General features: G+C 72.6%; 51 protein-coding genes and 1 riboswitch (1 of these 52 cut by a window edge). Of the genes, 23 read left to right on the top strand and 28 right to left on the bottom strand.

The window, feature by feature from the left end; all coding sequences use genetic code 11:
• Positions 1-188: 188 nt before the first annotated feature.
• On the top strand, positions 189-524 hold the full coding sequence (locus tag NE234_RS46020; RefSeq protein ID WP_406567042.1) for a hypothetical protein: 336 nt from the start codon (positions 189-191) through the stop codon (positions 522-524).
• Between the two features lie 188 nt (positions 525-712).
• Here NE234_RS46020 and NE234_RS21535 read toward each other — a convergent pair whose 3' ends face one another.
• Positions 713-1,096, bottom strand: a complete 384-nt coding sequence (locus NE234_RS21535; RefSeq protein ID WP_252782273.1) for a winged helix-turn-helix transcriptional regulator — start codon at positions 1,094-1,096, stop codon at positions 713-715.
• A gap of 87 nt (positions 1,097-1,183) precedes the next feature.
• On the opposite strand from NE234_RS21535, the gene NE234_RS21530 reads away from it, so the two are divergent.
• Positions 1,184-2,164 carry a zinc-dependent alcohol dehydrogenase family protein gene (locus NE234_RS21530; protein WP_252782272.1) on the top strand — a complete coding sequence of 327 codons (981 nt, stop codon included), beginning with the start codon at positions 1,184-1,186 and terminating at the stop codon, positions 2,162-2,164.
• A gap of 172 nt (positions 2,165-2,336) precedes the next feature.
• On the opposite strand, the gene NE234_RS21525 is transcribed toward NE234_RS21530, so the two are convergent.
• Complete coding sequence (locus tag NE234_RS21525; protein WP_252782271.1) at positions 2,337-3,260, bottom strand: hypothetical protein; 924 nt, start codon at positions 3,258-3,260, stop codon at positions 2,337-2,339.
• A 135-nt stretch (positions 3,261-3,395) separates the two neighbouring features.
• Here NE234_RS21525 and NE234_RS21520 point away from each other — a divergent pair, with 135 nt between their 5' ends.
• Entirely contained in the window at positions 3,396-4,211 is an 816-nt protein-coding gene (locus tag NE234_RS21520) for a helix-turn-helix domain-containing protein (RefSeq protein WP_252782270.1), read from the top strand.
• Here the strand turns inward: NE234_RS21520 and NE234_RS21515 are convergent.
• Positions 4,183-5,322 (bottom strand): XRE family transcriptional regulator, encoded by a 1,140-nt coding sequence (locus NE234_RS21515; protein ID WP_252782269.1) that lies wholly within the window; start codon positions 5,320-5,322, stop codon positions 4,183-4,185. The genes NE234_RS21520 and NE234_RS21515 overlap by 29 nt on opposite strands.
• The gene (locus tag NE234_RS21510; RefSeq protein ID WP_252782268.1) at positions 5,319-6,038 is read right to left on the bottom strand and encodes a hypothetical protein; all 720 of its coding nucleotides are present in this window, start codon (positions 6,036-6,038) and stop codon (positions 5,319-5,321) included. The genes NE234_RS21515 and NE234_RS21510 overlap by 4 nt, the downstream gene beginning before the upstream one ends.
• A gap of 142 nt (positions 6,039-6,180) precedes the next feature.
• Between NE234_RS21510 and NE234_RS21505 the strand changes: the two genes are divergently transcribed.
• Entirely contained in the window at positions 6,181-7,386 is a 1,206-nt protein-coding gene (locus NE234_RS21505; protein ID WP_252782267.1) for a cytochrome P450, read from the top strand.
• Positions 7,387-7,559: 173 nt separating this feature from the next.
• The gene (locus tag NE234_RS21500; RefSeq protein ID WP_252782266.1) at positions 7,560-8,699 is read left to right on the top strand and encodes a L,D-transpeptidase; all 1,140 of its coding nucleotides are present in this window, start codon (positions 7,560-7,562) and stop codon (positions 8,697-8,699) included.
• Positions 8,700-8,766: 67 nt separating this feature from the next.
• Here NE234_RS21500 and NE234_RS21495 read toward each other — a convergent pair whose 3' ends face one another.
• On the bottom strand, positions 8,767-9,042 hold the full coding sequence (locus tag NE234_RS21495; protein WP_252782265.1) for a hypothetical protein: 276 nt from the start codon (positions 9,040-9,042) through the stop codon (positions 8,767-8,769).
• Between the two features lie 101 nt (positions 9,043-9,143).
• Between NE234_RS21495 and NE234_RS21490 the strand changes: the two genes are divergently transcribed.
• The 4 genes from NE234_RS21490 (at position 9,144) to NE234_RS21475 (ending at position 12,830) form a co-directional block, all read left to right on the top strand.
• Positions 9,144-9,623, top strand: coding sequence for a GntR family transcriptional regulator (locus NE234_RS21490; protein ID WP_252782264.1), 480 nt, complete (start codon positions 9,144-9,146; stop codon positions 9,621-9,623).
• Positions 9,620-10,531, top strand: a complete 912-nt coding sequence (locus tag NE234_RS21485; RefSeq protein WP_252782263.1) for an ABC transporter ATP-binding protein — start codon at positions 9,620-9,622, stop codon at positions 10,529-10,531. The genes NE234_RS21490 and NE234_RS21485 overlap by 4 nt, the downstream gene beginning before the upstream one ends.
• Positions 10,528-11,544 carry a hypothetical protein gene (locus NE234_RS21480; RefSeq protein ID WP_252782262.1) on the top strand — a complete coding sequence of 339 codons (1,017 nt, stop codon included), beginning with the start codon at positions 10,528-10,530 and terminating at the stop codon, positions 11,542-11,544. Before NE234_RS21485 ends, NE234_RS21480 begins: the two co-directional genes overlap by 4 nt.
• An 80-nt stretch (positions 11,545-11,624) precedes the next feature.
• Complete coding sequence (locus NE234_RS21475) at positions 11,625-12,830, top strand: alpha/beta hydrolase family protein (RefSeq protein ID WP_252782261.1); 1,206 nt, start codon at positions 11,625-11,627, stop codon at positions 12,828-12,830.
• A gap of 19 nt (positions 12,831-12,849) precedes the next feature.
• On the opposite strand, the gene prcB is transcribed toward NE234_RS21475, so the two are convergent.
• Positions 12,850-13,683, bottom strand: a complete 834-nt coding sequence (gene prcB / locus NE234_RS21470) for a proteasome subunit beta (RefSeq protein ID WP_252782260.1) — start codon at positions 13,681-13,683, stop codon at positions 12,850-12,852.
• An 80-nt stretch (positions 13,684-13,763) separates the two neighbouring features.
• Between prcB and NE234_RS21465 the strand changes: the two genes are divergently transcribed.
• Both NE234_RS21465 and NE234_RS21460 read left to right on the top strand, forming a co-directional pair.
• Entirely contained in the window at positions 13,764-14,282 is a 519-nt protein-coding gene (locus tag NE234_RS21465) for a MaoC family dehydratase (protein ID WP_252782259.1), read from the top strand.
• Entirely contained in the window at positions 14,279-15,427 is a 1,149-nt protein-coding gene (locus NE234_RS21460) for a CaiB/BaiF CoA transferase family protein (RefSeq protein ID WP_252782258.1), read from the top strand. Before NE234_RS21465 ends, NE234_RS21460 begins: the two co-directional genes overlap by 4 nt.
• A gap of 31 nt (positions 15,428-15,458) precedes the next feature.
• On the opposite strand, the gene NE234_RS21455 is transcribed toward NE234_RS21460, so the two are convergent.
• Positions 15,459-16,112 carry a hypothetical protein gene (locus NE234_RS21455; RefSeq protein WP_252782257.1) on the bottom strand — a complete coding sequence of 218 codons (654 nt, stop codon included), beginning with the start codon at positions 16,110-16,112 and terminating at the stop codon, positions 15,459-15,461.
• A 134-nt stretch (positions 16,113-16,246) separates the two neighbouring features.
• On the opposite strand from NE234_RS21455, the gene NE234_RS21450 reads away from it, so the two are divergent.
• From NE234_RS21450 to NE234_RS21435, 4 genes are all read left to right on the top strand, one after another.
• A complete protein-coding gene (locus tag NE234_RS21450) occupies positions 16,247-18,115 on the top strand; it encodes a cellulase family glycosylhydrolase (protein ID WP_252782256.1) in 1,869 nt (622 codons plus the stop codon).
• Between the two features lie 246 nt (positions 18,116-18,361).
• Positions 18,362-19,762: a family 2B encapsulin nanocompartment shell protein gene (locus NE234_RS21445; RefSeq protein WP_252782255.1), complete on the top strand. Its 1,401-nt coding sequence runs from the start codon at positions 18,362-18,364 to the stop codon at positions 19,760-19,762.
• A 53-nt stretch (positions 19,763-19,815) separates the two neighbouring features.
• Entirely contained in the window at positions 19,816-21,006 is a 1,191-nt protein-coding gene (locus NE234_RS45085) for a family 2 encapsulin nanocompartment cargo protein terpene cyclase (protein ID WP_252782254.1), read from the top strand.
• 115 nt (positions 21,007-21,121) lie between these two features.
• Positions 21,122-21,991 (top strand): geranyl diphosphate 2-C-methyltransferase, encoded by an 870-nt coding sequence (locus NE234_RS21435; RefSeq protein WP_252782253.1) that lies wholly within the window; start codon positions 21,122-21,124, stop codon positions 21,989-21,991.
• A 13-nt stretch (positions 21,992-22,004) separates the two neighbouring features.
• Here the strand turns inward: NE234_RS21435 and NE234_RS21430 are convergent, their stop codons facing one another.
• Positions 22,005-22,883, bottom strand: a complete 879-nt coding sequence (locus tag NE234_RS21430; RefSeq protein ID WP_252782252.1) for an alpha/beta fold hydrolase — start codon at positions 22,881-22,883, stop codon at positions 22,005-22,007.
• A gap of 100 nt (positions 22,884-22,983) precedes the next feature.
• On the opposite strand from NE234_RS21430, the gene NE234_RS21425 reads away from it, so the two are divergent.
• On the top strand, positions 22,984-24,993 hold the full coding sequence (locus NE234_RS21425; RefSeq protein ID WP_406567041.1) for an AfsR/SARP family transcriptional regulator: 2,010 nt from the start codon (positions 22,984-22,986) through the stop codon (positions 24,991-24,993).
• A 29-nt stretch (positions 24,994-25,022) separates the two neighbouring features.
• Here NE234_RS21425 and NE234_RS21420 read toward each other — a convergent pair whose 3' ends face one another.
• Entirely contained in the window at positions 25,023-25,580 is a 558-nt protein-coding gene (locus NE234_RS21420) for a hypothetical protein (protein ID WP_252782251.1), read from the bottom strand.
• 176 nt (positions 25,581-25,756) lie between these two features.
• Positions 25,757-26,590: an AraC family transcriptional regulator gene (locus NE234_RS21415; RefSeq protein WP_252782250.1), complete on the bottom strand. Its 834-nt coding sequence runs from the start codon at positions 26,588-26,590 to the stop codon at positions 25,757-25,759.
• Between the two features lie 72 nt (positions 26,591-26,662).
• Here NE234_RS21415 and NE234_RS21410 point away from each other — a divergent pair, with 72 nt between their 5' ends.
• A complete protein-coding gene (locus tag NE234_RS21410) occupies positions 26,663-27,073 on the top strand; it encodes a DUF2000 family protein (protein WP_252782249.1) in 411 nt (136 codons plus the stop codon).
• A 7-nt stretch (positions 27,074-27,080) separates the two neighbouring features.
• Here NE234_RS21410 and NE234_RS21405 read toward each other — a convergent pair whose 3' ends face one another.
• From NE234_RS21405 to NE234_RS21395, 3 genes are all read right to left on the bottom strand, one after another.
• Positions 27,081-27,539: a bacteriocin immunity protein gene (locus NE234_RS21405; protein WP_252782248.1), complete on the bottom strand. Its 459-nt coding sequence runs from the start codon at positions 27,537-27,539 to the stop codon at positions 27,081-27,083.
• A gap of 50 nt (positions 27,540-27,589) precedes the next feature.
• Positions 27,590-28,588 (bottom strand): type I glyceraldehyde-3-phosphate dehydrogenase, encoded by a 999-nt coding sequence (gene gap, locus NE234_RS21400; protein WP_252782247.1) that lies wholly within the window; start codon positions 28,586-28,588, stop codon positions 27,590-27,592.
• A 194-nt stretch (positions 28,589-28,782) separates the two neighbouring features.
• The gene (locus tag NE234_RS21395) at positions 28,783-29,175 is read right to left on the bottom strand and encodes a RidA family protein (protein WP_252782246.1); all 393 of its coding nucleotides are present in this window, start codon (positions 29,173-29,175) and stop codon (positions 28,783-28,785) included.
• Between the two features lie 118 nt (positions 29,176-29,293).
• Between NE234_RS21395 and NE234_RS21390 the strand changes: the two genes are divergently transcribed.
• Positions 29,294-30,280, top strand: coding sequence for a helix-turn-helix transcriptional regulator (locus NE234_RS21390; RefSeq protein ID WP_252782245.1), 987 nt, complete (start codon positions 29,294-29,296; stop codon positions 30,278-30,280).
• Positions 30,281-30,311: 31 nt separating this feature from the next.
• Here NE234_RS21390 and NE234_RS21385 read toward each other — a convergent pair whose 3' ends face one another.
• The 11 genes from NE234_RS21385 to NE234_RS21335 form a co-directional block, all read right to left on the bottom strand.
• Complete coding sequence (locus NE234_RS21385; protein WP_252782244.1) at positions 30,312-31,259, bottom strand: GlxA family transcriptional regulator; 948 nt, start codon at positions 31,257-31,259, stop codon at positions 30,312-30,314.
• A gap of 81 nt (positions 31,260-31,340) precedes the next feature.
• Positions 31,341-31,985 carry an SIS domain-containing protein gene (locus NE234_RS21380; protein ID WP_252782243.1) on the bottom strand — a complete coding sequence of 215 codons (645 nt, stop codon included), beginning with the start codon at positions 31,983-31,985 and terminating at the stop codon, positions 31,341-31,343.
• Positions 31,982-32,788 (bottom strand): cupin domain-containing protein, encoded by an 807-nt coding sequence (locus NE234_RS21375; protein ID WP_252782242.1) that lies wholly within the window; start codon positions 32,786-32,788, stop codon positions 31,982-31,984. The genes NE234_RS21380 and NE234_RS21375 overlap by 4 nt, the downstream gene beginning before the upstream one ends.
• Positions 32,785-34,215: a trehalose-6-phosphate synthase gene (locus NE234_RS21370; RefSeq protein ID WP_252782241.1), complete on the bottom strand. Its 1,431-nt coding sequence runs from the start codon at positions 34,213-34,215 to the stop codon at positions 32,785-32,787. The genes NE234_RS21375 and NE234_RS21370 overlap by 4 nt, the downstream gene beginning before the upstream one ends.
• Positions 34,212-35,201: a transketolase family protein gene (locus NE234_RS21365; protein WP_252782240.1), complete on the bottom strand. Its 990-nt coding sequence runs from the start codon at positions 35,199-35,201 to the stop codon at positions 34,212-34,214. Before NE234_RS21365 ends, NE234_RS21370 begins: the two co-directional genes overlap by 4 nt.
• Entirely contained in the window at positions 35,198-36,046 is an 849-nt protein-coding gene (locus tag NE234_RS21360) for a transketolase (RefSeq protein WP_252782239.1), read from the bottom strand. The genes NE234_RS21365 and NE234_RS21360 overlap by 4 nt, the downstream gene beginning before the upstream one ends.
• Entirely contained in the window at positions 36,036-39,878 is a 3,843-nt protein-coding gene (locus NE234_RS21355; protein WP_252782238.1) for a type I polyketide synthase, read from the bottom strand. The genes NE234_RS21360 and NE234_RS21355 overlap by 11 nt, the downstream gene beginning before the upstream one ends.
• Positions 39,878-40,939 (bottom strand): ketoacyl-ACP synthase III family protein, encoded by a 1,062-nt coding sequence (locus tag NE234_RS21350; protein WP_252782237.1) that lies wholly within the window; start codon positions 40,937-40,939, stop codon positions 39,878-39,880. The genes NE234_RS21355 and NE234_RS21350 overlap by 1 nt, the downstream gene beginning before the upstream one ends.
• A gap of 33 nt (positions 40,940-40,972) precedes the next feature.
• Positions 40,973-42,010 (bottom strand): ketoacyl-ACP synthase III family protein, encoded by a 1,038-nt coding sequence (locus NE234_RS21345; RefSeq protein ID WP_252782236.1) that lies wholly within the window; start codon positions 42,008-42,010, stop codon positions 40,973-40,975.
• A 12-nt stretch (positions 42,011-42,022) separates the two neighbouring features.
• Positions 42,023-42,859: a phytanoyl-CoA dioxygenase family protein gene (locus tag NE234_RS21340; protein ID WP_252782235.1), complete on the bottom strand. Its 837-nt coding sequence runs from the start codon at positions 42,857-42,859 to the stop codon at positions 42,023-42,025.
• 53 nt (positions 42,860-42,912) lie between these two features.
• On the bottom strand, positions 42,913-44,442 hold the full coding sequence (locus NE234_RS21335; protein WP_305886711.1) for an FAD-dependent monooxygenase: 1,530 nt from the start codon (positions 44,440-44,442) through the stop codon (positions 42,913-42,915).
• Between the two features lie 256 nt (positions 44,443-44,698).
• On the opposite strand from NE234_RS21335, the gene NE234_RS21330 reads away from it, so the two are divergent.
• Together NE234_RS21330 and NE234_RS21325 are read left to right on the top strand one after the other, a co-directional pair.
• The gene (locus tag NE234_RS21330; protein ID WP_252782234.1) at positions 44,699-45,940 is read left to right on the top strand and encodes a cytochrome P450; all 1,242 of its coding nucleotides are present in this window, start codon (positions 44,699-44,701) and stop codon (positions 45,938-45,940) included.
• Positions 45,941-46,111: 171 nt separating this feature from the next.
• A complete protein-coding gene (locus tag NE234_RS21325) occupies positions 46,112-46,864 on the top strand; it encodes a DUF4118 domain-containing protein (RefSeq protein ID WP_252782233.1) in 753 nt (250 codons plus the stop codon).
• A 20-nt stretch (positions 46,865-46,884) separates the two neighbouring features.
• On the opposite strand, the gene NE234_RS21320 is transcribed toward NE234_RS21325, so the two are convergent.
• Positions 46,885-48,033 carry a serine hydrolase domain-containing protein gene (locus NE234_RS21320; RefSeq protein ID WP_252782232.1) on the bottom strand — a complete coding sequence of 383 codons (1,149 nt, stop codon included), beginning with the start codon at positions 48,031-48,033 and terminating at the stop codon, positions 46,885-46,887.
• 172 nt (positions 48,034-48,205) lie between these two features.
• Positions 48,206-48,499 carry a hypothetical protein gene (locus tag NE234_RS21315; RefSeq protein ID WP_252782231.1) on the bottom strand — a complete coding sequence of 98 codons (294 nt, stop codon included), beginning with the start codon at positions 48,497-48,499 and terminating at the stop codon, positions 48,206-48,208.
• Between the two features lie 415 nt (positions 48,500-48,914).
• Here NE234_RS21315 and NE234_RS21310 point away from each other — a divergent pair, with 415 nt between their 5' ends.
• A complete protein-coding gene (locus NE234_RS21310) occupies positions 48,915-49,295 on the top strand; it encodes a hypothetical protein (RefSeq protein ID WP_252782230.1) in 381 nt (126 codons plus the stop codon).
• Between the two features lie 64 nt (positions 49,296-49,359).
• On the opposite strand, the gene NE234_RS21305 is transcribed toward NE234_RS21310, so the two are convergent.
• Positions 49,360-50,049: a dienelactone hydrolase family protein gene (locus NE234_RS21305; RefSeq protein WP_252782229.1), complete on the bottom strand. Its 690-nt coding sequence runs from the start codon at positions 50,047-50,049 to the stop codon at positions 49,360-49,362.
• A gap of 508 nt (positions 50,050-50,557) precedes the next feature.
• Positions 50,558-50,698: riboswitch (cyclic di-AMP (ydaO/yuaA leader) on the top strand.
• Between the two features lie 7 nt (positions 50,699-50,705).
• Between NE234_RS21305 and NE234_RS21300 the strand changes: the two genes are divergently transcribed.
• Complete coding sequence (locus tag NE234_RS21300) at positions 50,706-51,458, top strand: CHAP domain-containing protein (protein WP_252782228.1); 753 nt, start codon at positions 50,706-50,708, stop codon at positions 51,456-51,458.
• A gap of 120 nt (positions 51,459-51,578) precedes the next feature.
• On the top strand, positions 51,579-54,065 hold the full coding sequence (locus tag NE234_RS21295; protein ID WP_252782227.1) for a penicillin acylase family protein: 2,487 nt from the start codon (positions 51,579-51,581) through the stop codon (positions 54,063-54,065).
• Here NE234_RS21295 and NE234_RS21290 read toward each other — a convergent pair.
• A protein-coding gene (locus NE234_RS21290) for a glycoside hydrolase family 15 protein (protein ID WP_252782226.1) crosses the window boundary here: on the bottom strand, positions 54,053-55,954 show its 3' portion. 342 nt of this gene lie beyond the right edge of the window; 1,902 of the gene's 2,244 nt are visible here — the last part of the coding sequence; its start codon lies off the right edge, out of view — the gene reads right to left on this strand; it ends in the stop codon at positions 54,053-54,055. The two genes, NE234_RS21295 and NE234_RS21290, sit on opposite strands and share 13 nt — an antisense overlap.

The raw sequence follows: 55,954 nt of genomic DNA, 5'->3' as shown, positions 1-55,954 counted from the left end.
TTACGTGCCTCGGCAATCAGCCTACGAACGGTTCCGCCCGACTAGGCAATTGGCGTCCTCACCGGCGACTACGGCCGGTCAGCGGCCGCCAGATCGTTCTGGTCGGCTGCACCGGCGCGAACACAAGGGCGGGGACTCTGTGAGACCCTGCCCTGCTCCGGCTGGTCGGTACCACCCGCCGGCAGGTCATGCGGATGCTCCGCTGGGAGACCCTCGTGATCGTGGCGACGGCCGTCGTCCTCGGCACGGCCGTCACGCTCCTCACCCTGACGGCCTTCGCCACCGGGATGATCGGGTCGCCGCGCCGTACGTCCCGCCCTTCCCGTCCTCGAGATCGCCCCTGCCGGCTTCGAGCAGGAGTCCGGGCGCGGGATGCACATCATCGCGGCCCTCTCCGAGGTATAGGGCTCCCGCCTGGCGGCCTCCGGCACGTGCGTCTGGGCCGTTCTGCCGGAGTAAGGCATCCACCGGAAGGAGGAAAAGCGATGACCGGTCGAATCGTCATGGGTGTCTTGTGGGCATGAGAGCCCACTCCGCGCGGGCCATCACGTCCCTCCCCCGGCACTCTTTGCTCTGCTCACCTGGGGTAGGCACCTGGTACGGTCCAGTGCCCACCCGAAGTGAGCAGAGCAAAGGTCCTGCGGAAAGCACGGGGGCCTGGACGACCGCCGCCGGACGACCGGTGCGGTGACCACCATGAATCTCGTTGAGATCAACCCGCCGCGCGAGACTGAGCCGAGGTAGCGGCTTCTGCCGCCTCCTGGAAGTCGGCGATGGCCCCGCCGTAGGTCCTCGCCCAGTTCGTCAGGACCTCGATGGGTTCGACGAGGGTCCGGCCGAGGCCGGTGAGGCTGTACTCGACCTGCCGTGGAGTTTCGGTATGGCGTTCGACCAGACCGTACTGCTGGAGCCGGCGCAGCGTGTGGGTGAGGACCTTGCGCGAGACGCCGCCGATGAGGTCGACGAGCTCACCGTGCCTGCGAGGCTGACGGCTGAGCGCGAAGATCACGAGCACGGCCCATTTGTCGGAGAGGATCTCGACCACCAGGCGCGTGGGGCAGTCGGCGAGGAAGGCTGGTTCAGCCGCGTTCCGCATGGAAATCGAAGGTACCAAAAGGTAACCGACGGCTCCGTAACGTCTTCCGCGAGCAACGAGACCAGCACCGGATGCGGAGGAGTCGCCATGTCACGAGTCGTCGTGTTCGACGAGTTCGGCGGGCCGGAGGTCATGCACGTCGTCGAGGAGCCGGTCGCCGAGCCCGCGGCCGGCGAGGTACGGGTCAGGATCGAAGCGTTCGCCGTCAACCCGCTCGACCTGATGATGCGTTCCGGCACCTCGCCCGTGACCGTCCCCCTGCCCCATGCTCGCCTCGGCGTCGAGGGAACCGGCGTCGTCGACGCGCTAGGCCCCGAGACCACCGGGCTGGAGATCGGCGATCCGGTCATCCTCACGGCGATTCCGGACGCGAACGTCAGGGGCAGCTACGCCGAATACACCACGGTCCCCGCGAGCCGGGTCGTCGCCCGGCCGGCGGGGCTCGGGATCACGGAGGCGGCGGCGATCTGGGTCGCCTACTCCACCGCCTACGGCGCACTCATCGAGAAGGCGGGGATGCGGCCCGGCGACCACGTCCTCATCACCGCCGCGTCCGGCGGCGTCGGCCGGGCGGCGATGCAGATCGCCAATCAGATCGGCGCCGTGCCCATCGCCGTCACCCGGCATACCGCGAAGAAGGACGACCTGCTCACCGCCGGCGCCGCCGCGGTCATCGCCACCGACGACGTGGACGTCGCCGAAGCCGTCCGTCACCACACCGGCGGGGCCGGCGCCGACATCGTCCTCGACCTCGTCACGGGGCCCGGCCAGCAGGATCTGGTGAAGGCGGCCCGCCCCGGCGGAACACTGGTCGCCGCGGGCTTCCTGGACCCTCGGCCCACCCCGTTCCCGAGAGGCACCCGGCTCACGATCTTCAGCTACCAGAGCTTCGAGCACACCCTCGACGCCGTCGCGGTGAAACGCATGGCGGCCTTCCTGAACGCCGGGGTACGCCTCGGCGCGTTGCGGCCCGCCATCGACGAGGTGCTCGCCCTCGACGACGTCGTCGAGGCACACCGCCACCTGGAGAAGGGGCTCCACGCCGGGAAGATCGTCGTCACGAGTTAGGACGAGTATGACCGGCGGTTCGCCGACGGACCACGCCACGCAGGAGCTCGTCGACGCGGGAGCGGGTGACGACGGTCCCTCCACCACCGCCGTCACCCGCGCGGGCCGTCAGGCGCACTGCCGGGGGCGACACGATCGTGTCCCATCCCGGCGCGCCGGCGGTCCTGTCCGATCAGAGCTTCATGAGGGCGTCGCGGCGCATCCAGCCGATGCCGTCCGCCGCGCTGTCAGTGGCCACCGCGAGGTAGGTGTGGCCCTCGGTGGTGTTGTCGTACGTCCAGTCGCAGTAACCGCCGACGACGTCACCGGCGCGCTTGTCCTTCAGCAGCGTGGAGGCGTTGGTCGGCTGCTCGTACACGCCGGCGACCGGCCAGGTCACCTTGTACTGGCAGCCGGCCGCGACCGCGCGGGACGCGGGCAGGTCCGACCCGGAGGCGACGGGGGCCGCCGAAGCCGGGGCCGTCGCCGCGGCGGCGGGCGCCGCGGCGGCGGTGGGGCACGGCTTTGTGGACAGGTACTTCACGTACACGCGCCCGGCCTTGTCGACCTGCCCGTAGGCGTACCCGACCGCGATCCGGCCGTTGTCCTTCTTCATCTTCCGCGTCTTGCCGTACTGGACGAACCGGTCGCCGTGGTACAGCCGGCCGATGACCCGCTGCTGGTGGTCCCGCACGTAAAGGGTCTGCTGGCCGCACATGTACCGGGTGTGCTTGGCGACCTTCGAGGACAGGTTCTCGTGGAGCGGCCCGCCGACCGCGTGCTTCGGCTTGCCCAGGCAGGAGCGGTTGATGAAGCCCCAGACTCCGGACGAGCCCCAGGTGGAGACGACCGCGTAGTGGGAGTCCCAGTTGTACCGGTAGTTGACGGTCCGGCCGTTGCCCGCTTTCACCGGGATGGAGTGGCCCGGTGCCTTGTCCATCGCCCGATGCGGCGTGTAGTTGAACCACAGGGTGCAGCTCTTCTTGAGCTGCGCCGGATTGGTCGGGGCCTGCGCCGCCTCCGCGACGCCGGTGCCGCCGATGAGCAGCGCCGCGCTCGCCAGCGAGGCCGCCGCCGCGATGACGACGCCACGGCGCGAGGTGTTCGTCGAAGCCATTCCTGGTGTTCCTCCTGAGGGATGCGCTGTCCGCATGCGGACGGCGGGTCTTCGGGTTTCCGCCCGACTGCTCCTGCCGCAGCGGGCAAGATCGATCCTGCGGTCCAGACGGGCGGCGTCGCCACGAATCGGCTCATGACGGGACAGGCGGGATATCCCACGCCGCTGACCAGGCCGGTCGTGGAGGAGAGGATCGACGACGGGACGGGAGACGACGTGGCGGAGCGCCGCAAGCCTCTTCAGCCACTGCCCGCGGAGCTGCCCGAGCCGGTCCGCCGGTTCACCGAGCAGATCCGCCTGCTGTACGAGCGCGTCGGATCGACGCTCGCCCGGCTCGGGAGGGACCTCAACGTCTCGGACTCCTCGCTCTCGCGCTACCTGAACGCCCAGACCCCGATGCCGGTCGACGTGCTCGACCGGCTCTGCGAACTCGCCGGCGTGCCCTCCGGTGACCGCGAGCGCCTGCGGGACCTGCGCGAGGCGGCACTGGCCGCCCGAGCGGCGAGCCCCGGGGAGGTTCGCCCGGAGAACGGCGACCGAGCGGCCTCGGAGACGGGCGCGGAGGATGAACCGGCTCCCGGCGGCACCGTCCGGCGTAGACGTGGCCGGCTGCTCGCGGTGGTCGCCGTAGCGGCCGTGGCCTTGGGCGCGGCGGCCGCCGCCGTGATCGTGGCGGTCACCGGGGACGATCGGCCGCCGCCCACCCGTACGGCGGTGCGGCAGGGCGGCTGCCGGCAGCGCCCGCAGTACCGGGTCTCGCACCGGGGCAACGTCGTGGACGCGCACGGCGCCGTCGTCGGGACCGTGTGGCCGGGCGACCTGTTCACGCGGGATGAGACGCCGGGGAATCCGGCCCGGCCGTACCGCTACTACGGCGTGGTGGTCAAGAACGGCCTGGCCGGATACGTCCTGCAGGAGCGGCTCACGTACTACCGAGCGGTCTGCGGCTGATTCCGGAGGCCGGGTCGGCGAGGGAACGGCCGGGGACGAGGAGGTCGAGGTCCGCGCGGGTGACGCCGGCGCGGTCGGCGAGCTCGTCGCGGCCGGTGCCGGAGCCGGCGACCAGCTCGACCGCCCGGGTGAGCATGGTCGGGCGTTCGAGCGGCTTGGCCGGGCCGGGCTCGCTGCGCCGCCAGCCGCGGGCGCTCATCACGCTCATCGCGTTGCGGTACGTGCTTTCCTTCATGATGCCGAGGCTGCGCGCCCGGTAAAGGAGGGCGGACATGCTGACGCCCCAGGCCGACTTCAGATCGGCGAGGCAGGCCCAGTCGGCGGTACGGGGCAGCCGGTCGGCGATGGCCGCCTCCGGCATCAGGAACTCGGCCGCGAAGCGGTGCGCCTGATCCTCGATGATCTTGCTGCCCGGTTCGGCGTCGGCGTGCATGACGAGGTGGCCGAGCTCGTGCGCGCCGTCGAAGCGGTTGCGCCAGTAGTCGCCCTTGGCCGGGTTGAACAGCACCATCGGGCGCGGGTGGGCGCCGATGCTGAACGCGTCGACGCGCTCGGTCGACGGGGGCAGGACGAGCACGATGACGCCGTGCTTCTCCAGCAGCCGTACGAGGTGCGGGATCGGCCCCGCGTCGCCGACCATCGCCTCGCGCGCCAGCCGCGCGGCCTCCACCGGCCCGGGTCCCGCGATCTCCTCCGGGGACACCGGCCGCTCGGGCAGTTCCGCGCGCGGCAGCTCGACGAGCGCCTCCAACGCGGTGACGATGTCCGCCGCGATCCGGCCGTGGGCGAGGGCCTGATCGCGCTCGATCTGCGTCGTGGACCGCAGCGACCGGAAGTGCGCGGTGTCCAGGGAGACATGGCCGCGTCCGGCGCGGAAGAACTCGACCGGCACGCCCAGCGCGAACGCCAGCCGCGACAGGGTCTTCTCCGACGGCCGGTGCACGCCGGCCTCGTACTGGCCGATGGCGGTCGGCGTCGTGCCGACGGCCTGGGCCAACTGGTTCTTGCGCATGCCGCGCAGGCGCCGCGCCAGCGTGAGCCGGTCGGCGTCGAACAGCAGCCGCGCCTCGGCGAGCCGCCGCGCGGCGTGCTCGTTGGTGTGGTCGTTCACTGGGCCGTTTCGATACTCGTCTCTCCGCCGCCCGCACGCCGACCGTGGAGCCGCAGCGGAACATCGGCCTCGTCGTCGGCCCACAGGGGCAGGGTGGAGGGCACGAGCCTACGCCGTCGGTCGGCGCCGAGGGTGTCGTCGTTCAGCTGACGGAGCCAGTGCCAGGCCGGACCGCCGTCGGCGTTCAGCCGGGGGCGGCCGAGGAACAGCTCCATCTCCAGCGGCTCCTCCGTCGCGCTGTGCGCGAGGACGAGCGTCACGACGTCGTCGGTCTCCCGTACGGGACCGAGCCCGAAGTCGAGGCTGAGCTGCGGGTCGTCGGGGAACTCCTGCCGCGCGACCACCTGCTTGGTGAAGCTCTCCCGGTCCCAGCGGATCGCCCGGACCGCGCCGAACCGGTGCCGCTTGAGCAGGATCCGGTAACGGCCGTACCGCCAGCCGGGCGAGCCGTTGAGGTCGTGGCGGGTCACCATCGCCGCGAGCGGATCGTCGTCGGCCTCATCCGGGTCCGGGGCGAACTCGCCCAGGTGGAACACCCGGTCGAGCTGGGTCTCCAGCACGTCGAAGGCACCGGTGCCGAAGGACCGCTCCTTGAACCCGGCCGCCCGGCTCATCGCGCCGAACACGGCCAGCGTCGCCTCCGTGTGCGCCTCGCGCAGCGCGTGCAGGAATCCGGCTTCGAGCAGGGTGCCCCAGGCTTCCCGATCCTCCGACATGCGTTGGACTATAGATGTTCCCAGCGCCCCACGCGCGAAAATGAAGTCCCCGGCGCGTCGGCCAACCCGAGGGGTCGGCGTCCCTGGACATGATCGACATCGCGGTTGCATGCTGAGGCGGGCGCCGAGGGGGGGGACCGCGATGACCGCTTCCGAGCACGACGAGTCCGCACCGCCGTCCTTTCCGATGGCGCGGACCTGCCCGTTCGCCCCGCCGCCCGAGTACCGGCGGATGCGCGATGAGGCGCCGCTCGTCCGTGCGACCCTGCCGAACGGCGCGCCGGTCTGGGCGGTGACCCGCCACGCCGAGGCGCGGCAGATCCTCAGCCACCCGCGGATCAGCTCGAACACCGGACGCCCCGAACGCCCGCGCGGACCCGACGACGACCGGCCCGACGACGGGTTCTTCATCGACATGGACCCGCCGGAGCACACCCGGTACCGGCGGATGCTGCTCTCGGAGCTGGGGGCGCGCCCGGTGGCCGCCATGCGGCCGCGCATCCAGCGGATCGTCGACACGGCGATCGACGAGATCCTCGCGACCGGATCGCCTGCCGACCTCGTCGACTCGTTCGCTCGCCCGGTGCCGGCGCGCGTCGTCTGCGAGCTCCTTGGCGTCCCGGCCGGCGACCACGCGTTCTTCGAGTCACGGTTGCGGATGCTCAGCGTGCTGACCTTCGACCCGCGGGCGCCCCAGGCCTCCCGCGAGCTCCGCGACCATCTGCGCGACCTCATCGGCCGCGCCGAGCGCGAGCCGCGGGACGGCCTCATCGGGCGGCTGGCCGCCCGGTACCTGCCCACCGGAGAGCTGACCACCGACGCGCTGATCAATATCGGTTTCCTGCTGCTGCTCGCGGGCTACGAGTCGCCGGCGAACATGATCTCGCTGGGCGTGGTGACGCTGCTGGAGCACCCGGCGCAGCTCGCGGCACTGCGCGCCGACTCCGGTCTGCTGCCGGGTGCGGTCGATGAGCTGCTGCGGTTCCATTCGGTGCAGGACTGGGTCAGCTTCGACCGGAGGGCGGAGGCCGACCTCGAGGTCGGCGGCGTGCGGATCCGCGCCGGCGACCGCCTGACGGTGCTGGCCGCGTCCGCCAACCGGGACGAGCGGGCGTTCGAGGATCCCGACGCGTTCGACGTCCGCCGGCCCGCGCACCACCACCTCGCCTTCGGCCACGGCGTGCACCAGTGCGTCGGTCACAACCTCGCCCGCGCCGAGCTGGAGATCGCCTACGGCGCCCTGTCGGCCCGGATCCCGACCCTGCGCCTGGCGACCGGGCTCGACGAACTGCCCTTCGCCTACGACGCCGGTCTGTTCGGCCTGCACGCCCTGCCCGTCACCTGGTGACCCGCCCCTGACCGTCTGCGAGTGGGGCCTTCTCGCCCATCCAGCGGCTTTTCTCCGAACTCGAACGCGTTTCCGGGCATCTGATGGACAGCGAGGCGAGGCGCCGCCTGTGCCTGACGCCGACCGCCCGACCTACCTGCCGGATCCCGTAGTACCTCCTGGAGCCCCCTCGAATGAAGCTCATCCTTTTGGCCGCGGCGGCCGCCCTCGCCGCCGTGACGGGTTGTTCGGCGAGCACGGCCGACACCACCGGCCGCGACGGCAGCGCCGCGTCGGACGCGACGGTGCGGATCAGCGCCGCGGGCAACGACGTCCGCCCGGACCAGGGCGTCACGGTCACCGTGTCCGGCGGCACGCTGGAGACGGTCACCGGCGTCGCCGGCGCCTTCAACGCCGACCACACCTCCTGGAAGACCGACTGGACGCTCAAGCCCGGCACGTCCTACAAGGTCACCGCCACGGCGAAGAACCGCAAGGGCAAGGTCACCACGGTCACCAGCGCGTTCCGTACGGCCAAGGCGAAGCAGACCATCGGGATCGCGGACGTGACGCCGATGCCCGGGGAGAAGGTCGGCGTCGGGATGCCCATCATCGTCGACTTCACCGGTCCGGTCGCCAACCGGGCGAACGTCGAGAAGGCGTTGCAGGTCAAGAGCGACAAGGGCGACGAAGGCGCCTGGAGCTGGGTCACGGACCGGCGGGTCGTGTACCGGACGAGGAAGTACTGGCAGGCCCACCAGAAGATCTCCTTCACCGCGCACCTGGCCGGTGTGCGGGCCGCTCGCGACACGTACGGGGTCCGTGACGTCTCCCGGACCTTCCGCATCGGCGACTCCAACGTCACCGTGGCGAACGCGAAGACCCACTACATGACCGTGAACCACGACGGCACGGTGCACAAATTCAAGATCAGCACCGGGAAGGGGAACCTGCGCTCCACCATCACGACCAGCGGGATCCATCTCACGAGGGAGAAGGCCCAGGTCGTGACCATGACGGCGACCTGCCACGGCCAGCCAGGCTGTGACGACTACCAGGAGAAGGTCCACCTGGCGGTGCGGATCACCGTGGGCGGGGAGTACGTGCATCAGAGCGTCGGTGAGTACCAGTACCTGGGCGTGTCGAACGAGAGCCACGGCTGCGTCCGCACGACTCCGGAAGGCGCCAGGTACTTCTACGACATCTCCCAGCGTGGCGACATCGTGGACGTGACCGGGACGACGCGCCCGTTCGCGGATGAGCCGTACGCCGACGACTGGAAGTTCTGGACGGTCTCCTGGAACCGGTGGCTCGCCGGCAGCGCCCTGCACTGACACCGCCCACACGTCGGTGCGCCGGCGGTGAAGACTGGTCAAGGCTTCTCGGTGAGCCCGAAGATTGTCAGCGCTGAGGCCTTACCCGGTCAGCTGACCGGAGAGGAACCGGAGGAGTATTCGGACGCCCCAGCTCCGCCACGGTTCCCGCCGCGTGCAGGAACGCGGTCAAGATCCAGCGGACCCGATGCCAGCGCAGCACAGGCCACAGCAGCAGCGCGGGAACCAGCGGAATGAAGAACGCCACCAGCGCGAACGTCCCGAGCGCGACCGCCAGGCCTCGTACCAGGACCTCGGCGACCCGCGCCGCGCGGCGGCCGGGCGATACCCACAAGAACGGCATCACACCTCACACCTCTCGTCCGACGATCGGTCGATCGGGAGGAGGTCTCTTCCGCCGGACGAGTTGACAAGACGGGGCCAAGGTCATTTAACTCAATAACTATGGATGTAGATAAAGGTGGTCCGGGCGGGGACGTCTCGCCGTCGCCGATCGAGTTCCGGCTCGACCCGGCCTCGGGGGTGCCGACCTATCTCCAGCTGGTCCACCAGGTGGAGCAGGCGCTGCGGCTGGGCCATCTCCAACAGGGCGATCAGCTGCCGAGGGTCAAGGACGTCGTCGCCGGGCTGGCCATCAACCCGAACACGGTGCTGAAGGCCTACCGGGAGCTGGAGCATCGGGGCCTGGTGGCCGGACGGCGGGGCCTCGGCACGTTCGTCGAGAGCACCCTGGACCGGGTGGGCCTGCGCGAACAGGCGGCCCTGCAGAAGAGCATGCTCGCGTGGATGCGCACCGCGAGCGAGGCCGGGCTCGACGAGGCCGGGATGAGCGCCCTGTTCACGGCCGCGTTGGACGAGCTGCGGCAGGGCGGTGCAGGCCGGACGGACGAGGACGGCGGCGGCCGCGCTGGGGTGGTCGCGTGAGCACCGCGATCGAGGCGTCCGGGCTCGGTAAGCGCTACGGCCGTACGTGGGCGCTGCGGGACTGCTCGCTGGCCATCCCGGCCGGGCACGTGGTCGGCCTGGTCGGCCCGAACGGCGCGGGCAAGACGACGCTGCTGAGCCTGGCGGCCGGGCTGGCCACGCCGACGACGGGCGAGGTACGGGTGGCGGGCGGCAGGCTCGCGGGGTCGGCCGCCGCGCTGGACGCCGTCGCCTTCGTGGCGCAGGAGGCGGCGCTCTACCGCAACCTGCCGGTGGCCGACATGCTGCGGGTGGGCCGCAGCCTGAACCGGCGCTGGGACGATGAGCCTGCTCGTGCCCGCCTGGCGGAGCTGGGCATTCCACTGGCGAAGAAGGTCGGGGCGTTGTCGGGCGGCCAGCGGTCTCAGGTGGCGCTCACCCTCGCCCTCGCCAAACGCCCGGAGCTGCTGATCCTGGACGAGCCGCTGGCCGCGCTCGACCCGATGGCGCGGCATGACTTCATGGCCGCCTTGATGGCGGCCGTGGCGGAGGACGGCGTCTCGGTGGTGTTCTCCTCCCACGTCGTCGCGGAGCTGGAACGGGTCTGCGACTACGTGGTCGTCATGCACGGCGGCCGGATTCAGGTCTGCGGTGACGCCGAGGACCTGGTGGCGGGGCATCACGTCCTGACCGGACCGGCCGATCGGGCCGATGCCGTCGCGGAACGCTTCCCGGTCGTCCGGGACCGGCGTGCCTTCGCGCAGGCGCACCTGCTGATCCGCGGCACCGATCCGGTCGCCGTGCCGCCGGGCTGGCAGCGGCAGCCGGTGGGGCTGGAGGAACTGGTGCTGGCCTACCTGCGCGAGCCTTCGGCCTCGGTGCTCGACGGCCCGAGATCCGTCCACGGCGAACAGGCGGCCTGCCGATGACGACGACCGCCTCTCCGCTTCCGGCTGGCCACAGGCCGCTGCCACGCCTCGGCGTCGCGTGGGTGACCTGGCGCCAGCACCGGTCCGCCTTCTACGGTCTGCTGGGGATGCTGGCCGGCTTCGCCGTACTGATGGTGGCCGGTGGCCTGCGGGCCCGCTCGACCTACCACCGGCTCGGCCTGGGCCGGTGCGCCTCCTTCACCGGCGACCACTGCCAGAACCTCCGCATGGAGCTGTTCGACTGGTACCCACAGCAGATCCCCTTCCTGTTCCTGCTGCTGCTCCCCGCGGCGTTCGGCGCGTTCTTCGGAGGCCCGCTGGTCGCGCGGGAGCTGGAGACGGGCACCTACCGGTTCGCCTGGACCCAGGGGGTCGGTCGCACCCGCTGGATCCTGACGAAGCTGCTGCTGATCGCCGCCGTGCTGGCCGCGGTGGCGGAGGCCTACGGCGCCCTGTACACCTGGTACAACGCGCCCCTGGACCACGTCATGCGGTTCGGTTTCAACGACTACCTCGGCTTCGAGCTCGGTGGAGTCGTCTTTCCGGTCCAGACGCTGCTGGCGTTCACGGCCGGGGTGTTCGCCGGCGTGCTGACCCGCCGCACCCTGGTCGCGGTCGGTGCGGTCTTCCTCGCCTCGTCCGGCCTCATCCTGGCGCTCGTCTTCAAGCTCCGCCGGTACTACATGACACCCCTCGTCACGGTCGGCCGGACCGGCCCGCGTGACTGGGTGGTCGGCCAGGCGTACGTGGATCCGAGCGGGCGCCTGCTCGACACCGCCGACGGCCACCTCCTGTACACGAAGTACCTGGCGCAGCTCCCGATGTCCGGCGACCCCGGTCCCTCGGTCTCGTACCGGGACTGGCTCCAGGCCCGGCACTACACCATCGTGACCAGCTACCACCCCGCCGGCCGGTTCTGGACCTTCCAGTTCATCGAGGCCGGCTGGATGAGCCTGCTCATCCTCCTGCTGGGCCTCGCCACCGTCTGGCTGGTCCGCCGCCGGATCGGCTGATCCCCGCGCTCGTCGAGTGGTACCGGACTCCCGGTCCCACCGGTGACGCACGCCCTCGCTCCCTCCCGAGAGGAATCCCGATGAAGTCACGAATCACCGACTCGGCTCGGACGCCCCGCCGGACCCGCGTGCCCGGCCTGATCGCCGCCCTGCTGGGCCTCACGACGGCGACCGCGGCCTGCGCCGTCTCACCGGCCCGGCAGGTCGCGGTCGCGCGCGCCGCTCGCTCCGCGGCCCCGCGTACGTCCGAGGTGCCGACCCTGCCCCGCCCGGCGGGCCCGTACGCCGTCGGTCGCGACATCCTGCACCTCGTCGACCGCCACCGCACCGACCCCTGGGTGCCGACGGCGGGACCGCGGCAGCTGATGGTGTCGATGTACTACCCCGCCCGGCCCGGCACCGGGGGACCGGCCCCGTACATGACCGTCGACGAGGCACGGCTGTTCCTGCGGGAGAAGGCTCCCGGCGTCGACGCCCCACCCGCCCTGCTCAGCGGCACCCGCACCTGGGCGCACACCGGCGCGCGCCCGGCACACGGCAGGTTCCCCCTGGTGGTGCTCTCTCCCGGCCTCGGGTTCCCGCGCGCGACCCTCACCGGCCTCGCCGAGGACCTGGCCGGTCGCGGCTACGTCGTCGCGCTGGTCGACCACACGTATGAGAACTCCGGCACGACCTTCCCCGACGGGCGCACCCTCGCCTGCGTCATCTGCGACGAGCCTCCCGCGGGCGGCCCTCCGGCCATCGCCCGGAGTCGGGCCGAGGACGTCTCCTTCGTGCTCGACCGGCTGACCGGCCACCACCCGGCATGGCGCCACGCCGGCCTGATCGACCCCCGGCGCATCGGCATGGCCGGGCACTCGATCGGCGGGGACGCCACCGCCACGACCATGGCCACCGACCACCGGGTGGACGCCGGGGTGAACATGGACGGCACCTTCTACGCGCAGGTCCCGGCCGGCGGCCTGGCCCGCCGCCCGTTCCTGATGTTCGGCGCCGAGCACGAGGCCCCGGGCATCGACGACACCTGGGGACAGGCGTGGCGCAACCTGAACGGCTGGAAGCGCTGGCTGACCGTCACCGGCTCCGACCACGGCACCTTCACCGACCTGCCCATCCTCGCCGCGTGGGTGGGCAGGCCCGGGACCGGGATCTCCCCGCAGCGCGCGGAGGAGATCACCCGTGCGTACGTCGGCGCCTTCTTCGACCTGCACCTCAAAGGCGTCCGGCAGCCCCTGCTCGACGGCCCCTCACCGGCGAACCCGGAGGTCGTCTTCCAGCACCCGTGAGCACGCCGGCGCGGGCGGTTCAGCGCAGGGGCGCGGTGGGGCCGCCGGGGGAGTCGTGGCGGGCGGCGACGACCGACTCGGCGACCGAGCGGACCTCGTCCTCCGGCAGGCTCCGGTACCCGTCCTCGGTGACGACCGCGACGGTCGGGAAGATGCGCCGGGTCAGGTCCGGGCCGCCGGTGGCCGAGTCGTCGTCCGCCGCGTCGTACAGCGCCTGGACGGCCGCGACGACGGCGTCCTCCTGGGACATCCCGCGCCGGTACAGCTTCTTCAGCGCGCCCCGCGCGTACGGCGAGCCGGACCCGTCGGCGTGGAAGTCCTTCATCTCGTACGGGCCGCCGGTGACGTCGAACGAGTAGATCCGGCCGGCCCCCTGGTCGAGGTCGTAACCCGCGAACAACGGGACGACCACGAGCCCCTGCATGGCCGCGCCGAGGTTGCCCTGGACGAGCGCGGCCAGCCGGCGGGCCTTGCCGTCGAGCGACAGCCGCCGGCCCTCGATCTTCTCGTAGTGCGCCAGCTCGAACTGGAAGAGACGGACCATCTCGATCGCGGTGCCCACGGTCCCGGCGAACGCGACCGCGGAGTACTCGTCGGCGTAGTTCACCTTCTCCAGGTCGCGCTGCGCGATGAGGTTGCCCATCGTGGCCCGGCGGTCGCCGGCCATCAGCACGCCGCCCTCGAAGGTCAGCGCCAGGATCGTGGTCCCGTGCGGGAGGTCGAGCCCGGCGGCCGACTCACGGACGTGTTCCGCGGGCAGCGCCTCGGGCGCGACCTCGGCGAGCAACTGCCGGAACGACGCGTTGGTGGTGCTGAGGAACGCCGGAGGGAGACCCTGCGAGAAATCGACCATCTGCGCCCGCTTCCGATCAACGACAAGTGCCTCGCATATCGTACGATCTTCGCTTCCGGCCGCCACCTAGACTTGTGCCCATGACGTGGCGTGGCAGGTACTACGAGGACTTCACGCTCGGGGACGTCTACTACCACCCGCTCGGCAGGACGGTCACGACGACCGACAACATGTGGTTCACCCTGCTCACGCAGAACACCGCGATGGTGCACGTGGACCACCACTACGCGGCGCGGACCGAGTTCGGGCGCCCGCTGGTCGACTCCACGTTCACCCTCGCCCTCATCACCGGCCAGTCCGTCACCGACGTCTCGCAGAACGTCATGGCGAACCTCGGCTGGGACGACGTACGGCTGCCGGCGCCCGTCTTCGAGGGCGACACGCTGTACTCGCGGTCGAAGGTCATCGCGCTCCGCGAGTCCCGCTCCCGGCCGAACGTCGGCGTCGTCACCGTGGCCACCGAGGGCTTCAACCAGAACGGCGTCATCGTCTGCTCGTTCAAGCGGACGCTGCTGGTCTACAAGCGCGACCACGCCCCGCACCCGCCGGTGTCGCGCCCGCCCGAGGACTCCCTCCCGCCGGTGCAGGACCAGGCATGACGGACGCGCTCCCGCTGGACGGCGTCACCGTCGTCGCGCTCGAACAGGCCGTCGCCGCGCCCTTCGCCACCCGGCAGCTCGCCGACCTCGGCGCGCGCGTCATCAAGATCGAACGCCCCGGCGGCGGGGACTTCGCCCGCGGGTTCGACGAGACCGTGCGCGGGATGTCCAGCCACTTCGTCTGGCTGAACCGCGGCAAGGAGTCGGTGGTCCTCGACGTCAAGGACCCGGCGGGACGGGCGCTCCTGCACCGGATGGCCGACCGCGCGGACGTGCTCGTGCAGAACCTCGCCCCCGGCGCCGCCGAGCGCCTCGGCCTGGTCCCCGCCGACCTGCGCCGCCGCAATTCCCGGCTGATCACCTGCGGCATCTCCGGGTACGGCGACAGCGGCCCGTACCGTGACAAGAAGGCCTACGACCTGCTCGTCCAGTGCGAGACGGGGGTCCTGTCCGTGACGGGGACCCCCGGCGAGCCGGTGAAGGCCGGCATCTCCGTCGCCGACATCGCCGCCGGAATGTACGCCTACAGCGGCATTCTCACCGCGCTGTACGAGCGGGAGCGCACCGGAGAGGGTACGGACCTGTCGGTCGCCATGCTCGAGGCGCTGGGCGAGTGGATGGGCTACCCGTACTACTACGCCGCGTACGGCGGCGCGGCCCCGCCGCGTACGGGTGCGGAGCACTCGACGATCGCGCCGTACGGACCGCACCGGACGGGGGACGGCGGGCAGGTCTTCGTCGGGGTGCAGAACGAACGCGAGTGGGCCGCGCTGTGTGAGCACGTCCTGCGCCGGCCCGAGCTCGCGACGGACGAGCGCTTCACCCGCAACTCGCTGCGGGTCGAGCACCGGGAGGAGCTGACCGCCCTCATCGAGGAGGCGTTCGCCGACGCGACCGCCGAGGAGGCGGTCCGCCGGCTCGACGAGGCCGGTATCGCAAACGCCCGGCTGCGCACGATGGAGGAGTTCGCCGCGCATCCGCAGCTCGCCGCGCGGGACCGGTGGCGGCGGGTCGGGTCCCCGATGGGACCGCTCGACGCCCTCCTCCCGCCGGTGACGGTGGCCGGCCGCGAGCCGCGCATGGGGGCCGTCCCGGCCCTCGGCGAGCACACCGCCGCCGTCGTCGCCGAGTTCGGCGAGCCCTGACGAACGCCCGCGGGGCGGCGAACCCCCTCCGTCAGAGCGCGTGGATGGTCGCGCCGATGGCGCTGAACGGCGTCTTCGTCCCCTTCTTGGCGGTCATCGTGATGAAGCAGACCTTCCCGCTGTCGCCGGTGATCTGGTACTGCACGCCGACCGTCATGACGGTCCCCACCTTGCGGTAGTAGGTCGTCTTGTGCCCGGACTGGCCGCCGACGGTGACGTTCTGGGAGACGATGTGCTGACCGCCGATCTGCTGCAGCTGCGCCTTCGACTGTGCCGCGGAGGGGGCGGTGCCCGCCTGGCAGAACCCGTTGAGGTTGGCGGCGAACCGCACGGTCTGCGCCGACTTCGGGTCGAGCACGAGGACGGCGTTGTTCGCCTTCAGGGTCGTGATCATCTGCTTGGCGGCGGCCGGCGAGGTGCCGCTCTTCACGAGAGCCGCGCGGGCCTTGGACAGCTCGTTGAGGTTCAACGGTTTCCAGCTCTTCGGCACGCCGGCCGTGAAGCCGTTCTTCGTACCGCCGATCCTCCGGAAGCCGGCCGGCAGTTCCGGCGCCGCGGCCGCCTTGGTCTTGCGGGCCGTCGCCGACTTGGACCCCTTGTCGCCGGAGTCCCCGGAGCCTCCCGAGCATCCGGCCAGCACGAGGCCGGAACACAGCACTCCGACCGCCAACGTACGCGTCCTCATGTTTTCACCTGTTCAGTCCGGATTTGCGCGGATTTGAGCGCATCGGGCGAGAGAACCTATCAGGACGGCCATTGCCGAGGCGCGGCGGTCGTCGGACAGTGGAAGGCCCCGCCTGCCAGAAAGGGTCGCGCGCCATGCCCCGGGTGTCCTTCGCGTCGGTTCGTGCCGGAAAAGCGCTCACCGTGACCCTCACCGTGGCGGCGGCCGTCGCCGTTCCCGTGGCGCAGGCCAGGGCGGTGGGGAGCCCGGCCGTCGTGGTCGCGCCGTCGGGAGGGAACTGGGTGTTCCGTGACGGCGACGGGCGCCAGGTGACCCTGCGCGGCTTCAACGTCTCCGGCAGCGCGAAGCTGCAGGAGAACGGCCTGCTGCCGTTCCGCAGCACGGCCGACGCGGCCAGGTCGGCGCAGGCGATGCGGGACCTGACCGGCGCGAACGCCGTCCGGTTCCTGATCAGCTGGGAGGGCGTGCAGCCCGCGCCCGACCGGATCGACCAGTCCTACCTGGACAAGGCGATCCAGCAGATCACGGCCTTCACCGACCGCGGGTTCCGCGTCCTGCTCGACTACCACCAGGACCTGTACTCCTCGCACCTGTTCAACAGCGGCAGCTGGTACACCGGCGACGGCGCCCCCGACTGGGTGATCAAGGCCGGGAACTACCCCGAGGAGTCCTGCGGGATCTGCCTCGTGTGGGGCCAGAACATGCAGACCAACACCGCCGTACGGCAGGCGGCCCACGACTTCTGGCACGACCGTACGCTGACCACGGCGAGCGGGCCGGTGGGTGTGCAGGACGCCTTCCTCGCTCAGGCCTCCGCCGCCATGACGTACCTGCGGCAGAAGCTGCCGGCGCAGGCGTTCGGGGACATCGTCGGCGTCGACCCGTTCAACGAGCCCTTCGACGGCGGGCTGGACGGACAGACCGGCCTGGACTGGGAGAAGACCTACCTCCTGCCCTTCTATCAGCGGTTCCGTACGGCGATGGACGACGCGGGGTGGGCGGACAAGACGGCCTTCGTCGAGCCGCTGGTCTTCTGGAACACCGGGTTCTTCGAGCAGGGCGGCCTGTCGTCGGCGGGCCCGCTGGGCACCCGGATGGCGTTCAACAGCCACTACTACGACGGTGCCCGGATCACCGTCGACCCGACGCCCGCCGGCGACGGCACGTACGACACCGCGATGAACGAGATCCGGCAGCGGGCCACGGACCTGAGGACCGCTCCGCTCGTTTCGGAGTTCGGCAACAGGCTGTCCGGGACGGGCAGCGACCGCACGCCGTGGATGGTCCGCGCGATGTACCAGGCCATGGACTACGGCGTGGCCGGCAGGAACTGGTGGGACTCCGCCGCGAGCGGCGGCCCGGTCCTGTCGGGAACCCAGTGGCACTGGGACGTCTACAGCGGGAACCACCACGAGTTGATGAACGGCAACCCCGACAAGGTGCAGACCGCCGGGGACGGGTGGAACGGCGAGGACTTCTCCGTCGTGAACACCGACACCGCCGGGAACGCCGCCCTACGGCTCGACCCGCGCGTCCTGGACCGGCTGTACCCCTCCGCCGTGGCCGGCGACGCGCTCGCCTTCGCGTACGAGGACCTGGCTCCCGACGGTGCCGGGCGGCGGCAGGCCTGGCTGACCGTCCCGTCCTCGCTGCCGAACCTCGCCGCCCTCGTCCAGGACCGCCAGTACGGCGTGCTCGTCTGGCGCGGGACGTCGGGCGGCGCCGCCACCGAGCTGCACCTGCCCCGGTCGTTCGCCCCGGCGGGCACCACCGTCGTCAGCGACCTCGGCACGGTCACCGGCGTCCCCTCCTCCGGAGCCGTCAAGGTGGCCGACGAGACCGGCTCGACCACGGCCCACCGGCTCGTCCTCACCGCGCCCGCCGGCATCCACGTCGCCCTGGTCGTGAACACGGCGAGCGGCACCCCGGTCACCGCGGACCAGCGCGCCGCCGCCACCACCGAACTGGCGTCCTGGCGCACCCGCCTGTTCCCTGCCGGCTGACCCACCGGCGGATTTTCTGACCGTGAGTGCCTGACCGATAGCGGTCGGCGACATTCGCGTACGGCGGCGGTAAGGGAAGGCTGTCGCGCGCGGGGGGTGTCCGGCCGAGAGAGACCGACCATACGATCCGTATCGGATCGATCACCTAAAGTGATCATCTGTGCGAGGTCAATTCTCCGTCTCAGCGCACTGTCGCGCGCGGAAAAGGGAGGTCTCGGTTTGACGTCATCCTCGTGGCAGGAGCCGGTGTCCACCGACGAGACCGCGGAAGAGCAGTATCAGCGGAGCCTCAGTACGGCGGCGGCGCGGAACCTTACGACGACGACCAAGACCCCGCCCCAGATGCAGGCGATCAGCTCGCGCTGGCTGCTGCGGGTCCTGCCGTGGGTCGAGGTGTCCGGTGGGCACTACCGGGTCAACCGGCGGCTGACCTACAAGGTGGGCGGCGGCCGGGTCGCCGTCACCGGCAGCGAGAACCGCGCCCAGATCCTCCCGCCCAGCCTGCGGGAGATCCCGCTGCTCGGCGGGTTCCCCGACGATGAGGTGCTCGCCGAGCTGGCCGGCCGGTTCATGCTGCGGGAGGCGGCGGCCGGAGAGACGCTCGTCGAGCGCGGCCAGCCCGGTGATCGGCTGTTCGTGGTCGCGCACGGGAAGGTGGACCGGCTGAGCGCGGGGCCGTTCGACACGCCGGCGGCGCACGCCCCGGTGGGCGACGGCGGCTACCTCTTCCCCGGAGCGCTGACGGATCCGGATTTCACCTGGGACCACACGGTCGTCGCCATGACGACGTGCTCGCTACTGGTGCTCTCCCGCCAGGACTTCCAGGCCATGCTCGAGCGGTCCGAGACGCTCGCCGCACACGTCGCGCGGTACCAGGCGGCGCTGCGGGCGCCGCAGAACCGTAAGGGCGAGGCGGAGATCGCCCTGCTCTCCGGTCACACGGGCGAGCTGGACCTGCCGACGACGTACGCCGACTACGAGCTCGCCCCGCGCGAGTACGAGCTGGGCGTCGCGCAGACCGTACTGAAGGTGCACACCCGGGTCACCGACCTGTTCAACGAGCCGATGAACCAGCTGGAGCAGCAGATCCGGCTGACCATCGAGGCCCTGCGCGAGCGGCAGGAGCACGAGATGGTGAACAACCCCGACTTCGGGCTGCTGCACAACGTCGACTACTCCCAGCGGATGCAGACCCGGTCGGGCCCCCCGACCCCCGACGACCTGGACGAGCTGCTGTCCCGCCGCCGCAGCACCCGCCTGTTCCTCGCCCATCCGAAGGCGATCGCGGCGTTCCTGCGCGAGTGCAACCGGCGCGGTCTCTATCCGGACCCCATCGAGCGGGACGGCGGACGGATCCCCGCCTGGCGCGGCATTCCGATCTTCCCGTGCAACAAGATCCCGGTCATCGACGGGCACACCTCCTCCATCCTCGCCATGCGCACGGGAGAGGACGACCAGGGCGTGGTCGGCCTGCGCCAGACGGGCATCCCGGACGAGTACGAGCCGGGGCTGAACGTCCGCTTCATGGGCATCGACGAGAAGGCCATCACGTCGTACCTGGTCAGCACGTACTTCTCGGCCGCCGTCCTGGTCCCGGACGCGCTCGGCGCCCTGGAGAACGTCGAGGTCGCGGCTCCGGGCTCGTGATCTGGGCGGTCACCACCGCCGGCCCGTACGTCCGAGATCTCCCAGGAGCGCACGTGTCACACGACCTGCCGATCCGCCCGACCGGGCTGGGCACGTCCGCGGCCAACCTGATGGGCGCGCTTCGGCCGGCTGCCCGCGCGGAGCCACCCCTCCTCGCGGACCCGCCGAGCACCGCGGAGACGGGCGTGGCCCCGCCCGCCGATCCGCCCGAGCCGGAGCGGCTCACGCTCCCCTGCCCGGGCGAGGACGTCCGGGGCGCCGTGCCGGGGTACACCGAACGGCAGTGGGGCGACGGGTCCTACCCGCCGCTGTACTGCCCGGAGACGGTACGGGACGACGAGGGGCTCGGGCACCTGGTCAACGAGGCCCTCGTCGCGTGGGCCGAGGAGACCGGCATCTACGCCGATCGCCTGGAGGCGTTCCGCAGCACCGGGTTCGGCCGGCTCGCCATGCTCGCCCATCCCGACACCGACGACCCCGACCGGCTGCTCCTCGCCGCCCAGATGAACGCCGCGTGGTGGGCGAGCGACGACTACTACGCCGACGAGAGCGCCCTGGGGGCCACTCCGATCGAGCTGCCCCCGCGGCTGGCGCTGGTCATGTCGGCCATGGACCCGCCGCCGCCCGCGGCCGAGTTCACCGGGCCGCTGGAGGAGGCGGTCCAGGCCGATCCGGTGCTGGTGGCGCTCGCCTCGGCCACCGGCCACCTCCGGCGCCACGCCACTCCCGAGCAGGTCATGCGGGTCTGCAACACCACGTTCCAGATGTACGTGAGCTGGACGGCGTACGCGGCCTGGCGCTTCAGCGGGGGGCTGCCTCCCGCCTGGCGCTATCTCGCCGCCCGGCAGCACGACAGTTTCTACACGTCGATGACGTTGATCGACGTGGTCGGCGGTTACCGCCTTCCGGGCGAGCTGTTCTACGCGCCGGAGGTGCACCGTGCCGTGATGCAGGCGGGCACGGCCGCCGTCATCGTCAACGACCTGCACTCGGCCGCCCGGGAGGCGGCGGACGGCCAGTCGGACAACCTCGTCCTGCTGGTCGCCGCCGAGCGTGACTGCTCACTGCGCGAGGCGATCGAGACCTGCGTCCGCCTGCACAACGGGTTGGTCCGGGACTTCCAGTCCGCGCAGGAGCGGCTCGCCGTCGTGCCGTCGGCCGAGCTGCAACGGTTCCTGCGCGGCGCGCAGGCCTGGATGGGCGGCGGCTTCCACTGGCACAGCACGAGTAGCCGCTACCGCTGATCCGACCGCGTGACCCGGCGACCGCTGGTCCGGATCACGCGGTCACCACGGACCGGCGTGCCCTCGGCGCGCCGGTCCGGTACCCCCCGAAGAGGAACGTACGAAGGAGGCCGGCATGACGTCCGTCCACGACTCCGCCCTCGACGACTCCGCAGTCGTCGCCAGCCCGTACCAACGGGCGGTCGCCGACTACTGGAACACCGAACGCAACCCGGTCAACCTCCGCCTGGGCGAGGTGGACGGCATCTACCACCACCACTACGGGATCGGCGACGTCGACTGGTCGGTGCTGCAGAGCCCGCCCGAGGCCCGTGAGACACGGATCGTCGAGGAGCTGCACCGCCTGGAGTCCGCGCAGGCCGACTTCCTCCTCGACCACCTCGGCGCCGTCGAGCCGGAGGACCGGCTGCTGGACGCCGGCTGCGGGCGCGGCGGGTCCAGCCTCGTGGCCGCGGCCCGGTTCGGCTGCCGGGTCGACGGCGTCTCGATCTCCCAGTCGCAGGTCGACTTCGCCAACGAGCAGGCCAAGCGGCGCGGCGTCGACGGCTCGGTGCGCTTCCACCTGCGCAACATGCTCGACACCGGCTTCCCGACGGGCGCGTTCCGGGCGATCTGGAACAACGAGTCCACCATGTACGTCGAACTCGGCCCCCTGTTCGCCGAGCACTCCCGGCTGCTCCGCCGCGGCGGCCGGTACGTCACCATCACCGGCTGCTACAACGACGCGTACGGGCTGCCGTCCCGGGCCGTCAGCCAGATCAACGCGCACTACATCTGCGACATCCACCCGCGCAGCACCTACTTCAAGGAGATGGCCGCGAACCGCCTCGTCCCGGTCAGCGTGGTCGACCTCACCGCCGCGACCATCCCCTACTGGCGGCTGCGCTCCCGGTCCGGCCTGGCCACCGGCATCGAGAGCGCCTTCCTCGACGCCTACACCGGCGGCAGCTTCCAGTACCTGCTGATCGCCGCCGACCGCGTCTGACCGGACGCGTCGCTCACCGAGCGAGGAGGTCGCGGAGGGCCTTGGCGATGTCCGCCGGGGCCTCCTCGGCCATGAAGTGGCCGCAGGTCATCGTGGCGTGGTGCAGGTCGGGCGCCCAGGCGCGCCAGACCGCGGCGGCGTCATAGCCGAGGGCGGCGCCCCAGTCCTGCTGGAGCACGGTCACCGGCATCGTCAGGTGTCGCCCGGCGGCGCGGTCCGCCTCGTCGTGCTGGACGTCGACACCGGCGGAGGCGCGGTAGTCGGCCACGATGGAGGGCACCGCGCTGCGGCAGGCCGCCAGGTACTCCGCGCGGACCTCGGCGGGGATCGCCTCCGGGTCGTTGGCCCAGAGGTCGAGGAAGTGGCCGAAGAACGCGTCCGGGCTGCCCGCGATCAGCTTCTCGGGCAGGCCGGGCGGCTGGGCCATGAGATACAGGTGGAAGCCGACGGCGGCCGTGACGCCGTGCATCACGTCCCACATGTCCAGGGTCGGCAGCACGTCCAGGCAGGCCAGGTGGGTCACCGCGTCCGGGTGGTCCAGGCCGGCGCGGAACGCGACCAGCGCACCGCGGTCGTGCCCGGCCAGCGCGAACCTCTCGTGCCCCAGCGCGCGGGCCAGGGCGACGACGTCGGCGGCCATCGTCCGCTTGGAATACGTGTCGGTGTCGGTCTCGGCCGGCTTGTCGCTCGCGCCGTAGCCCCGCAGGTCGGGGCAGATGACGGTGTGGTCGGCGGCGAGGTCGGCGGCGACGTGCCGCCACATCAGGTGGGTCTCGGGGAATCCGTGCAGCAGCACGATCGCGGGTCCCGAGCCGCCGACGGCCGTGTGCAGGGACACGCCGTCCGCGACGGGCACGCGCCGGTAGTCGAATCCGGGAATGACGGACGTCATGGTCTTCTCCTTGGAGGTTGGGAACACGACCAGCCTGCCGGGCCCGAATGAGCATCCGATGAGCGCGCTACCGTGACCGAAAGGGGGAAGGAGGCCGATCGTGCGCGTCGTCTTCGGGGTGCTGGGCTCCGTCATGGCGTGGGGTCCCGGCGGGGACGCGATCGACCTGAAGGGACCGCGGCACCGGGCGGTGCTGGCCCGGCTGATCATGGCTCGCGGCCGGGTCGTCTCCGTCACCCGGCTGGTCGACGACCTGTGGGCGGACGACCCGCCCTCGGACGCCGTCGGCGCGGTCCGTACGTTCGTGGCCGCCCTCCGCCGCGGCCTGGAGCCGGACCGGCCGCCGCGCGCCCCGGCCCGGCTGCTCGTCACCGAGGGCCCCGGATACGCGCTGCGCGCCGAGCCGGACGCGGTGGACGCCTGGCGGTTCGAGCGGGCGGTCACCGCCGCCGCCACGCTCCCGCCCGAGGAGGCGCTCGCCCGGCTGGACGAGGCGCTGGGGTGGTGGCGCGGACCCGCGTACGCGGAGTTCGCCGACGAACCGTGGGCCCGCGCGGAGCGTTCCCGCCTCGCGGAGCTGCGGCTGCACGCGCTCGAACGCCGGGCCGAGGTCCGCCTGGAGCTGGGGCGGGCCGCTGAGACGGTGCCGGACCTCGACGCGCACGTGGCCGAGCATCCCTGGCGGGAGCACGCCTGGCGGCTGCTGGCCCTGGCGCTGTACCGCACCGGCCGGCAGGGCGACGCGCTCACCGTGCTGCGCCGGGCGCGCACCCTGCTCGTCGAGGAGCTGGGACTGGATCCGGGCCCGGCCCTGCGCGGCCTGGAGGCGGACATCCTCGGCCACGCCGCCCATCTCGACCCGGCGCCGGGCGGTACGGCGGGGCGGGTCTGGGCGGAGACGGCCGCCGCGTACGACCGGGCCGTGCCGTCCGGAGCGCGGGCCCGGCTGGAGTCGACGGTGGGCCTGCTGCGCGACCTGGCGATGACCGGGGGCGGCGGCCTGGCGGAGGCCCGCCGACACCGGGTCGCGGCCATCGAGGCGGCCGAGGAGCTCGGCGACGCGGAGCTGACCGCGCGGGTGATCGGCGCGTACGACGTCCCCGCCGTCTGGACGCGCGTCGACGATCCCGAGCAGGCCGCCCGGGTGGTCGCGGCGGCCGAGCGCACCCTGGCCGCCCTGCCGCAGACCGGACAGGACGCCGCCCGCGCCCGGCTGCTGGCCACGATCGCCCTCGAGTCGCGCGGCACGCACGAGGACCGCGGTCCGCGCGCCGCCCGGCAGGCGGAGGAGATCGCCCGGCGTCTGGACGACCCGACGCTGCTGGCGTTCGCCCTGAACGCCGTGTTCATGCAGAGCTTCGAGCGCGCCGGCCTGGCACCGCGCCGTGACGCGATCGGCGCCGAGCTGGTGACCCTGTCCGTCCGGCACGGCCTGCCGGCGTTCGAGATCCTCGGTCACCTCATCCGCCTCCAGGCCCGGAGCGCCCTCGCGGACTTCGCGGGTGCGGACGAGCACGCGGCGGCCGCCGACCGCCTGGCCGAACGCCACGAGCGTCCGCTGGTCGACGTGTTCACCCGGTGGTACGCCGCACTGCGGCTGGCCGAGACCGGCTCGGCGGCCGACGCGGGAACCGTGTCCGCGACCGACGCTGGGACCGAATCCGCGGCCGAGGCGGAGGCGGCGTACCGGGACGCCGCGACCCTCCTGCCCGGCTCCGGCATGCCGGGGCTGGAGCAGGGGCTACTGCCACTGGCGCTGCTGTGCCTGCGCGTGCGGCACGGGATGCCGCCCCGGCCCGGTGACCCGGCCGGCTTCGGGCCGTACGAACCCTGGACCCGGCCTCTGGTGCTGCTCGCGGAAGGGCACCGGGACGCGGCCGCCGCCGCGCTGCGCGAGGCCCCGGACCCGCCGCGCGACCTGCTGCTGGAGGCCCTGTGGTGCCTGATCGCCCGTGCGGCCGTCGCCCTGGACGACCGGCCGGCGATGGAACGGGCGTACGCGGCGCTGCGCCCCGCCGCGACGGAGCTGGCGGGGGCGGGCAGCGGCCTGCTCACGGTCGGCCCGATCGCCCGCCACCTGGACGGCCTCGCCCGCGCACTGCGCCGATGACGAGCCTGCGCTCCGTTCGTCCCTAAAGGTCAGCCGAAGACCTCATCGGCGGAGCGTGCCACCACGGCGCGCTTGAGCCAGGCTTTGAGCTCTTCGACGTCCGTGCAGTTGGTGATGCGGGCTCGGGTGGTCTGGGGCACCTCGATGCCTCGGGTCTCCAGGACCGTCAAGAGGGCGTCGGCTTCCCCTTCCGCTTTGCCTTCCGCTTTGCCGCGGCCGAAGTGTTCGCGGGCGAAGGGGCTGTAGACGGGCCAGGTCTCGGACACGACTTCCTCCATGATCCGTTTGATCGCCGGCGCGGCCATCGCGTATGTGTATTCATAGTAATGCGGAGCGTAGCCGGGGGTGCCGGGTACGGCGACCGCCGTGACGAACGTCTTCACCACCGGTTTGTGCATCCCGTGCATCATCACCGCCAGTGCGGCAAGCTCGGGATGGGCCGCCGCCTCCTTCTGGTCGGTGATGGCAGGGACCTGGTCCGGTCCCAGCACCACGGCCTGGAAGGTATAGCCGGGCAGCGCGGTGGAGACCGGCTCGGCGTAGTAGGCGGCCGCCCCCGCGTCAGGGCAGACGCACAGAACCGTCACCGGGCACTCCAGGAAGAGCCACAGCGCCGCCGCGTAGCGCGCCAGTTGCCGGCGCTTGTTGAAGCTCTTCCCCTATGACCGATCCGGTACGCCTTCGCGGTTGCTCTTGACGTCCTATAAGGGGGTGTACCGGGCGGTCAGGAGTCCGCGGCGACGGAAAAGCGGCGGGCTTTCGGTCAGTGCGGGGTGGGTCGTGACGCGCGGCGGTAGCGGCCCGGGGTGATGCCGTACCAGCGGACGAACCAGCGGGTCAGGTGGCTCTGGTCGGCGAAGCCGGTGTGCGCCGCGACGTCGGCGAGGGGCCGGCCGAGGGCGATCAGCCGTCGTGCCTCCCGGAGCCGCAGCTGCCGCTGGTAGTCGCTGGGCGCCATCCCGTACGTCGCCCGGAACGCCCGGTAGACCCCGAACCGCGTGTGCCCGGCCGCGGTGGCCAGCTCCTCGGCGGTGAGGTCCTCCAGGTAGGCGTCGTGGATCACCTCGCGGGCGCGTGCGGCGACGAGCCTCGCGCCGGTCGGCGCGGGGGCGGGCCGGCCACCGGACGCGGCCGCCCGCCGTACGACCGAGGCGACCGTCGCGGCCAGCAGCTCGTCGCGCCGCAGGGCGCTCGCCCCGCCGAGCAGCGCGGAGTGCAGGGCCCGCAGGTTCCGCGCCAGGACGGCGTCGTCCACCACCGGCTCGCGGAACAGCGGCAGACCGGCCCGTCGGCCGGTCACGTCGGCGAGCACGCCGGTGACCAGCTCGGGGCCGATGTGCACCATCCGGTAGGTGAAGCCCATCTCGTCGGCGGCCCGGCCGTCGTGCGGGTCCTCCGGGTTGAACGCCATCACCATTCCGGTCGCGCTGGTGTGCGACCCTCCCCGGCAGGAGAACGCCTGGGCGCCCTCGTCGGTGACCCCGAAGGAGTACCCCTCGTGGCTGTGCCGGTGGTAGACGTGCCGCACGAAGTGGGCGTGCATCGCCTCCAGTGGCGCCTCGGCGGACTGCCAGTAGCGGGACCAGTCGCGCGTCATGCCTCGATTCTCGCCTTCCTGCCGCACGAGCGTTCAAGACGGTGCGCGGGTCCGTACCCCAGCCTGTACGCCATGCGTTTCGACACCAAGATCGGCATTGTCGTGCGGGACGACCTCGCGGCCTGGCAGCGGCTCAACGTGACCGCGTTCCTGGCGGGCGGGGTGGCCGCCGGCTTTCCCGAGTTGATCGGCGAGCCGTACGAGGACGGCTCCGGCAACACCTACCTGCCGACCTTCCGCCAGCCGGTGCTCGTCTACGTAGCGGACGCCGAGGGTCTGGCCCGTGTCCACGAGCGTGCGCTCGGCCGCGACCTTCGCGTCGGCGTGTACACCGAGGAGATGTTCAAGACGGGCCACGACGAGGACAACCGCGCCGTCGTACGGGCCAGGGCCGCCGACGACCTGCCCCTCGTGGGCCTGGCCCTGCACGGCCCGAAGAACGCCGTGGACAAGATCCTCAAGCGGCTCTCACTTCATCCCTGACCTGGGCTCACAATGCGATCGCGCGGTAGGACAGGGCCGCGTCGACGATGGCCTCGGCGGAGCCGCCGTCGAGGTCCGCCGGTGGGTTGAAGATCAGGTCGCTCGCCCCGGGGTGCGGTGTGTTGCATTGGAACAACTCGAGGTAGAAGTCCGTCTCCCGGTCTGCGGCGAGGATCCTGCGGACGATCTCGACGAGCTCCGGCCGGGTGATGTCGGGGATCCGCGGCCACGCCGGGCGGGCGGCCTCCCGCGCGAACTCCTCCAGGCTCCGCGAACCGCAGTACTCGACGAAGTCGTGGAGCGCGTAGTCGTGTCCCGTCCTGGCGTTGAAGGCGGCGATCGCCTCGTCGGCCGCAGACCGCCGGCCTCGACGCGCCAGGTCCGCGATCCGCTCGATCTCCTCGCCGATCTCCGCCAGGCGCTCCTGGTCGGTCGCCGGCGGAAGCAGTTCCGGGCGCAGGTTCATCTCCTGAGTATCGCGGGACCTGGCGGTCACGGGCGTGCTCTCAGCGGCGGTCAGCCGCGGGCGAGCAGTTCGAGCGTGTCGACCACGCGGTTCGAGAAGCCCCACTCGTTGTCGTACCAGGCCACCACCTTGACGTGCCGGCCGTCGACGCGGGTGAGGGCGGCGTCGAAGACGGACGACGCCGGCCGGCCGACGATGTCGCTGGAGACCACCGGATCGTCCTCGTACTCGAGGATGCCCTTCAGCGCGCCGTCGGCGGCGGCGCGGTAGGCCGCGAGCACTTCGTCGCGGGTGACCTCGCGGGACACCGTGGTGTTCAGTTCCACGATGGAACCGACCGGGACCGGTACGCGGATCGAGTCGCCGGACAGCTTGCCGTCGAGGTTGGGCAGCACCTTGCCGATGGCCTTGGCGGCGCCGGTGGTGGTGGGCGCGATGTTCACGCCGGCGGCGCGGGCGCGGCGCAGGTCCCGGTGCGGCCCGTCCTGGAGGTTCTGCTCCTGGGTGTAGGCGTGCACCGTGGTCATGAAGCCGTGCTCGATGCCGGCCAGGTCGTCCAGCACGGAGGCCAGCGGGGCCAGCGCGTTGGTGGTGCACGAGGCGTTGGAGACGATCACGTGCTCGCCGGGGATGTAGGTGTCGGTGTTCACGCCGTAGGCGAGCGTGACGTCGGCGCCGTCGGCGGGGGCGCTCACCAGTACACGCCTGGCGCCGGCGTCGAGGTGCGCGCGGGCCGCACCTCCCTTGGTGAAGCGGCCGGTGGACTCGAGCACGATGTCGACGCCGAGCTCGGCCCACGGCAGCTTGGCGGGCTCGCGTTCGGCGAGGACCGTGATGCGGCGGCCGTCGACCACGAGGTCGGTCCCGTCGACCTCGACCGGGCGGTCGAGGCGGCCGAACGCGCTGTCGTACTTGAGCAGGTGCGCGAGGGTCTCGGGGGCGGTGAGGTCGTTGACGGCGACCACGTCGAGGTCGCTTCCCCGCTCCAGCAGGGCGCGGAGGGTGTTGCGTCCGATGCGGCCGAATCCGTTGACGGCGATGCGAGTCATGGAGGCTCCTCTCGTCTCGCCCTCCATGGTCGGCAGGCGAGTACGAGGCCGACAGTGGCCTGAAGGACAATGTGAGCAAGGATCTCGCCACGCCTTTCGCCACCGGCCGCAAGGATCTCGCCAACTCCTCCCGGACCAAGGACGCCGGTACGGCTCACATCGTCGCCACAGGCCACCTCGGCCGTGTGCACGTCCTATTCGGGGATGATCGCTACGGCGTCGATCTCCACGAGCGCGCCGGGGCGAGCGTGTCCCGCGGTGGAGACGACCGTGACGGCCGTGCGGTGATCGCCCCAAATCGAGCGCGACGCCGCGTAGCCCACCTGGGCGTCGACCCCGTCGACGAGGTAGATGGTGAGCTTGACGACATGCTCGGGTCCGGTGCCCGCGGCGGCGAGCACGGTCAGCACGTTCCGCATCGCCTGAGCGGTCTGCGCCTCGATGCCGTCGAGCAGTCGCCCGGCGCCGTCGGTGCCGAGTTGTCCGCCGACGTAGAGGGTCCGGCCGGCGGGTGCGATTACGCCCTGCGCGAAGGCGGGGCTGCGGTGGAGTTCTTCGGGGTCGAGGTGGGTCGTCTTCGTCGTCATGAGTCTCCCCTGGGAGGTTCCGGGTCCGTGTGAGGACCGAGGCCGCTCCGCGGGCCTCGGCATCACCCTGGTGTCCCAAGCGGACAGGATCGGTCCGCTATCTGGCAGGGTGGGCGACATGGGCGGGTCGAGCGGCGGTGAGCGGGGGACGACGGAGCGGGTGCTCACCCTGCTCGGGCTGCTGCAGCAGCGCCAGGTGTGGACCGGCCCCGAGCTCGCCTCCCGGCTCGGGGTCACGCCGCGCACGGTACGGCGCGACGTCGAGCGGCTCCGCGCGCTCGGCTATCCGGTGCACGCCGGTCAGGGCGTCGGCGGCGGCTACCGGCTCGGCCCGGGGCAGGACCTGCCGCCGTTGCTTCTCGACGACGAGGAGGCGATCGCCACCGCGGTCTCCCTGCTCGCCGGGGCCGGCGGTGCGGTCGCCGGTGCCGGCGACGCCGCACTGCGGGCGCTGACCAAGCTCGATCGGGTGCTGCCCACCCGGTTGCGCCATGAGGTGCGAGCGCTCGCCGGATCCGTCGAGTCGTTCGGCGGAGGCCGCGCGCCGGTCGACTCCGAGGTGCTCATGACGCTGGCCAGGGCGTGCCGCGACGAGGTCGAGGCCGGCTTCCACTACCCGTCCGGGGGCGAGGTGCGCCGGCGGCGGGTCGAGCCCTACCGCCTGGTCGCGTCCGACCGGCGCTGGTACCTCCTCGCCTACGACCTCGACCGCGACGACTGGCGCAGCTTCCGCGTCGACCGCATGACCGACGTGTCGGCACGGACCTGGCGCTTCCGCCCGCGTACGGTGCCCGACGCCGCGACGTACGTGCAGGAGAGCGTGGCGAGCCGGGTCTACCCGCATCAGGCGCGGTTCCTCGTGCACGCGTCGGCCGACACGGTGCGCGCGCAGATTCCGGCGTCGGCGGCCGTCGTACGGCGGCGCGGGAGCGAGCGCTGCGAGGTGCTCAGCGGCGCCGGCAGCCTCGACTTCGTGCTCATGCACGTGGTCCTGCTGGGGCACGACTTCGAGGTGCTCGCCCCTCCGGAGCTCCGGCGGCGCTGTCGCGTACTGGCGGAGAGACTGCTGTCGGCCGGGGCCGCGCCGGATTCGGAGGAGCCGTGAGCACCGGCCGGGCGAGCGTACGGGCCAGGGCTCAGGCCGAGAAGGTGTGGCGGTACTCCGTGGGGGAGGTGCCGAGGATGCGCTGGAAGTGCAGCCGCAGGTTCGCGCCGGTGCCGAGCCCGACGCGGTCGGCGATCTCCTCCACGCCCAGGTCGGTGCGTTCGAGCAGTTCGCGCGCCAGGTCCACCCGGGCCCGGAGCACCCACTGCATCGGCGTGTAGCCGGTGTCCTCCACGAACCGCCGCGAGAAGGTGCGCGTCGAAACCCGCGCGTTCCGGGCGAGGGCCTCCAGGGTCAACGGCTCGGCGAGGTGGGCCAGGGCCCACTCGCGCGTGCTCGCGAACAGGTCGCCGAGCGGCTCGGGAACGCTCCGCGGCACGTACTGCGCCTGTCCGCCGCTGCGGTACGGCGCCGCCACCAGCCGTCTCGCCACCTGGTTGGAGAGCCCGACGCCGTGGTCGCGCCGTACGAGGTGCAGGCACAGGTCGATGCCGGACGCGGCGCCCGCCGACGTGAGGACGTCGCCCTCGTCCACGAACAGGACGTTCTCGTCCACGCGTACGAGCGGATGCCTCTCGGCGAGGGCTCGCGTGTAGTGCCAGTGGGTCGTCGCCCGCTTGCCGTTGAGCAGCCCCGTCGCCGCGAGCGCGAACGCCCCGGTCGAGATGGCGGCGAGCCGGGTGCCGCGTTCGTGGGCGGACAACAGCGCGCCGACGATCGCCGCCGGTGGTTCCGTGGTCGCCGGCTCCCGGTAGCCGGGGATGAAGATGGTGTCGGCGTGCTCCAGGGCGTCGAGGCCCTCGGCCACGTGGTACGAGAGGCCGTCGCCGCCGGTCACCAGGCCGGGCGCGGCCCCGCACACCCGCACCTCGTACGGCATGGTCGGCCGGCTGGCGAACACCTGCGCCGGGATGCCGACGTCGAGCGGCTTCGCGCCTTCGAGCACGAGCACGGCGACGTGGTGGTTCCTCCGGCTCATCGGGCCCTCCTCCGACCGCTCGCCCAGTGGCGCGGATGCCGATTGTCGCAAGCATCCTGCCACTGGCCGAGCGGGGACCCGTCAACTCCGGGAGGCGTGCGCCGCGACCCGTTCCTTCAGGAGGCCGACGAGGATGTGGTTGACCGAGAGCATCAGGTCCTCGAAGTGGAAGTTGTTGTCGTTCTTGCCGACCTGGCCGGGGAACCGGGACGTGCCGGGCACGACCAGGCACACCTCGGCCAGGTCCTTGCACCGGCCGCCGTCGCCCTTGGTCATGGCGAACGTCCCGGCCCCCGCGGCGGCGGCCACCTCCAGGGCCTTCGTCACGTTCGCGGAGTTGCCGCTGCCGGAGTAGGCCATGACCAGGTCCTTCGGAGTGACGACGGGGGCCAGGGCCGCCGCGAACATGTCCTCGAAGCCGATGTCGTTGACGAGCCCGGTCAGCTCGGCGGCCGACCCGCACAGGTTGACGAAGCTCAGCCGCGGAACGTCCGCCGGGAGCGGCCGGGTCTTGTCCTCCGTCACGAACGGATGGTGCTTGAAATCGCAGTAGAAGTGGTCGAGGGTGCCGGCGTTCCCGCCGTTGGCCATGGCGTAGACGGTGCCGCCCCGGTCGTACGTCGCGAACAGCATCTCGGCGGCGCGCTCCAGCACCGCGACGGGGAAGGCGTCCAGGATCCGGCGCTTCTCGGTCAGGTAGAGCCCGATCGTCTCGGCGAGGCTCACGACCGGCCGCCCACGTGCTCGGAGTCGATGCGGCCGTGCCCGCGCCCGGCGTCGTCCTGCCACCGGATGACGTCGTCGAGTTCAGGCGTGGAGATCTCGATGGAGGTGTAGTCCGTTCGCGCGATCACCCGGTGCAACTCGCCCGGCGGGTTGGTCCAGCCGGAGCGGGGCCGGTGGACGGTGGTCGTCAGGCTCCCCACGTCGATCACCGCGGTCAGGTCGTCCGGGGCCATGGCCCCGCTCAGCACCGTGGCCTCTCCCTCGATGACGTAGTTGGTCTCCAGCTTCTGCCGGTGGGACTGCAGCGAGGACTGGTGCCCCTCGGTCATCCGGATGCGCTTCAGCGCGTACGGGACGTCGGGAAGGTTCTGGGTGTACCAGACCTCGCTGCCCCAGGGCTTGTGCACGGTGTAGTCCGAGACGTCCGGGCAGCGGCAGGCCACCGCATCCGGGATGTCCGGCCCGGTCGCCTCCCTGGTCTCGCCCAGCACCGATCCGGCCTCGATGACGACCGCCGGTTCGGCGCCCGCGCCCACGATCCGGTAGACGCAGCCGGGGAGGGCGTGCCAGCCGCTCAGGTGGTCGTACACCGCCGACTCGGTCGCGCCGTCGTCGCGGGCGGTGTCCAGCCTGACCCGGCCCTGGACGACGATGAAGGTCCGGTGGTCGCGGGCATGGGTCCGGAAGGGGGTGGCCTGTCCGGGATCGATCGTGTGCTCGGCGAACAGATAGGCCCCGGCGGCGGCCTGGTCGGCCAGCCGGCTGATGCGTCCGTACCGCGTGGTGGCCTCGGTCGTCCTCAACGTTCCGCTCCCATCATTCGGTTCAGCCAGTCGGTCGCGTCCTGGTCGCGCAGCAGGCGGCGTGCCGCCGCCCGCTCCGCCGGGGTCGTATGGCAGGTCATCGCGTCCCGTAGCGCCGAGGCGGTGGCCTCGACGTCGAACGGATGCACCGGCGTCACGTGCCCGGCGAGTCCTTCGTAGGCGCCCGCGTTGACGGACAGCAGCAGCGGCCCGCGTTCGCCGAGGTACAGGGCCTCCTTGGCGACCAGGTTCATCCCGTCGAAGGTCGGGTTCACCAGCGTGAGGTCGGCCCTCGACAGGGCGGCCACCACGCAGTTGCGCGTGGTCGCCAGGTCCGGATAGATCAGCGAGACGGCCGGCCGGCCGGGCGCGCCGAACCGCTCGTTCAGGTCGGCGACCGTCTCCTCGCACTCGCGTCGCAGGTCACGGGTGCGTTCGGTGGGCCGGCCCGGCGGAGTGGCCACCGCGCAGAACCACCACTCCTCGGCCAGACCCGGGTCGCGGTCGAGCAGGCTCCGGTACGCGGCGAAGCCGCGCGGCAGGTTCTTCCACAGGTCGATGCGGTCGGCGCGGGCGATCATCCGCCGCCCGCCGGCGTCCCGGTCGAGCCGCGCCCGCCACTCCGCGGTGGCCGGCTCGCCGCGCAGCCGCTCCACCATCGCGACGTCCAGCGGGAACGGCGCCACGGTCACGCGGGTCCGGTGCCCGTCGAACGTCGCGCCGTCCTCGTCGACCGCGCAGCCGGGCAGGTAGCGCGCGCAGCACGCCAGGAAGGCCCGCGCCCACCGGGTGCAGTGGAAGCCGACCACGTCCGCGCACAGCAGGCCGGCCAGGACGCGGTCGCGGATGGAGGCGGGCAGCACCCCGAAGTACTCGGGCTCGCACCACGGCAGGCCCTGGAAGAACGCGACCCGGCCCCGGCGGTCCGCGCGCCGCCGCAGCATCTCCGGGACGAGGAACAGGTGATGGTCGTTGACCAGCACGAACTCGTCCGGTGACCCCGTCATCAGCGACGCCACCCGGTCGGCGTACGCCCGGTTGACGGCCTCGTATCCGGACCACGCCTCCGCGAGGCCCTCGCCCGGCTGCCGCGCGGTGTCGAGCAGGTAGTGGAACAGCCACAGCAGCACCCGTACGCCGATCCCCTCGTAGTGCTGTTCCACGGTCGCCGGGGGGAGGCGCAGCCGGTGCAGGGTCACGTCGCCGGGCAGCCGCGTCGTCTCCACGGGCTCCGCCCCCTGCGGGCCGTCGGCGGGCATCGTGCACACCCAGTCGCCGCCGTGCTCGCCCAGGAGGGTGGCCAGCAGCGGGACCAGGCCGCCGGGGGAGCGGGGCAGCAGGCCGGCGCCGTCCTGCCACCGCGGCGCGCTGTTGCTGCAGACGATCAGTTTCACTCCGGTCGCCGTCCTCGTCTCGGGTGCCGTCACCGGGGGGCGTCCTGGAGGAGCGCGGCGACGTGCGCCGTGATCCCCTCCGCGTCCAGCCGGTACCGGCGGTAGAGGTCCTCCGGCGGACCCGCCTGCCCGTAGTCGGGCACGGCCAGGACGTCGAACCGGGGCCGGTCGGGGAGGCCGAGCACGATCCGGCCCAGTTCGTCGGCGAGGCCGCCCACGGCGTAGTGGTCCTCGACCACCAGCACCCGCCGGTGCCCGGCGACGATGCGCTCGACCGTCTCGCGGTCCACCGGCAGCGAGGACACGTTCACGACGGTGGGCGCGATCCCGCGCGCAGCCGGCCTACCCACGGCGAGTCCGCCCGGGACCGACCCGCCCGCGGCGGCTCCGTGGGCGGCGAGCCGGTCGGCCGCCTCGATGGCGACGGGCACCGTGCCGCCCATCGCGAACACCACCACGTCGGCGCCCGCGCGGAGCACGTGCGGGATCCCGGCCCGGAAGCGGTACCCGTCGGCGTGCACCTCCGGCAGCGGCTGCCGGCAGAGGCGCAGGTAGGCGGGGCGCCGGTCGGTCGCCAGGTGGGCCATCATCTGCCAGGTCTCGGTGCCGTCGGCGGGCTGGAACACCCTGACGTTCGGCAGGGTCCGCATCAGCGCCAGGTCTCGCAGCCCCATCTGGGTCGGTCCGTCCCGCCCGATCGCCAGCCCGGCGTGGGTCCCGACCAGGACCACCCCCGCGTCGTTGAGCCCGACCGTCTGGAAGATCTCCAGGAACTTCCCGGTCAGGAAGTGGCCGAAGCTCGCGAGGAACGGCCGGAACCCCTCCTGCGCCAGCCCGGCGGCCACGCCGATGGCGTTGGCCTCCGCGATGCCGCACTCGAAGAACCGGTCGGGGAACTCCTCCTTGAACGGCAGCGTCCGGGTGGCCTTGGCGAGGTCGCAGTTCACCACGACCACGTGGTCGTACTCGCGGGCGATCTCGACCAGCGCGGTGCCGAACCAGTCCCGCGTGGAAGTCATTCGTGCGCCTCCAGGAGGGTCTCCAGGTAGTCGACCGCGGCCGCGTACTCCGCCGCCGAGGGCAGGTCGCTGTGACTGCCGTTCAGCAGGACGCGGTCGGGGCCGAGATGTCCCTTGCGGGTGTGCGCGACGATCACCGAGGGCCCGTCGCGGTCGCGTCGCCGCAGCGCGTCACGCAGTTCGCCGTGGTCGTGGCCGTCCACCTCCGCGACGTGCCAGCCGAACGCGCGCAGCTTCTCCGGCAGCGGGCACAGCGGCAGGATGTCGGCGACCGCGCCGTCGCTCTGGCTGCCGTTGTGGTCGATGATCGCCACCAGGCCGGGCACCCGGTGCGCGCCGGCGTACAGGAACGCCTCCCACACCTGCCCCTCCTGGCATTCGCCGTCACCGAGCAGGCAGTAGACCGTGGAGTCCCGGCCGTGCAGCCGCCGGGCGAGGGCCCGCCCGACGGCCACCGACAGGCCCTGCCCGAGCGCGCCGGTGCTGACGTCGACCAGCCCCAGCCGCGTACGGTCCGGGTGCCCCTGCAGGCGGCTGTCCAGGGCCCGCAGCGTGCCGACCTCCTCGGCGGGCAGGTCGCCGTCGACGATCAGCGCGGCGTACCAGGCCGGCGCCGCGTGGCCCTTGGACAGGACGAACACGTCGCCGGCGGACCGGTCCGGCCACCGGTCCAGCTGGTCGAACTTCAGCACGCTGACGATGTCCGCGCAGGACAGCGACGAGCCGGCGTGCCCGGACCCCGCCCGGTGGATCATCTCCAGCAGGACGAGCCGGCATCGGGTCGCGAGCCGCGCGATGCGCGCGACGTCGGCCCGCTGAGCGGCGACCGTCGGCTCACCCCGCATCGGCGCTCCCGTTCGGCGCGGACACCAGCCCGGCGATGTAGTCGGAGACCGCGACGATGGTCGGCTGCCGCCACAGGAGCGTGGTCGGCAGCGAGCACCGGAACCGTTTCTCCAGCCGGCGGCGTACGACCACGGTCAGCACCGAGTCCAGGCCCTGCTCGACCAGCGGGCGGTGCGGCGACAGGTCGGCGGGGTCCAGCCGCATCTCCCGGGCGATCTGCGCGCCGACCTCCCGGAGCAGGAAGGCACGCAGCTCCTCCGGTCCGAGCTCGGCGAACGACTCGGTGGCGCCCGCGCCGACGGCGCCGTTCTCCCGCGCGGCCGGCGCGTCGATCACCGGGTACCGCAGCCCGTCGAGCCGGCCGACGACCGCCCCGGCGGGATCGGTCACCCGGACCTGGACGGTGTCGGCACGGTCGGGGTCGAGCCACACCTCGATGTCCACCGTGTCCGGTGGTTCCCCGGCCACGACGAGCCGGTCGATGTGCGTGACCATCCGCAGCAGCGGGTCTCCGGGGAACACGCTCGGCGCCACCGACATCGCCGCGTCCAGGATCGGCGCCCAGGTGCCCGACGGCCCGCACCGGACGCGGGCGCGCAGCAGTCCGTGGCCCGCCAGGAGCTCCTCCACGGTCCAGCCGAAGCCGGTGCCGGGCACGCCGACGGCGGCGAGCCGCCGCGTCACCGAGCCCGGATCCGCCGGCGCGAGCGGCAGCACGGGCGGAACCGGTCCGTTCCCCGGATCGGTCGCGGCGGCGGCGGCCTCGGCGGCGATGGCGGCCATGGCCTCGGCGGCGGTGGCCGTGGCGGCCTGAGCGGTCGTGGTCGTCGTGGCGGTGGCCGTCTCGGCGATGGCGATCGCGGTGGCGATCATCTGCCAGGCGGCGTCCGGGTCGCCGGCCGTGCGGGCGGCCAGCCGCAGCTCGGCCCCCTGCCGTACGACCTGGACCTCGCGGCGGTCGGCGGTCAGCAGCGGCGCCGACATCGTCACCGCGCCGAGCGCCCGGCCGCCCGAGGCGGCGAGGAACGTCACCGCCAGCACCGCGGCCGGCACGATCTCCACGCCCTCGATGGCGTGGCTGCCGGGGTAGGGCCGGGTCTGGTCGTCCAGCGCGGTGCGCCAGAGCCGTACGTCGGTCCCCGCAAGCTCGACGCCGTCGCCGAGCAGCGTGTGCGCGTCCGGGTCGTGGCCGCGCCCGCCGGCGTCCGGGGCCGAGGGCGCGCGCCAGTGCCGGCGGCGCTGCCACGGGTACGTGGGCAGCGCGACCGGCCCGCCGGCCGGCTGCAGCCGCCGCCAGTCGACGTCCAGGCCGGCGCAGTGCGCGGCGGCCACGCTCGCCAGGAGGGTGTCCCGCGCGGGACGGTTCCGGCGCAGCGACGGGCCGACGAAGACGTCCTCGTGGCCGTGCACGCTCAGGGTCTCCAGCACCGAGTGGGTGACGACCGGGTGCGGGGAGACCTCGACGAAGGCGCGGTACCCGTCGGCCGCCGCCGCGGTCACCGCGTCGGCCAGGCGCACCGGCCGGCGCAGGTTGGCCGCCCAGTACGCGCCGTCGAAGCCGGGCGCCGCCCGCGGGTCGTCCAGCGCCGTCGAGTAGACCCGCAGGTCCGGGGCGCCGGGTGTCAGGTCGGCCGCGGCGGCGGTCAGCTCGGCCAGCAGCGGGTCCATCTGCGGCCCGTGGAACGCCACGTCCGAGGCGACCCGGCGCGCCGGGACGCCCTCCTCGAGCCAGCCGGCCAAGACCTCGGCGACGGCGTCCGGTTCGCCGGAGACGACCGTCGAGCCGGGCGAGGAGGCGATCGCGGCGACCACGTCGGCACGGCCCGCCAGCCGCGCGGCCGCGTCGGCGAACGGCAGCTGCACCATGGCCATCGCGCCGCGCCCGGCGACCCGCCGCAGCAGCCGGGACCGCCGGCAGATCAGCCGGGCGCCGTCCAGGCGGGTGAGCGCCCCGGCCGTCACGGCGGCGGCGATCTCGCCGACCGAGTGGCCGATCACCGCGTGCGGGCGGACGCCGTACGCGCGCCACAGCTCGACCAGGCCGACCTGCATCGCGAAGATCATGGTCTGGACCCGGTCGACCTCGGTCAGTTCACCGCCGCCGAGCGCCTCCCGGGGCGAGAAGCCGATCTCGGCGGCGAACACCGGCTCCAGCTCGTCGATCACAGCGGCGAACGCGGGTTCGGTCGCCAGCAGCTCCCGGCCCATGCCGGCCCACTGTGAGCCGTGGCCGGAGAACACGAACACCGGCCCGGGGCCGGGGTCGCCCAGCACCCGCCCGGTGGTCACCGACGCGTGCGGGGTGCCGGCGGCCAGGGCGCGCAGCCCGGTGGTCAGCGCGGCCGGGTCGTCCGCCGCCACGACGGCGCGTTCGGCCAGGTGCGCCCGGCGCAGCGCGAGCGTGTGCCCGACGTCGGCCGCCGGCAGGTCGCCGGCGGCGTCGGCCAGGTTCCCGGCCGACTGCCGCAGGGCCGCCCGTGACGCGGCGGACACCGGGAACAGCCGGCCCGCCGTCCCCTCGCCGGCCCGCCGCGCGGGCGGCGCCTCTTCGAGGACCACGTGGGCGACGGTCCCGCCGTAGCCGAAGGCGGACACGGCGGCCCGGCGCGGGTGCCCGGCGTCCGGCCACGGCGTCGGCGCGTCCACCACGCGCAGCCCCGCGCCCGCCCAGTCGACGGCCGGGGTGGGCGTGTCGAGCCGGCTCGGCGGGAGCTCGCCGTGGTGCAGCGCCAGGACGGCCTTGACCAGCCCGGCGATGCCTGCGGCGCCCTCCAGGTGGCCGATGTTCGACTTGGCCGAGCCGATCAGGCACGGCCGGTCCGCCGGGCGTCCGGCCCCGTACACGCTGCCCAGCGCGGCGGCTTCGAGCGGGTCGCCGACGGCGGTCCCGGTGCCGTGGGCCTCGACGTACCCGACCGTGCCCGGCTCGATGCCCGCCTGCCGCAGGGCGCGGCGCATGACGTGCTCCTGCGCCTGGCCGCACGGCGCCATGATGCCCACGGTGCGGCCGTCCTGGTTGACGGCGCTGCCGCGGATGACGGCGAGGACCGGGTCCCCGTCCCGTACGGCGTCGGAGAGCCGCTTGAGCACGACCACGGCGGCGCCCTCGCCGCGCCCGTAGCCGTCGGCGGCGGCGTCGAACGACTTGCTGCGCCCGTCCGGCGCCAGCGTGCCCGCGGCGTCCAGGGTCAGCGTCTCGCCGGGGGACAGGATGAGGTTCACCCCGCCGGCCAGCGCCACGTCCGTCTCTCCGGCCCGCAGCGCCTGCACGGCCAGGTGCACCGCGACCAGCGACGCCGAGCACGCGGTGTCCACCGCGAGGCTCGGGCCGCGCAGGTCCAGGGAGTACGACACGCGGTTGGCGACCGCGCAGGTCGCCGCGCCGATCCCGGTCCACGCCTCGATGTCGGGCAGATCCTCCAGCAGCCGGTGGCCGTAGTCGCCGGTGCAGACGCCGACGTACACGCCCGCGTCCGTGCCGGCGAGCGCGTCCGGGGACACGCCCGCGCGTTCGAGGGCCTCCCACGCGGTCTCCATCACGAGCCGCTGCTGCGGGTCCATCAGCTCCGCCTCGCGCGGCGTCAGCCCGAAGAACTCCGCGTCGAAGCCCGCGACGTCGTCCAGGAAACTCCCGCGCGGGACGGTGCGGCGCACCGCGGCGGCGTACGAGGGGCCGCGGTCGGCGTAGTCCCGCCAGCGGTCCGCGGGCGCGGGCCCGCTGGCGTCCCGTCCCTCGCGCAGCAGGTCCCAGTACGCGTCCGGCGAGTCGGCGCCGCCCGGCAGGCGGCAGCCGATCCCCGTCACCGCGATGGCCTCGGCCGGTCGGTCCATCACGCATCCCCTCCCCGTGCCCGCGCCCAGACGGGCGTCTCGAGTACCTCCACGACCGCGGCGGAGATCGTGACGCCGGGTCCGAAGCCGAACATCAGCAGGTGGTCGCCGGGGCCCAGGCCGCCGGTGCGGACCAGGTGCTCCAGCGCGAGGATCTGGTCGCTCGCCCCGCAGTGGCCGATCGTCCGGCCGAACTCCCAGGCCGACCGGGATGCCGGAACGCCCAGCCGCATCTCGCAGATCTGGTCGGCGATCTCCCGTGAGGTGTTCATGCACGCCACCCGCATCACGTCCCCCGGCTTGATCCCCGCCTCCGACAGCGCCTGGTCGATCGCCTCGGCCATCCGCTCGTCGAGCGTGACGAGCACCTTCGTGCCGTCGCCCTCGACGACGGCGCGCCGGCGGAACTCGTCGTTGTGCGCGGCGAAGTCGACCGCGCGGCCCTCGAGGATGCCGGGCGGGAACAGCGGCTCGGCGCAGCGGTGCATCTCCTCGGCCTGCGACACCGACAGCGTGCACACCGACGCCAGCCGTGCGAACCCCGGCTCGGTGTCGAGCACGACCGCGCTGCCTGCGTCCCCGGCCACGGCCCCCGGCAGCATCCGCCACCGGTCGACCAGCGGAGTGCCGTAGTTGTCGGCGGTGACGAGCAGCGCGGCCCGGCGGCCGGGCACGGCCCGCAGGTGGCAGGCGGCCAGTTCGAGCGCGGTGAGCATGCCGTTGCAGCCCTGCTTCAGCTGGGTGGACAGGACCCCGTCGCCGACCAGGTGGCGCTGCACGTACGACTGCGGCGGCCAGCCCTCCGGGCCCTGATGCCACGTCGAGGTGTACAGGAGCAGGTCGAGCTCGGCGGGGGAGCGCCCGCTGCGGGCCACCGCGCCGCGCGCCGCGCGCAGCGCCATCTCCGGAGCCGGGACGTCACCGGCGACCGCGACCGAGGCGAGCCCGTGCAGCTCGACCTCCTCGGCGGTGTACCGGCCCGCCGCCACGGCCTCCTCGACGCTCACCCGGGCGGGGACGTACGACCCGACCCCGCTGATGTACATGTCCGCCGTCTCCATGCCGCCTCCCCGTCGCCGCCCTGCCGTCGTCGCTCACCGGTACTCCGGCGGGATGTCGAGGATCCGCAGCACGGCGCAGGCCATGGTGGTCCCGGCGCCGAGCCCGACGAGCAGCACGTGGTCGCCGGCGGCCAGCGCGCCGGTCGCCAGGAGGTGGTCGAAGGCCACGAACTGGTCGCCGACCCCGAGGTGCCCGATCTGCGCCCCGTAGTCCCAGGTGGTGTCGGCCATCGTCAGGCCGAGCCAGTTGACGCCCCGGTGCTCCAGGTCGTCCCAGCGCCCGTGCGGGAACGCCACGCGCGCCACGTCGTCGAGGGTGACGTCCGCCTCGCCGAGGGTCCGGTCGACCAGCTCCAGCAGCGTCTTCTGGATCGCGAGCATGACGTCCGCGCCGTTGCCGTTGATCAGCCGCTTGCGGAACTCCCGGTTGCGCGCGGCGAAGTCCAGCGGCCGCCCCACGGTCGCGTCCGGCGGGAACATGGGGACGCCCCCGTCGTTGACCGCCTCGGCCTCCGGCAGCACGACCACGTTGACCGACCGCAGCTCGGCGAACCCGCCCTCCGTCGTGACCAGCAGCGCGCACCCGCCGTCGCCCATCACGGCGCCCTCGATCATCCGCCACCGGTCGACCAGCGGGGTGCCGTGGTTGTCGGCGCCGACGAGCAGCGCGGTGCCGCCGTCCGGGCGCAGGTACCCGGCGGTGAGCTGCAGTGCGCTGAACATCCCGCAGCAGCCGTGCCGCATCTCGACGGCGAGGACGTCGCCGCCCACCAGGTGCTGCTGCAGGTAGTACTGCGGCTCCCAGCCCTCCGGCCCCTGGTGCCAGACGTCGGAGTACAGCATGAGGTCCAGGTCGCGCGGGGACAGGCCGCCGGAGCGCTCGAACGCGTGCCGGGCGGCGCGCAGCGCCAGCTCCGGGGCGGGCACGTCGCCGGCCACCGCCGCGCCGCCGAGCCGGAAGTACTCCACTTCGTCGGCCGGGTAGCGGCCCTCGGCGACGGCCGTCTCGATGGTGACCACCGGGGGCAGATGGACGCCGATGCTGCGCAGGTACATGTGGGGGGTGCGCATCCGTCCCTCCTCTCAGCGTCGGAGCAGGAGCATCGGGTCGCTCAGCTCGTGGAGCCCGCACATCGGCGGGCACGCCTCGTAGCCGAGGAGCCGCTGGATGTCCTCGGGGTAGCCGCGGACCACGTCCAGCGGCACGGACAGGTACTGGTTCTCCTCCTGGCGGAGGTTGCCGAGGTCGTAGGCGTACGACAGGCCGGTACGGGGCCCGTCGGAGGAGTTGACGCCGGCGCCGTGGTACGTGCTGCCGAGCCACAGCAGCGCGGAGCCGGTCCGCATCGCGGCGGGCACCGCCTCCTCGTCGCGGGGCGCCCGCTCGTCGTCCCACCGGTGGCTGCCGGGGATCACCCGGGTCGCGCCCGTGCGCGCGCTGAACTCGCTCGCGGCGACCATGACCTGCACCCGGCTCTCCGGGCCCGGGTGCGTACGCAGGTGGGCGGTGTCGTCCCGGTGCAGGGCCTGGATGGGGACGCCCGGCCAGGTCTGGATCGCCCGGGAGATGCCGAGCTGGATCGTCGGGACGAACTCCACGCGCTGCTCGCCGAGCCACGCCTTGACCGGGCGCTGCAGGAAGTGCCGCGCGAGGCCGAGGAAGTGCGGCTGCCGCATGATCGTCATTGAGTGCGCGGACCGGCGGACCAGGCCGGGGAGGATCCGGGTCTTCTCGCCGACGAGGCGTCCGTCGCCGTCCGCCTGGCATTCGAGGTCCGGGCCGAGGTCGGCCCACAGCCCGCGGAGCGTCTCGGCGTCGACGAAGTCCTCGACGATCACTGCTCCGTCGCGGTCGACCACCTCGATCGCGGCGTCGACCGGGGTCGACGCGGGCAGCGTGGTCAGCCTGGATTCACTCACTCCGGCCTCCGATGGCGCGCGGTGGCGGTCTTCGTTCTCAGGGGGATTCGGCCTCAGGCGGTCGCGGCGGGCGGGCCGAACCACCGGGCGAGGGCGTCCGGCAGCGAGGCCGGGTCGGCGGGCGTGCTCCAGGCGACGAAGCCGTCCGGCCGGATCAGCAGGGCGTCCGCCGGGGCGTCCGCGCATTCGGCGGTCACCACGTCGACCTGGTCGGACCAGGGCTCGGCGAGGGCGCGCACCTTCGGGTCCGAGCGCAGGTCGAGCAGCAGGGCGCGGCCGTTCCGCTGCAGCTCCGCGACCCGTACGGTGCCGTCGGCACGCCGCAGGTGCAGGTCCGGGCTGTACCGGCCGACCAGGGGGCTCGTCAGGGCCGGGTCGCCCATGTCGTAGGAGATGTGCAGGTCGTCGACGAGGGCGGTGAGCTGGCGGTTCGCCTCGTCGCGGAGCAGGAGCTCCCGGAGCAGCCGGCGCAGCGCGTCGACGTGCGGGCCGGGCCGCATCAGCGCGATCGAGGCGCGCTGGATCTCCAGGGTCTGCTCGCCGATGGGGTGCCGTTCGGAGGTGTAGGTGTCGAGCAGGCTCTCGTCGCACCGGCCGCGGGCGACGGCGGCGAGCTTCCAGCCGACGTTGACGGCGTCGCCCAGCCCGAGCCGCAGTCCTGGACCGCTCCAATGCGAATGGACGTGCGCGGCGTCGCCCACGAGCAGGACCCGGCCGCTGCGGTAGGTCTCCGCCTGCCGCGCGTTGTCGGTGAACCGGGTGATCTTCGAGATCCCGGTGACCGTCACCTTGGTGCCACTGAGCCGGCGCAGCGAGCCCTGGAACTCCTCCAGCGTGATCGGCGCGTCCCGGTTCACCGGCGGCCCGTCGAACTCCAGCGTGATGAACCGGGGCGGACCCTCCTCGTACACCAGCAGCCCGGCGTCCTTGCGGAACCACCCGGGCAGGTGGAAGTCGGGGTCGTCGATGTCGGCGAAGGCGCGGTACCCGGTCGTGACGCCGTCCGTGCCCGGGAACGCGATGCCGGACAGCTTCCGGATCGTGCTGCGGCCGCCGTCGCAGCCGGCCAGCCACGCGGCCGCCAGCTCGTACGGCCCGTCGGGCCCCTCGACGTCGAGGTGTACGCCGTCGTCGTCCTGGGCGAACCCGGTGACGGTGTGGCCGCGGCGCACCTCGACGCCCAGCTCCGCCGCGCGCCGGGCCAGGTCCTCTTCCAGCAGCTGCTGGGGCACCAGCAGGTCCGGCGACTCGGGGCGGAGCAGGAACATGCTGGCGAAGTGCCGCGCGCCGGGGAACTCCTTGGGCAGCAGGCTGTCCGGCCGCCGCTCACCGGCGGCGACGCGGGCGCGCTGCTCGGGCGTCGGCGGCGTGATGGGGGTCTCGGTCACCCCGAGCATCAGCCCGCGACGGTCCATGATGTCGACGGCCCGGCCGGTGATCCCCTCGGCCTTCGGGCGCCATTCGATCGCGGGCAGTCGTTCGAGGACGACCACCGGCACGTCGTGGAGGGCCACCTCGCAGGCGAGCATGAGCCCCACCGGTCCACCGCCGACAACCGCCACCTGAGCATGCCGAACCGCCATTAACACCTCTATACGGGATAGCAGTGAGCCTGATGGAGGAGACGCGGGGTCGCCGATCACGGACCGGCGACATTCGCGACGGCCCGTTCGCCCAGCGTGCTTGACAGATGTGTCCGTTCGGTCAGCGCCGATGCTAATCGGGCGGTCCAGAAATGACTAGTGGTGTGTTTTTTCGGACTTGTCATGCATAATCGGCGGCGCGAGATGATCATGCACCGGGCCCGTCGCGGTCCGGGACCGGGCGGGAGGTGATCGGATGACCGACGGCCGGGCGGCTCGTCCGCTGGAGACCGATCGGCCCACCCCCTTCGACCCGCCCGTCGAGCTGCGGCGACGCCCCTCGCTCAGCCGGCTGGCCTACCCGGACGGGCACCTCGGCTGGGTCGCCACCGGGTACGCCGTGACCCGGGCCATCCTCGCCGATCCGCGCTTCAGCACCCGGCGTGAGCTGCTGCATCAGCCGGTCGGCCGCGAACGCGCGCACGAGCGGCCGACCCCGGCGGAGCCGGGCATCTTCCCGCACACGGACCCGCCCGAGCACACCCGCTACCGCCGCCTCCTGAGCGCCCACTTCGGGCCCCGGCGCGTCGCGGAGCTGACACCGGCGATCCGGGCGTACACCGAGCAGGCCCTCGACGCGATGGCGGACGGCGGGTCGTCCGCCGACCTCGTCACCGCGTTCGCCGTGCCGATCCCGGCCCTGGTCATCTGCGAACTCCTGGGCGTCCCCCCGGAGGACCGGCACGCCGTCCAGGCGGCCACCGCGGTGATGAACGACCTGGACTCCGCCCCGGAACGGGCGGTCGAGGCGGTCATGTCGATCACCGGGACGGTGCGCCGCCTCATCGCGCGGCTGCGCGCCGGCGCGGGCCCGGCGTCCGGCGACGGTCTGCTGGCACACGCCGTGGCCACCGGCGACCTGACCGACGAGGAGCTCACCAACCTCGGCATGGTGCTGCTGGCCACCGGGCACCTGCCGACGTCGAGCATGCTCTCCCTGGGAACGTTCCTGCTGCTCACGGACGCGACCGAGCGGGCGCGTCTGCGCGCGGACGCCGTCACCGCCGAGCGCGCGGTCGAGGAGCTGCTGCGCTACCTGTCGATCCTGCAGTTCGACGTACGGCGGACCGCGCTCGCCGACGTCGAGATCGACGGCCAGGTCATCGCGGCCGGTGAGACGGTCGTGCTCGCGCTGCCGGTCGCCAACCGCGACCCCGCGCGGTTCGCCGACCCGGACGCCCTCGACCTGGGCCGCTCCGCCACCGGGCACCTGGCCTTCGGCCACGGGGTCCACCAGTGTCTCGGCCAGCACCTCGCGCGGGCCGAGCTGCGCATCGCGCTGACCGCGCTGTTCGGCCGCTTCCCGGACCTGCGCCTGGCCGTCCCGGCGGCCGAGGTGCCGACCCGCGAGCGCTCGGCGGTGTACGGCGTGGACCGCCTGCCCGTCGCCTGGAACTCATCTTCGGCCGGACAATCGGACGGAACGGAGAATAGATGAGCCATCAACCACTCATGTGAGTAATGCAACACACGTCAATTACCAAGCGTGTGAATAGCGCCACTCCTGGCTCGGTTAACCGGTGCGGATAACCGAATGGCGAACACTCCTTCGGTCCGTCCGGCGGTCACCGGTGACGTCCGGGGTACTTCTCGTCAGGGGAGGTACGCCATGAGGGGACACCGGCGCCGGGACGTCGTCGCGGTGGCGGCCGCGCTGGCCGGTCCGCTGCTGGTCGCGCTCGTCCTGCTGCCGTTCCGGAGCAGCCTGTCGAGCACGAACCTCGCGCTGATCCTCGTCGTGGTCATCGTGGCGGTCGCGGCTCTCGGCAACCGGCCCGCCGGCGCGCTCGCGGCCCTGTCGGCCGCCGTGTGGTTCGACTTCTTCCTCACCCGGCCGTATCAGAGCATCCTCATCCACCGGGCCGCCGACGTCCAGACCGTGGTGCTGCTGCTCGCGGTCGGCCTCGCGGTCTCCCAGCTGGCCGCCCGCGCCCGGCGGCTCAAGGTGATCGCCGTCACCGACGCCGCGTACCTCGCCCGGATCCACGACACCGCCCGGCTGGCGCAGGGCGCGACCTCCGCCGACGCGGTCGTCGACCACGTGCGGGAGGAGCTCGGCGACCTGCTGCACCTGCGGGCCTGCCGGTTCGAGTACGGCTCGCTGCTCGGTCATCCGCCGCGGCTGGAGCAGGACGGCAGCCTGACCGTCGGCCGGCGGCGATGGGAGGTGGAGCGGCGCGGCTGGCCGGAGGAGGACGTCGAGCTGCGGGCCTTCGGCAACGGCCACTTCCAGGGCCGGTTCATGCTCAGCCCCGTGCCGGGGGAGCGGCCGTCACTTCAGGCGCGTCTGGTCGCCGTCACCCTCGCCGACCAGGCCGGCGCCGCCCTGGACACGGCGGCGCCGGAGGAACGGGAGCAGTAGGGACGGGCCGGCGGGATCGGTCAGCCGCAGAGGGCGGTGTCGAGGGCCGCGGTCACGTGGCCGAGCTGGGTCTCGTTGGAGAGCAGTTCGGTGACCGCGATGGTCGCGGCGCGGCCGTCCTCGGTGGCGCCGTTGGTCGTCGAGAACCCGTCGATGTCGCCGCCGTGGCCCCAGACGAGGCCGCCGCAGCTCAGCGGGGTGCTCGTCAGGCCGAGGCCGTACCGCACCCCCGTGCCGAGGTCGGGGGCGGGGACGGTCGTGCGCATCTCCTTCAGCTGCGCCGGGGCGAGCAGCCGCCCGCCGAGGAGCGCGGTGAAGAAACGGTCGACGTCGCTCGGCGTGGAGATCAGCTCACCGGCCGCCCAGCCGAAGGACGGGTCCATCACGGTGACGTCGGTCAGCGGCGCCTTCGGGTCGTCGTGGTGGTAGCCGTGGGGATGCGGTTCGCGGATCGTCTGGTCGCCGACGCCGGGGAAGTAGGTGTGCCGCAGCCCGATGCGGTCGATCACCCGACGGGTGATCTCCTCGCTGATCGGGCGGCCGGTGACCTTCTCGACGAGCAGCCCGGCGACGGCGTAGTTGGTGTTGCTGTACTCCCACTTCGTGCCGGGCGCGAAGTCGGCCTTCTGGGCGAGGGCGAGGTCGAGCAGCTCACGGGGCTCGAAGTACCGGTGCAGGTACGGCAGGAGGCCGTTCGCCAGGATGCTCGTGTAGTTGGGCAGGCCGCTGGTGTGCTGGAGCAACTGCCGCACGGTGATGTGGCGGCCGTCGATGCCGTCGCCGCGGATGAGGTTCGGCAGGTAGGTCTCGATCGGTGCGTCGAGGCGGATCTTGCCCTCGCCGACGAGCTGCAGGACGACGACCGCGGTGAAGGTCTTGGTGTTGCTGCCGATGCGGACGTACCCGTCGGCCGGCACCCTGGCCCCGGTCTTCAGGTCGCCGACGCCCGCGGTGTAGTCGTGGAAGCGCCCGTCCCGGCCCCGTACGGTGGCCAGGGCGGCGGGGAACCCGTCGTCGCGCACGAGCTGGTTCAGGTGCTGCTGGACGGCGTCGCCGGTCCGTGCGGTGCGCGCCGCGAGCGCGCCGGTCGGTGCGAGGAGGACGCCGAGACAGCCCAGCGCGACGATGGCGGTGAGACGCCGGCCCTTGCGGAAACGTTGATCGCTCATGGCGATGACGTTACGTACGGGCGGGGTGACGGATCGATACCGCAGGCGGTAGTCCCGGAGTAGTGCTGGCTGTACCTCCGTCCGGGGGCCGTCCGCCGGAGACCCGCCCCGGAGATCCGGGGCGGGTCGTCACGACGGGACCGGTTGGTCCGGCGGTCCGCCGCTCAGGGTGTCAGAACCAGCCGCAGCCGCCGCAGTCGCCGCAGCCGCCCGACCAGAAGAACCAGTTCGTGTCCGAGGTGCGCTTGTAGTAGGAGTACGAGAGGTTCCCGGTCCGCAGGTGCTTGCGTACGACCGAACGCCGGTGCGCGTAACCGCCGGCACCGCCGTACGTGGCGACGGACTGCGGTGCGGCGATCGTGGCCGTCTGCGCGCTCGCCGACCCGGCCGTGCCGATCGTGGCCATGGTCGCTCCTGCGAAGGCCAGGCCGGCGACCGTTACTCCCATCCGGCGCGAAATACCCATGGAAGATACCTCCTTTGGTTCGGCTCGCGCGCGACGATGCCGGAGTCGCACGCGTCATTTGGGACGTTCATGGCGCTATGTCCCATTTCAGGGCACATCACGGCACTCGCGAAGTCAACCGATATCTGTCGAGATGAGCGATATTTGAATGACGCTTAGCGTTTCCTTGCCGAGATCGGATCGCAGCCCTCGGTCCGCCTTCGGGCAGGGCGTTGACCAGGCGTAACCCGGAAGGCGCTGGGAATGCTCTCGGTGCTCGGAGGCCGCAACGGCATGGTCGTTGACAAGCGCGGGTAATCTTCCGGTCGCATCGGCGCCGGGGGACACGATCAAGCCGGAACCGGGGTATGCACGCGGACGTCCCGAAAAGTTCGCGGAGCCGCGTGCGAAGAATCGCGCAATAAGGGGTTCGGATATGCCGCTGACGATGCGCCGCCGGAATCGGAGTTCACGCGAGGACACGGTCGGCAACGGGCGGGCGCTCGTTTTCGCCGCCCTGCTGAGCGGCGTTCTGGTGGTCGTCGCGTCCCCGTGCGCCCTCGCCGCGAAGACCCGGGCCCTCGGGCACGGCGGCCCGCTCGTCGGTGGAGGCGGAGACGGCAGGATCAACCGCTTCGCCGTCCGCGCCGGAAACGGAAGGTTCAACCGGACCTCCGTCGTGCTCAGCCCTTCGGTCAACCGCGGCGTCCAGCAGATCGGGAACACCACCGTGGGCGGCCGGGCCAACACCCAGTCGGCCGTCTGCATCAAGAGGTGGAGAGCCTGCGTCGTCCGCCAGTCCATGGGCGGCTGGTGACGGCGGCCTCCACTCCGTGGCGCCCGGCTCCTCGGGCCCCGTGCCTCCGTCCGGACGCGGCCGCTCAGGTGCCGCCCGATCGCTGCCCGATCGGCGCGAGGTGGTCGAGGAACCATTCCCGTGCCAGCTCGGCGACCGTCTCCAGAGTCCCCGGTTCCTCGAACAGGTGCGTGGCGCCGGGGACGATGGTGAGCCGGCTCTCGCAGCGCATGAGGGCCTGAGCCTGGCGGTTCAGCTCGATGACGACCTCGTCCCGGCTCCCGACGATCAGCAGCGTGGGCGCGGTCACGTGGCGGAGGCGGGACGCGGCGAGGTCCGGCCGGCCGCCACGGGAGACGACCGCGGCGACGTCCGCCTCGGGCTCGGCGGCGGCGCACAACGCGGCGGCGGCCCCGGTGCTGGCGCCGAAGTAGCCGACGCGCAGTCCGCTCGCCTCGGGGCGCTCGCGCAGCCAGACGGTGGTGTCGACGAGGCGCCGGGCCAGCAGTTCGATGTCGAAGACGTTGGCGCGATCGGTCTCCTCCGCCGGGGTGAGCAGGTCGAACAGCAGAGTCCCGAGCCCCACCTGGTTGAGCGCGGTGGCCACGAACCGGTTGCGCGGGCTCGCGCGGCTGCTGCCGCTGCCGTGGGCGAACATGACGAGCCCGAGACCTCCCTCGGGGACGGCCAGATCGCCGGCCAGCCGGACCGGTCCGGCCTGGATCTCGACCTTCTCCTCCCGCGGACAGTCGTCGGTCCGATGGTCGAAGCCCATGACTCCACCCCCTCGCCCCCACGCTCCCTCCGAACGCGGACCCGGGCCAGAGGCGATGGTCCTCACCATGGCGGCGATCGGCCGTCGTCACATCAGTAACTGCAGTAACAAAAGACCCACAATTGCTCAGGAGTTGACTTCCGTAATGGCGCTCCCTTGCCTCGCATGCGCCGAGTGACCCACATCACGTAAACTCGCTGTTTAAGTGGGCGTTTTGTCCTGCTAAGTTCCAATCACTCTTTCGGCGCCCCCCACGCGTCACCCCATACCCGTCGGCCATGGCCGGCCCGCCCGACCCAGGCGATAGCGCGTTCACAAGACGCCTGCCCGAGCCCGAGCCCGCGTCCGACCAGCCGGTTCACCAGCGAGCTGCGTCGCTTCCGCCGAGCATCCACCGGGTGCGCACGCGAGAGCGGCAAGGGAGTGGAACCATGATCACGCCTTTCCGCTGATCCACCGTCGCCGCGGCGACGGCGACCAATCGGAAGTCTCTCAAAAATCGCCCATATTCGGGCGACCGCTTAATCCGCATCACGCGGAGCCGGGGACCCAACGCATTCCCGGGGTGAATCGGCATCCCCCCATGCCGTAGGGCAGCTTCCACGCCCGAACCCGTCAGCTAACCCGGTAAGCGGCATGGAAGCAAGGAGTACCCCGTGTCCGCTGTCCCTCGACCCCAACGTTCCGGAGCACGTCTCGCCGCCGTCCTGTCGGGCCTCACGGCGGCCGGCGCGGCCGCGGTCCTCGTGACCGCCGCCGGGCCCGCCGAGGCGTCCTCTCTGCCCGCGCGGGCCGCCGCGCAGGCGCACCAGGTGAAGCAGGTCTCCATCCCCGGCAGGGGAATGAACGCCAAACCCAAGCCCAAGGGCGATCCCAAGCCCAAGGCCGACCCCAAGGCCAAGGTCATGGCCGAGCGCCGGCTGCCGGTCACCGCCACCGACGCGCTGAAGATCGCCCTCGCCCAGGTCGGCACCAGCGAGGACGGCGACGGCAGCACGAAGTACAGCCGGTGGTTCGCCGCCTCCCCGTGGGCCCAGCGGGGCGTGCAGCGCGACGGCGGATCGGTCGGCGACTACGCCGACGCGAACTGGTGCGACATGTTCGTCACCTGGGTCGGGGCCCAGGCCGGCGTCCAGGGGATCGGCGGTGACGCCTTCGCCCCCGCGCACGCCGCGTGGTTCCAGGCGCAGGGCCGCTGGGGCACGACCCCCAAGCCGGGGGCGGTGGTGTTCTTCTCCTGGAGCGGCGGCAAGGACATCGACAGCATCGATCACGTCGGCCTGGTCATCAAGGACAACGGCGACGGCACGATCCAGACCGTGGAGGGCAACACCGACGACGCCGTGAAGGTCCGGACCCGGGACACCAGCGAGGTCGTCGGCTACGGCTACCCCGAGTACGGCCAGTAGGCGCGCCTCACTCCGGCCGGGCCCTGCCGTACGGCGAGGACCCGGCCGGAACCCTGTTCGGTGGGCCGAGGCGAATGGTTTACTGACGCGATCATCCCGGTTCCTGGGGCAGGAGGGTCGATGGTCCGGTTCGCGCCGCTGGCCCGGCTGCCGCGTCCGGCCCGCTGGGCGGTGCGCGTCCTGGCCGTTCTGGTGGCGCTGACGCTCGTGCTCGGGCTGTACGGGTGGTGGACCGTACGGCGCTCGTACCCGCAGGTCGACGGGCGGATCACGGTTCCCGGGCTCGGCGCGGACGTCACCGTGCTCCGCGACCGGTGGGGCGTCCCGCAGATCTACGCCGACAGCGCCGAGGACCTGATGCGGGCGCAGGGCTACGTTCACGCGCAGGACCGGTTCTGGGAGATGGACTTCCGGCGGCACATCACCGCCGGGCGGCTGTCGGAGCTGTTCGGCACGACCACCCTCGACACCGACAAGGTCGTCCGCACGCTCGGCTGGCGGCGCGTCGCCGAGCAGGAGCTGCCGCTGCTGCGCCCCGAGACCCGCCGCTACCTCGACGCGTACGCCCAGGGCGTGAACGCCTGGCTGGCCCGGCACCGGAACACCGCCACGCAGAGCCTGGAGTACTCCGTGCTGGGCCTGCAGCGGACCGGCTACCGGCCCGAGCCGTGGACCGCCGTCGACTCGCTGTCCTGGCTGAAGGCGATGGCGTGGGACCTGCGCAGCAACATGGACGAGGAGCTGGGCCGCGCGATCGCCGCCACCAAGGTCTCCCCGGCCCGCGTCGCCCAGCTCTACCCCGGCTACCCGTACGACCGGAACCCGGTGATCGTCCCCGGCGACGGCGGCTCCGGCGGCCGTACGGGCACGGCGCCGCGCGCCCGCGCGCTGTCGCCGGCGCTGACCCGCGTCGCCGCCGCCATCCACGCGATGCCGACGATGATGGGCAACGGCGCCCCGGGCCTGGGCTCCAACTCCTGGGTCGTGTCGGGCACGCGGACGAACACCGGCAAGCCGCTGCTCGCCAACGACCCGCACCTCGCGCCGCAGATGCCGTCGCTGTGGTACCAGGCCGGCCTGCACTGCCGGAGCGTGTCCGCCGCCTGCCCGTTCGACGTCACCGGGTTCACCTTCTCCGGCGTCCCCGGCGTGATCATCGGGCACAACGCCCGGATCGCCTGGGGGTTCACGAACCTCGGCCCGGACGTCACCGACCTGTACCTGGAGCGGGTCACCGGCTCGACGTACGAGTACAAGGGCCGTCAGGAGCCGCTCCAGGTCCGCACCGAGCAGATCAAGGTGGCCGGCGGTAAGACCGTGCCCCTCACCGTACGGGCGACGCGGCACGGCCCGCTGCTGTCCGACGTGATGGACACGGTCCGCACGGCGGGGAGCGGCGCCGCGGTCGCGCTGCGCTGGACCGCGCTGGACCCCGGCCGGACCGCCGACGCGATCGTGTCGCTGGACACCGCCGGGAACTGGGCGCAGTTCCGTACCGCCGCCCGGTCCTTCGAGGTCCCCGCGCAGAACCTCCTGTACGCCGACGTCGACGGGCACATCGGCTACCAGGCGCCCGGCCGCATCCCGATCCGGTCGAGCGGCGACGGGCGCTGGCCCGCCCAGGGCTGGACCGGCAGGGAGGAGTGGACGGGCTTCATCCCGTTCGACGAGTTGCCCAGCGCGTACGACCCGCCGCAGGGCTACATCGTCACGGCCAACAACGCCGCCGTCGGGCCCGGCTATCCGCGGATGCTGACCCGCGACTGGACCTACGGCTACCGCGCCGCGCGCATCGCCGAACTGGTCGCGCGGACGCCGAGGATGGACGTGGCGACGATGGCGCGCATCCAGATGGACGACCGCAACGGGTTCGCGCCGACGCTCGTGCCGCACCTGCTGCGCGTCGGCTCCGGCCCCGCCGTCGCGCTGCTGCGCGGCTGGGACTTCGCCCAGCCCGCCGGCTCGGCGCCGGCGGCCTTCTACAACGCCGTCTACCGGCACCTGCTGCTGCGGACGTTCGACGACGAACTGCCCGACGGGGCGCGCCCCGACGGCGGCGACCGCTGGTTCGAGGTCCTGCGGAACCTCCTGAACCGCCCGGACGACCCCTGGTGGGACGACGTCCGCACGCCCGCGAAGGAGACCCGCGACGACATTCTCCGGCTCGCGATCAAGGACGCCGAGCAGGAACTGCGCAAGCGTCTCGGCGGCGATCCGAGGAAATGGCGCTGGGGCGACCTGCACACCCTCACGATCACCAACCAGACATTCGGCACGTCCGGGATCGGGCCGGTCGAGTGGCTGTTCAACCGCGGGCCGCTGAAGCTGTCCGGCGGTGACTCGCTCGTCGACGCGACCGGCTGGAACCCTCAGGAGGGGTACCAGGTGGACTGGGTGCCGTCGATGCGCATGATCGCCGACCTCGCCGACCTGAACCGCTCCCGCTGGATCAACCTCACCGGCGCCTCGGGCCACGCGTTCGCGGGCCACTACTGGGACCAGGCGCCGCTGTGGGCGCGCGGCGACACGATCCCGATGCGGTCCGACCCGGCCGTGACCCGCCGCGAGGCCGCCCACACCCTGACGCTGGCGCCTCAGCGCAGGTAGCGGTCGGCGACGACCGAGGGCGTGCTCACCGAACGGCGCTCGGCCATCGACCAGGCCAGCCGCACGTACTGGCCGTGCGCCCAGCCCAGCGGCGTGGCCGACAACGTCGGCGTGCCCGGCGCGAACCCGGGCCGCCCGGCGGGCGGGGCGTCGTCCCAGACCTGCTCGGCCAGCAGGCCGCCGGCGTTCGCGGTCGCGGCCATCGCCGCGAGCCGCGCGCCCGCGTCCCGCCCGGCGGCGACCTCGTACTCGCCCCGCTCGCCCGCGAACAGGGGCCACAGCCGCCCGCGCGTCGCCCGGCTCCCCGCCGGGAGGCCGACGTTCCAGTCGCCGCCGTCGGCCTGCTCGCCGTAGCCGTCGAAGTCGTAGCGGTGCCAGAACTCGCCGTTCGGGGTGCGGACGCCGAGGCGCCGGTCGACGACAACGAGGGAGTCGCGCACCACCGGGTCGCCGGGCGGCAGGACGCCGAGCCGGACGAGTTCGAGGAAGCTCGGGTCGACGACCGCGCGCTGGTCCACGCCGTTCGGGCCGCTGTCGCCGATGTCGTACGTCGTCCCGGCGTCGGCATTCCCGTCCTTGGTCAGGCGGAGGAAGTACGGCTTCGGCCCGTACGGGCCGTTCGTGGTGACCGTCCAGGTCCGCAGCCTCGCTCGCCACGCGTCCGCGGTGGCGAGGTAACGGGTGCGGGCCGTCGCGTCGCCGTTCGCCCTGGCGAGGTCGGCGGCGCAGACCAGGCCGGCGATCTCGGTGCCGATCGTCGCGGGGGAGTAGCCGCTCTGGTTCTCCCAGCGCTCCTGCGGTGTCTGCGGCCCGTGCCCGACGATGAAGTCGGCGGCGCGCCGGACGTGGCTCCAGGTCCCGGCGTCGCGCCTCCCGAGCTGCCAGGCCAGGATGATCGGGTCGGCGACCTCGTCGAGCTGCAGGCCGCCCCAGTGCGGGGTGCCGTCGACCAGGCTGTTCTGCGGGAACGACCCGTCGTCCTTCTGCTGCCGCCCGAACAGGTACGCCAGCGCCCGCTCCGCGGCGGGCCGGTCGCCGTCGGCGAGCAGCCCGCTCGCCTTCTCGTACAGGTCACGGGCCCAGACGAGGTGGTACGGCGCGGAGGGGTCCTCCAGATCGGTGTTGACGCCCCACGCCCACGGCATCGTCGGGGACGCCACGAACGCGCCCCGGTACGTCTTGTCCTCCAGCGCGGCCAGCACCAGCACCGACGAGTCGTAGACCCGCCGCTCCGCCGGGGTGCGCAGGCTCGACGGCGGCCGCCGCAGCCCGCGCACGTACGCGTGCCAGCCCCGCGCGTACGCCCCGGCGACGTCACGGAAACCCGTTCCGAGTGAGGCACGGGCGGCGCCCAGCGCGGCGGCGTCGGTGCCGCCGAGACCGAGCGCGAGGGTCAGCGAACGGTGCCCGCCGACGCCGGTGAGGGAGGTGCGCCCGGTCTGGACGATGTTCCCCGGGCCCGCCGTCGCGTAGTGCCGGTCCATCCGGTGGTCGGCGTGCAGGTCCTGCCAGCCGTCGCTGGTCCCCAGGTAACCCGTCGAGGTCGCGGTGAAGGCCGGGGAGGCGGCCAGGGCACTGCCCATCGTGGCGTCGCGCGCGGTCAGCGCGTCGCCCTGAGAACGGCCGCTGTCGTCCGGACGGTCGGCGCGGCCGTTGGACAGCCGCGGGTTGTACAGCGCGTAGACCTGGTACGGCCGTCCGGTCAGCGACTCGAACCGTACGTCCATCAGCACGGTCGGGCGGCTCGGGTCGGTGACGTACGTCTTGGTGAGCCGCCACCGGCCGGCCTTCTCGGTGTCGGTCTGGGTGTAGACGAGCGCGCGGGGGTCGGCGAGCCGTGTCACGTGCGTCGCCGCGTCGGAGTCCCGCTCGGTGAAGGACCGGCCGTC

Source organism: Actinoallomurus rhizosphaericola, from assembly GCF_024055675.1.
GTDB classification, from domain to species: domain Bacteria; phylum Actinomycetota; class Actinomycetes; order Streptosporangiales; family Streptosporangiaceae; genus Actinoallomurus; species Actinoallomurus soli.
Note: the sequence above shows the minus strand (reverse complement) of the source record. Positions and strands in the feature narration are given on the sequence as shown.

Excerpts from the sequence above, each read along its gene's own strand:
- NE234_RS46020 (WP_406567042.1), top strand. The coding sequence starts at position 189 with ATGCGGATGCTCCGCTGGGAGACCCTCGTGATCGTGGCGACGGCCGTC.
- NE234_RS21535 (WP_252782273.1), bottom strand. The coding sequence starts at position 1,096 with ATGCGGAACGCGGCTGAACCAGCCTTCCTCGCCGACTGCCCCACGCGC.
- NE234_RS21530 (WP_252782272.1), top strand. The coding sequence starts at position 1,184 with ATGTCACGAGTCGTCGTGTTCGACGAGTTCGGCGGGCCGGAGGTCATG.
- NE234_RS21525 (WP_252782271.1), bottom strand. The coding sequence starts at position 3,260 with ATGGCTTCGACGAACACCTCGCGCCGTGGCGTCGTCATCGCGGCGGCG.
- NE234_RS21520 (WP_252782270.1), top strand. The coding sequence starts at position 3,396 with ATGACGGGACAGGCGGGATATCCCACGCCGCTGACCAGGCCGGTCGTG.
- NE234_RS21510 (WP_252782268.1), bottom strand. The coding sequence starts at position 6,038 with ATGTCGGAGGATCGGGAAGCCTGGGGCACCCTGCTCGAAGCCGGATTC.
- NE234_RS21505 (WP_252782267.1), top strand. The coding sequence starts at position 6,181 with ATGACCGCTTCCGAGCACGACGAGTCCGCACCGCCGTCCTTTCCGATG.
- NE234_RS21500 (WP_252782266.1), top strand. The coding sequence starts at position 7,560 with ATGAAGCTCATCCTTTTGGCCGCGGCGGCCGCCCTCGCCGCCGTGACG.
- NE234_RS21495 (WP_252782265.1), bottom strand. The coding sequence starts at position 9,042 with ATGCCGTTCTTGTGGGTATCGCCCGGCCGCCGCGCGGCGCGGGTCGCC.
- NE234_RS21490 (WP_252782264.1), top strand. The coding sequence starts at position 9,144 with ATGGATGTAGATAAAGGTGGTCCGGGCGGGGACGTCTCGCCGTCGCCG.
- NE234_RS21480 (WP_252782262.1), top strand. The coding sequence starts at position 10,528 with ATGACGACGACCGCCTCTCCGCTTCCGGCTGGCCACAGGCCGCTGCCA.
- NE234_RS21475 (WP_252782261.1), top strand. The coding sequence starts at position 11,625 with ATGAAGTCACGAATCACCGACTCGGCTCGGACGCCCCGCCGGACCCGC.
- prcB (WP_252782260.1), bottom strand. The coding sequence starts at position 13,683 with ATGGTCGATTTCTCGCAGGGTCTCCCTCCGGCGTTCCTCAGCACCACC.
- NE234_RS21465 (WP_252782259.1), top strand. The coding sequence starts at position 13,764 with ATGACGTGGCGTGGCAGGTACTACGAGGACTTCACGCTCGGGGACGTC.
- NE234_RS21460 (WP_252782258.1), top strand. The coding sequence starts at position 14,279 with ATGACGGACGCGCTCCCGCTGGACGGCGTCACCGTCGTCGCGCTCGAA.
- NE234_RS21455 (WP_252782257.1), bottom strand. The coding sequence starts at position 16,112 with ATGAGGACGCGTACGTTGGCGGTCGGAGTGCTGTGTTCCGGCCTCGTG.
- NE234_RS21450 (WP_252782256.1), top strand. The coding sequence starts at position 16,247 with ATGCCCCGGGTGTCCTTCGCGTCGGTTCGTGCCGGAAAAGCGCTCACC.
- NE234_RS21435 (WP_252782253.1), top strand. The coding sequence starts at position 21,122 with ATGACGTCCGTCCACGACTCCGCCCTCGACGACTCCGCAGTCGTCGCC.
- NE234_RS21430 (WP_252782252.1), bottom strand. The coding sequence starts at position 22,883 with ATGACGTCCGTCATTCCCGGATTCGACTACCGGCGCGTGCCCGTCGCG.
- NE234_RS21415 (WP_252782250.1), bottom strand. The coding sequence starts at position 26,590 with ATGACGCGCGACTGGTCCCGCTACTGGCAGTCCGCCGAGGCGCCACTG.
- NE234_RS21410 (WP_252782249.1), top strand. The coding sequence starts at position 26,663 with ATGCGTTTCGACACCAAGATCGGCATTGTCGTGCGGGACGACCTCGCG.
- NE234_RS21405 (WP_252782248.1), bottom strand. The coding sequence starts at position 27,539 with ATGAACCTGCGCCCGGAACTGCTTCCGCCGGCGACCGACCAGGAGCGC.
- gap (WP_252782247.1), bottom strand. The coding sequence starts at position 28,588 with ATGACTCGCATCGCCGTCAACGGATTCGGCCGCATCGGACGCAACACC.
- NE234_RS21395 (WP_252782246.1), bottom strand. The coding sequence starts at position 29,175 with ATGACGACGAAGACGACCCACCTCGACCCCGAAGAACTCCACCGCAGC.
- NE234_RS21390 (WP_252782245.1), top strand. The coding sequence starts at position 29,294 with ATGGGCGGGTCGAGCGGCGGTGAGCGGGGGACGACGGAGCGGGTGCTC.
- NE234_RS21385 (WP_252782244.1), bottom strand. The coding sequence starts at position 31,259 with ATGAGCCGGAGGAACCACCACGTCGCCGTGCTCGTGCTCGAAGGCGCG.
- NE234_RS21365 (WP_252782240.1), bottom strand. The coding sequence starts at position 35,201 with ATGACTTCCACGCGGGACTGGTTCGGCACCGCGCTGGTCGAGATCGCC.
- NE234_RS21360 (WP_252782239.1), bottom strand. The coding sequence starts at position 36,046 with ATGCGGGGTGAGCCGACGGTCGCCGCTCAGCGGGCCGACGTCGCGCGC.
- NE234_RS21355 (WP_252782238.1), bottom strand. The coding sequence starts at position 39,878 with ATGGACCGACCGGCCGAGGCCATCGCGGTGACGGGGATCGGCTGCCGC.
- NE234_RS21350 (WP_252782237.1), bottom strand. The coding sequence starts at position 40,939 with ATGGAGACGGCGGACATGTACATCAGCGGGGTCGGGTCGTACGTCCCC.
- NE234_RS21345 (WP_252782236.1), bottom strand. The coding sequence starts at position 42,010 with ATGCGCACCCCCCACATGTACCTGCGCAGCATCGGCGTCCATCTGCCC.
- NE234_RS21335 (WP_305886711.1), bottom strand. The coding sequence starts at position 44,442 with ATGGCGGTTCGGCATGCTCAGGTGGCGGTTGTCGGCGGTGGACCGGTG.
- NE234_RS21330 (WP_252782234.1), top strand. The coding sequence starts at position 44,699 with ATGACCGACGGCCGGGCGGCTCGTCCGCTGGAGACCGATCGGCCCACC.
- NE234_RS21325 (WP_252782233.1), top strand. The coding sequence starts at position 46,112 with ATGAGGGGACACCGGCGCCGGGACGTCGTCGCGGTGGCGGCCGCGCTG.
- NE234_RS21320 (WP_252782232.1), bottom strand. The coding sequence starts at position 48,033 with ATGAGCGATCAACGTTTCCGCAAGGGCCGGCGTCTCACCGCCATCGTC.
- NE234_RS21315 (WP_252782231.1), bottom strand. The coding sequence starts at position 48,499 with ATGGGTATTTCGCGCCGGATGGGAGTAACGGTCGCCGGCCTGGCCTTC.
- NE234_RS21310 (WP_252782230.1), top strand. The coding sequence starts at position 48,915 with ATGCCGCTGACGATGCGCCGCCGGAATCGGAGTTCACGCGAGGACACG.
- NE234_RS21305 (WP_252782229.1), bottom strand. The coding sequence starts at position 50,049 with ATGGGCTTCGACCATCGGACCGACGACTGTCCGCGGGAGGAGAAGGTC.
- NE234_RS21295 (WP_252782227.1), top strand. The coding sequence starts at position 51,579 with ATGGTCCGGTTCGCGCCGCTGGCCCGGCTGCCGCGTCCGGCCCGCTGG.